The following is a 56,548-nucleotide window of genomic DNA, read 5'->3' on the forward strand; positions in this document are numbered from 1 at the left end:
TGCTGGTACAGCTGATGATCATGCCGGACATTCTGCTGGTGGCGAACTATCAGACCATGTCCAGGCTGGGCGCGGTCGATACCCTGGTGGGCATGGGCCTTCCGTATTTCGCCTCGGCCTTTGCCATCTTCCTGCTGCGCCAGACCTTTATGGGCATACCGCGCGAGCTGGACGAGGCGGCGCGCGTGGAAGGTGCGAGCACGCTACAGATTCTCTGGCGTGTCTACGTGCCGCTGGCCAGGCCGGTCTACACGGCGTTTGCGCTGGTCTCGGTGAGCTTTCACTGGAACAATTTCCTCTGGCCGCTGATCGTCACCAACAGCGTGCAGGCGCGTCCGCTCACCGTGGGACTGCAGGTTTTCTCCAGCGTGGAATCAGGCGTGGAATGGTCGACCATCTGCGCAGCGACGCTGATGACTTCGGGACCGCTGCTGCTTGCCTTTCTCATCTTCCAGCGCCAGTTCGTGCAGAGCTTCATGCGCGCGGGAATCAAGTGAACGGGATACAGTCAGACTCTTTGAGGAGCTGACGATGCCCGGTCCCGCTGCTGCTGGTGTGCTCATCTATGCCAAGGACTTCCAGGCCCTGGCGCGCTTTTATGAACAGGTGCTGGACATGCAGCGGCTGCATGAGGATGAGCACATCATCGTGCTGGAGTCCGCCGCCCTGCAGCTGCTGATTCACGCCCTGCCTGCCGAGATCGCGGCGCGGGTCCAGGTCGGCAAGCCGCCGCAGCGCCGTGCCGATGTGGCGCTCAAGTTTTTCGTCACCGTGCCCGCGATCGCCGAGGCCGCAAGCGTCGCGCAGGCGCTGGGCGGTCAGGTGTTCGACGAGCGCTGGCAAGGCCCCGGCTTTGCGGTCTGCAATGCCATGGACAGCGAAGGCAATGTGTTTCAGCTGCGCGAGACCCTTGCCTGATCGGCTGCTCTGAAAATAGCCGCTGCCAGCGCTGCGGAGGCAGGCGCAGCAGTCTTTTTCGATGTGGAAAGAAGCGACAAGATGAATATCCTGACCTGGAATGTGCAATGGTGCTGCGGCATGGATGGGCTGGTCAGCGTGGCACGCATCGTGCGTCACGCGCTGCAGATGGGCGAGGACGCGGGCGGACTGGATGTGCTGTGCCTGCAGGAGATCGCGGTCAACTACCCTGATCTGCAGGGCCGGCCTGGCGATCAGCTGGCCGAGCTGAAGGTGCTGCTGCCGGGCTGGCAGATCGTCTTCGGTGCCTCGGTCGAGGAGTTCACGGCCCGGGGGCATCAGCGCTTTGGCAATCTGATCGCCACGCGACTGCCGCTGCTGCAGGTGCAGCACCATCCGTTGCCCATGCCCGCCGAGGCCGATGTGCGTTGCATGCCGCGCATGTGCTCGGTGGCCACGGTGGCCGACGCGGCACTGGGGCCGGTACGCATCATGACCACGCATCTCGAGTATTTCTCGAAGCGCCAGCGCATGGCGCAGGCCGTCGCTCTGCGCACCCTTCAGATGCAGGCCTGCGCACTGGCCGATGCTCCGCCGCAGCCGGCCAGCGACGGTTCTCCCTATCAGACCAAGCCGCACACCCGCCATGCCGTGCTGTGCGGGGATTTCAACTTCGAGCCGCACGAGCCCGAATATGTCGCCCTGTCCGCCCCCTGGGCGGCTGGCGAGGAGGGATGTCTGCACGCCGGGCAGTGGCGCAATAGCTGGGATGTGCTGCACCCCGGTCAACCGCAGCCGCCGACCTTCAGGCTGGTCGATCGAACCTGGGGAGCCGAGCCAGGGGCCTGCGACTTGATGTGGGTCAGCGACAGCTTGTGTCAGAGAGTGCACACTTGGAAGGTGGACAGCGCCACACAGGCGTCTGACCACCAGCCTGTGATGTTGACGCTGGGCTGAGCTTGTTGTTAGGGTCGGAGCTGGATTCGAGAGACCTGCTGCCACGCAAGTCGCAGTGATGTGAAACCCTGAAAGAGAGGAGTCTTCATGCCGGTAGAAATTCCGTCCATGTCCATCATGTTGCACCGTACCTGGTGGGTGCTGTTGTTACGCGGTGCTGCCGCCATCATCTTCGGCGTGCTGACCTGGATGCAGCCTGCGGCGTCCGCTGCCGCGCTGGTGCTGGTGTTTGGCGCCTATGTGTTTGTCGACGGCCTGCTGGGCATCTACACCGCCATCAAGAGCCGCCAGCAGTCGCGCTACTGGTGGGTGGTTCTGCTGTGGGGGCTGACGGGCGTGGCGGTGGGAGTGCTCACGGTCATCAATCCGGCGATCACCGCATTGGTGCTGACCATCTATATCGGTGTCTGGGCTCTGATGACCGGGGTGCTGCAGATCGTCGCAGCCCTGCGTCTGCGCAAGGAAATTCAAGGCGAATGGCTGCTGGTGCTCGGGGGCCTGCTGTCGGTGCTGTTCGGCATCTTCGTTCTGATGCAGCCCGGCGCGGGCATGATGGCCATGCTGTGGGTGCTGGCGACCTATGCCGTCATCTTCGGCGTGCTGATGGTGATACTGGCGTTCAAGATCAAGAAGTTCAGGGCCTGAAAGGCTTTGACTGCTCGAAGAAGCGGCTCGCAGAAGCCGCTTTTTTGTGGCGGCTTGCCTGAAACGACCGTCTGCTGCTCCTTCTTTGGGACAATGCCTGCTGACTTTCAACAGCGCGCAACGACATGGAACAAGGCATGCAGCGGTATTCCCGACCCCCGAGAGTGAAGCAGTCCTGGCGAGCCGTCGGCATGACGCTCGCCTTGTGGCTGGGTCTTGCCGCCAGCAGCCATGCCGTGCCGAGCTACGAGGAGGTGCGCAACGAGCATCGCTCCTCGGAGACCTTGCTGCTCTCGCGCGAGGGCGAGGTGCTGCAGCGCCTGCGCACCGACAGCACGGTACGCCGCGGGCCCTGGGTGGCCCTGGCCGATGTCTCGCCGGCGTTGCGCACCGCCCTGGTGCTCAGCGAAGACAAACGTTTCTACGAGCACAGCGGCGTGGACTGGGCCGCCGTCACCGCTGCCGCCTGGGGCAATCTCTGGAACACGCGCACGCGCGGCGCGAGCACCATCACCATGCAGCTTGCGGGACTGCTCGACGGTGACTGGCGTCAGGGTCCTGGCGGGCGCAGCGTGGTGCAGAAAGTGGGACAGGCCGTGGCCGCCCAGGTCCTGGACAGGCGCTGGCGCAAGGACCAGATTCTTGAGGCCTACCTGAACATGGTGCCGTTTCGCGGTGAGATCGTGGGCATCGATGCACTGTCGCAAAGCCTTTACGGCAAGGCGCCCCATGGCCTGGATGCGCGCGAGGCAGCGATTGCCGCGGCCCTGGTGCGAGCGCCCAACGCATCGGTGGAACGTGTGGCCCAGCGTGCCTGCGGCGTGCTGCAGGTGATGGTGCCCGACGATGTGGCGGCCCGGGATTGCTCGGCCATGCAGCTCTATACCTCCAGCGTGCTGCAACGGCGCCAATGGCTGGCCAGCGAGGGTGTGGCTCCGCATTTTTCGCGGCGCTGGCTGGCGCTGCCGCAGAACCGGGGGCAAGAGCAGGTGCGCTCGACCTTGAACGCTGCATTGCAGCGCTTTGCCGTGGCCAGCCTGCAGCAGCATCTGCGCGAGCTGCAGGGCCGCAATGTGGAAGATGGCGCGGCCGTGGTGCTGGACAACCGCAGCGGCGAGATTCTGGCCTGGGTCGGCTCTTCGGGCACGCTGAGCCAGGCGTCCGAGGTCGATGGCGTCACCGCCTTGCGCCAGCCCGGCTCCACGCTCAAGCCTTTTCTCTACGCCCAGGCGATTGCCGAAAAACGCATCACGGCTGCCTCGCTGATCGAAGATTCATCGGCCCATATCCCCACGCAGAACGGCCTCTACATTCCGCAGAACTACGACCGTCGCTTCAAGGGGTGGGTGTCGGCTCGCACGGCGCTGGCGTCATCGCTCAACGTGCCTGCGGTACGCACGCTGGTCATGGTCACGCCCGATGCGTTTTTCGAGCAGCTCAAGAAACTGGGCCTGCCGCTGCGTGAAAGCGGCGGCTACTACGGCTTCAGCCTGGCGCTGGGCAGCAGCGAGGTCGCGCTGCTCAATCTGACCAATGCCTACAGGGCACTGGGCAATGGTGGTCAATACCGCCCCGTGAGCTGGGCCCTGCCCCGGACAGACGGCCGCAGATCCGGCGATGCAGCGCCGGGCAACGAGGCGCCGCTGCAGGCACTGGATGCGCGCGCCGCCTTCATCGTCGGCGACATTCTTTCCGACAATATGGCGCGGGCCCCGACCTTCGGCACCGACAGCGTGCTGGCCACGCGCTTCTGGACGGCCGTGAAAACCGGCACCAGCAAGGATATGCGCGACAACTGGGCTGTGGGCTGGTCCGAGCGCTATACCGTGGGCGTCTGGGTCGGCAATGCCGGTGGCGAAGCCATGCATTCCGTGAGCGGCACCAGCGGCGCAGCGCCCATCTGGGCCGAGATCATGGGCTTCCTGCATCGCAATGTGTCCAGCCATGCACCCCGGCCACCCGCTGGCGTGCTGCAGCAACAAGTGCAGTTTGGCGCGCTGGCCAGTGGCGGCACGCCCATCGAAAGCGCGCGTGGCGAATGGTTTGTGGCAGGCACGCAGCAGTCGCTGTTTGCCATGGATCACGTGGCGGGCAGTGCAGAGCAGAAAAGCCTGGCCAGGCAAAAAGGCAGCAAGTCCGGCAGCGCTGCGGCTGCGGCCGCTGTGCGTATCTCGCGCCCGGCCAATGGCACGATTCTGGCGCTGGACCCCGATATTCCACCCGACAGCCAGCGCGTGCAATTGGTGGCGCGTCAGGCCGGTATGGCGGCCGAGCAGGACTGGCGTGACGGCAGCTTGCGCTGGCGGCTGGTAACCCGGCAGTACGGCCCGCCTGCGGCTGCCGACAAGAATGCGCAACCCGTGATGCGGGAAGTGCAGCGCGAGCTGGGGCGTGGCAGTCAGCTGGGCTGGCTGCCCTGGCCGGGGCGCCACAAGCTGGAGCTGCTCGATGCCTCCGGCAAGGTGCTGGACAGCATCGCGCTGGAAGTGCGCGGCGCCGGTGCCCTGGTGGCCGGGCCGGAGCAGATCCAGAGCCAGCGCCGGCGCTGAATGCCGGCCGGTCAACCGGTCAACCGGTCAGGCGCTCGGTTGCCGGAATCGAACTGCGCTACCAGAAAGTCCAGCAGCGCCCGCAGCTTGGGCGTCATATGCTGGCGCGACGGATAGATGGCATAGAGCGCGGTCTTCACCGTGCTCCAGTCTTCCAGGGCGGCCTGCAACCGGCCCGTGCGCAGGTCTTCCTCGACATAGGGCAGCGGGATCAGGCTGACGCCAAAGCCCGCGCGCAATGCATCGCGCACTGCAAGGCTAGAGGACACCGAGTAGCGCGCATTGACCGCCACGCGCTCCATGCGCCCGCCTTGCTCAAATTCCCAGACATCTGCATGGCCCGAGAGGCTGAAGCGTATGTGCTCGAGGCCGTTGAGGTCGGCAGGCGTGTGTGGGCGACCGCGCTTCTCGAAATAGCCGGGCGCGGCGCACAGCACATGCGACATCGAGGTCAGTGGTCGCGCAATCAGCGAGGAATCCTCAAGCCGGTCACTGCCGCGTATGGCCAGATCGAAGCCTTCGCGTACGATATCGACGCGTCTGTCGTCCAGGTGCAGGTCCAGCTGCAGCCCGGGGTGGCGCTCCAGGAAGGCGGGTAGGGCGCAAGAGATCTGCGTCAGTGTGAATGTCATGGGCGCGCTGACCTTGAGCAGGCCGCTGGGCGCGGCTTTGAAGGGGCATAGCGCCGAGTCTGCATCGGCCAGCGCATCGAGCGCCCGCGTGACGTGCTCGAGATACAGGCGGCCTTCTTCCGTCAGCGCCATGCGTCGCGTGGTGCGCTGAATGAGGCGCGTGCCCACATGGGCCTCCAGCTCGGCGATGTTCTTGCTGACCGCGGCCGGCGACAGGCCCAGGCTGCGGCCCGCCTCGGCAAAGCTGCCGCGCTGCGCGATGCGATGAAAGACTTGCAAGGCGGTCAGTCGGTCCATGTGATTCTTATCTGCTGGTGAATGGTTTATTTTGATAATCGCCAATTATCAATTCAGGGTGAATTATCTACAGTCGTGCCATGACGACACTTCATCCCACGCTCACCCTCATCGAGCAGCGCATCTCGGCCAACCGCTTCGATACCTCCCACCATCTGGCGGATGCCGACATATCAAGGCTGGTGCAACTGGCCACGCGCGCACCCACGGCCTACAACCTTCAGAACTGGCGCTTCATCGCCGTGCGCACGCCTGGGGCCAAGGCCAGGCTGCGCGCCGTGGCGCAGGACCAGGCCAAGGTGCAGGAGGCGGCCGTCTGCTTCATCGTCTGCGGCGTACTGGCCGACCCCGATGCGCTGGCCGAACGGCTGCAGCCCTCTGTGGACGCGGGCTTCATGCCGGCCGCCATGGCGCAGGGGTGGCTCCTGGCCGCGCAGCAGCAGTACGCCAGCGCGCAGGCGGCGCGCGACGAGGCCCTGCGTTCGGCCAGCTTCGGCGCCATGACGCTGATGCACGCGGCGCAGGCGCTGGGTCTGGCGTCCTGTGCGATGACCGGCTTCGACGCCGAAGGCGTGGCAGCCAGCTTCGGTCTGGCGAGCGAGGAGGTGCCGGTCATGCTCGTCACCGTGGGCCGTGCTGCGCCCGGCAACTGGCCGCAGAAGCCACGCCGGCCGCTGGATCAGGTGCTGGAGTTCGCATGAGTGCCGGTCAATCTGAGCCTGGTTCCAGGCGGACCCAGGCACGCGATCTGCTGCTGACGGCGCTGGCACCCGCCATCTGGGGCAGCAGCTACATCGTCACCACGCAACTGCTGCCGCAAGCGCCCGCGATGACTGTGGCCTTGTTGCGCGCGCTGCCCGCAGGCCTGTTGTTGCTGGCATTTGCACGGCGCCTGCCGCAGGGCGTGTGGTGGCTGCGGGTGTTCGTTCTGGGAGCGCTCAATTTCGCGGTGTTCTGGAGCATGCTGTTCGTCTCGGCCTACCGCCTGCCTGGAGGGGCAGCCGCCACCGTCGGGGCCGTGCAGCCATTGGTGGTGGTGTTTCTTTCAGCCGGGGTCCTGGGCAGTCGGTTGCGGCCAGCGTCGGTGCTGGGTGCCCTGGCCGGTCTGGCGGGGGTGGCCTTGCTGGTGCTCACGCCCGGTATGAGGCTGGATGCGACAGGGGTTGCAGCAGGCCTGGCCGGAGCGGTTTCCATGGCCTGCGGCACGGTGCTCACGCGCAAGTGGCGTCCCCCCGTGCCGCTGCTGACTTTCACGGCCTGGCAACTCACGGCCGGCGGCCTGTGGCTGCTGCCGGTGGTGCTCTGGGCCGGCTCGGACTTTCCGGCACCTACGCCAGGCCATTTGATCGGGCTGGCCTGGCTGGGCCTGGTGGGGGCGGCGCTGACCTATGTGCTGTGGTTTCGCGGCATTGCCCGGCTGGAGCCGGACATGGTGTCTCCGCTGGGCTTTCTGAGTCCGCTGACGGCTATTTTGCTGGGCTGGGCATTTCTGGACCAGACTCTGACGGCCGTGCAGATGGCTGGCGTGGCCCTGGTCCTGGGCGGCATCTGGCTGGGGCAGCGGGGCGCGGCGCGCTGATCCCCGCAAGGCCCGGCCCAGGGCCGGAGCCTGTGCGGTATCAGTCCCGTACCAGCAGATTGCCAGTGATCTCCGAGACGTTCTTGACGCTGGTCAGCGTCATGGCCACGCGCATTTCCTTTTCGAGCAGGTTCAGCAGGTTGGTCACGCCGGCTTCGCCTTCTGCGGCCAGCGCGTAGACGAAGGCGCGGCCTATCATGGTGCAGTCTGCGCCCAGGGCCAGCAGGCGCACGATGTCCAGGCCGTTGCGCACGCCCGAGTCGGCCAGGATCTTGATCTGGCCCTTGACGGCATCGGCAATGGCAGGCAGGGCGCGTGCCGACGAGAGCACGCCGTCGAGCTGGCGCCCGCCGTGGTTGGAGACGATGATGCCGTCGGCCCCGAAACGCACGGCATCCCTGGCATCCTCGGGATCGAGAATGCCCTTGATCAGCATGGGACCCTTCCAGAAGTCGCGGATCCACTCCAGGTCCGACCACGAGATGGAGGGATCGAAGTTCGCGCCCAGATAACCCATATAGTCTTCGAGCGAGACGTTCTGACCCTTGTAGGTGGAGATATTGCCCAGCGTGTGCGGGCGGCCCATCAGGCCCACGTCCAGGGCCCAGTGTGGATGGGTCACGGCCTGCAGGTAGCGGCGCATGGCGGCGTTGGGGCCGCTCATGCCCGAGTGCGCATCGCGGTAGCGGGCGCCGGGTACGGGCATGTCCACGGTGAAGACCAGGGTGGAGACGCCCGCAGCCTGGGCACGCTCCAGCGCGTTCTTCATGAAGCCCCGGTCCTTGAGCACATAGAGCTGGAACCACATCGGGCGGCCCAGCCTGGGTGCGACTTCCTCGATGGGGCAGACCGAGACGCTGGACATGGTGAAGGGAATCCCCTTCTTGTCGGCAGCCATGGCGGCCTGCACTTCGCCGCGGCGGGCGAACATGCCGGTCAGCCCCACGGGAGCCAGCGCCACGGGAATCGAGAACTTCTCGCCGAACAGCTCGATGCTGGTATCGAGCTGGCTCATGTCCTTGAGCACGCGCTGGCGCAGGGCCACGTCGGCCAGGTCATCGACATTGCGCGCCAGCGTCTTCTCGGCATAGGCACCGCCGTCGAGGTAGTGGAACAGAAAGGGTGGCAGGCGCTTTTGCGCAGCTGCGCGGTAGTCGGTTGTGGAGGAGATGATCATGAAAAAATGGCGGAGGAAGAGGAGAAACGATCCAGCCGCTTGCGTCGGGCCGCCTCGGCATCCGACTCGGACAGCTTTTCGTGAACATAGGCCAGGTGCTGGCCGATGGCGCTTCTGGCCTGCTCGGGTTCGCCGTCGACAATGGCCTGCATGAGATTGTGGTGCTGTGCAGTCAGATGCTCCAGTGTCGAGGGATCATCATGCACGAACATCAGGCGCCGGTTCTGCGCCACGGTACCCAGCACCAGCTCGAAGAGGCTGCCCATGAGCTGCACCAGCACGGCATTGTGCGAGGCTTCGGCAATCGCCAGATGGAACTGGGCATCGGAGCGGGCTGCGCTGGCGGCATCGCGCGCCTGCTGGTGGCGCAGCATGTCGTCGAAGCAGTGGCGGATGCGGTCCCTGTCCTTGTCGGTGGCGCGCTGGGCCGCATACCAGGCGGTGCTCAGCTCCAGGGCCTGGCGTGCTTCCAGCACGTCGTAGCGGTACTGGGGGTCGTCGCGCAGCAGGGACTCCAGCGGTGCGACGGCCTGCTCGTGCCACAGCGGCACGCGCGCGCCGACAAAGGTGCCGGCCCCCACGCGGCTTTCGAGCACACCGCGGCTGGCAAGCTTCTGTATGGCCTCGCGCAGCGCCGTGCGCGAGACCCCCAGCTGCTCGGCCAGCGCCCGCTCGGTCGGCAGCTTGGCGCCGCTCTGGAGCTGGGTGCTCTGGATCAGCTCCAGCAGCTGCTGGGCAACGCGGTCGGAAAGGCGGATGGCGGGCATGGGATCGGGCAGGAGTTTCAGGTGGTGGGAATCATCCACGGAAACACATAAGCCTGCAGCGTGCAGATGATGCCGATCAGCACCAGGAAGGCCAGACTGTGCTTGACGGTAAAGCGGAACAGGTCCGATTCCTTGCCGGCCAGGCCTACGGCCGCGCATGCAATGGCAATCGACTGGGGCGAGATCATCTTGCCGGTCACGCCGCCCGTGGTGTTGGCCGTCACGGCCAGAACCTCGGGCAGCCCCAGCTGGGCGGCCGTCGTGGCCTGCAGCGCGCCGAACAGCGCATTGGCCGAGGTGTCGGAGCCCGTGAGGAACACGCCGACCCAGCCCAGGAAGGGCGAGAAGAACGCAAAGGCCTTGCCGGTATGGGCCAGCGCCATGGCCAGCGTGGTGGACAGGCCGGAGTAGTTGGCAATGAAGGCGAAGGCCAGGACCATGCCGATGGAGTAGATGGGCAGTGCCAGTTCCCTGAAGGTCTCGCCCAGGGTCTGGATTGCGGTGGCCGGCTTGAGGCGCAGCAAAAGAATGGCGAGCACGGCGGCGATCAGGATCGCGGTCCCCGTGGCCGACAGCCAGTTGAAGGAGTAGACCGCGCCATAAGGCGTGGGTGTGGCAACGACCGGCGCCATTTTCTGCACCAGATTGTGCAGCATGGGCACGGGAATGCTGAAGACCGTGCCGGACAGCGCGCCGCCCGAGGCGAACAGCGCCTTGAAGGGCTTGAGGCTCCAGATGGTCACCATGGCGGTGAGGATGATGAAGGGCGACCAGGCCTTGATCACCATGCCGGTCGTCAGCTTGACGGGGGCCGTCGTCTGAATCTTGGCTGCGCCCGGCTCGGAGTCGAAGCGGAAGATGCGCTTGGGTTGCCAGAACTTGAGAAAGGTGGTCAGTGTCACCAGGGCGAAGATGGCCGAAGTGATGTCCGGCAGTTCAGGGCCGATGTAGTTGGCCGTCAGAAACTGCCCGAGTGCAAAGCTGCCGCCTCCCACCAGCACCGCAGGCCAGGTTTCCTTCACGCCGCGCCAGCCGTCCATGATGGCCATGAGCCAGAACAGCACGATGATGGTCATGAACGGCAGCTGGCGGCCGGCCATCTGGCTGATCGCCATGACATCGACGCCCGAGACCTGACCGGCCACGATGACGGGAATACCCATGGCGCCGAATGCCACGGGGGCGGTATTGCCGATCAGGCACAGGCCCGCTGCATACAGAGGCCTGAAACCCAGGCCCACCAGCAGCGCTGCCGTGATGGCCACGGGGGCGCCGAAACCGGCGGCTCCCTCGAGGAAGGCACCGAAGCAAAAGCCCACCAGGATCAGCTGCAGGCGCTGGTCTTCGGTGACCGACAGGATCGAGGAGCGGATGATGTCGAACTGCCCGGTCTTGACCGAGACCTTGTAGAGAAAGACCGCCGCGACAATGATCCAGGCAATCGGCCACAGGCCGTAGAAGAAGCCATAGACGCCTGCGGCCAGCGCATTGGCCACCGGCATGCGGTAGAAAAGCAGTGCCACGGCCAGGGACAGTGCCACCGTGATGGTGCCCGCCACATAGCCCTTGAGGCGCAGCTTGGTCAGCGCGAGAAAGAAAAAGATGATGGGTATCAGCGCCACCAGCGCCGACACCCACACATTGCCTGCGGGGTCGTAGTTCTGCGACCAGATTTCTTGCATTGCCGTGATCTCCTGGATTGGTGCGGGGAGGGCAATCCTCCTGAGCATCCAGAAGCTTCCCCGTCATTTCTTTGAACAACCGTGTCGCCCCGTGCCGGACGCTGACATGCAATCTGCTTCGGCTCCATCGATCTAATTGGTATTACCAATATGCGACAGTTTCGGGTCGGATGGATTATAGAAATGAGGTTTTATTCATAAATTAGTGGTTTTCCCTTGATTCTTGGAATTAATTGGTAATACCAATATTTGAATTGGTATTCCATCGATCCTTATCAAGGAGCGCAAAAAAGCCGCAGGCCCGAAGGCGCTGCGGCTGCTGGGGTGCCCACGTGATGGGCTGAGAAAGGGGGAGGCGGGAAATCGCCTCAGCCCAGGCCGGAGATACCGAGCGGCCTGGATGGCCTGTCCGGATTCCCCCGGGATGCTCCGTCGAAGCGGCTCGGGGACTCAGTTCACCATCAGCTTGAACGGCCAGACATAGGCCTGCATGGTGACGAACAGGCCCATCAGGCAGGCCAGGGCGATCGAGTGGAAGAACACATAGCGCAGGATGTCGCCCTCGCGGTTGAACCAGCGTGTGGCAGTCGACGCCACGACAATGGATTGCGCATCGATCATCTTGCCCATCACGCCGCCCGAGCTGTTGGCGGCACCCATGAGGTTGGGGGACAGGCCCAGCTGGTCGGCGGCGACCTTCTGCATGCCGCCGAACAGCACGTTGGAGGCCGTGTCCGAGCCCGTGAGCGCCACGCCCAGCCAGCCCATCAGCGTGCCGAAGAAGGGGTAGAGCACGCCGGTGTTGGCAAAGGCCAGGCCCAGAGTGGTGTCTGTGCCCGAGTAGCGCGTCAGCGTGCCCAGGGCCAGCATCAGCACGATGGTCAGCAGCGAGTAGCGCACCAGCCAGGTGGTCTTGAAGAAGGTGCGCACGATGGTGACCGGGTTGTACTTCATGACGAAGGCGCTGACGATGGCCGACAGCAGGATGGCGGTGCCGGTGGCCGACAGCAGGTTCAGCGTGTAGACCGCGCCTTCCTTGGTCGGCTGTGGCACCACGGGAGGCATTTTTTCGATCAGATTGTGCAGACCCGTCATGGGGAACGCCGGGGCAAACAGGCTGTTGAGCCAGGCCTTGACTGGCGGCAGGCCCCAGATGAAGACAAACACCGAAAGAATGATCCAGGGGGTCCAGGCCGCGATCAGCGCGCTCCTGCTGTGTTGGGTCACGGGCTGGGGAGGCTTGACTTCCGAGGCGCTGACATCCTTGCCGCGCAGCGATGCCGAGGTCCAGATCTTCCTGGGCTGCCAGACGCGCAGGAACAGGATCAGGCTGGTCATGGAGACAATGGCCGCGATGATGTCCACCAGCTCCGGGCCGATGAAGTTGGAGACCAGATACTGGGGAATCGCAAACGACAGGCCGGTGACCAGAATCGCGGGCCAGATCTCCATCATGCCCTTGCGACCGGCGAAGGCCCAGATCAGCCAGAACGGCACCAGCACCGAGAAGAAGGGGAGCTGGCGGCCGATCATGGCGGTCACTTCCATCAGATCGTAGCCATGGACCTTGGCCAGCGTGATGACGGGCGTGCCCAGGGCGCCAAAGGCCACGGGAGCGGTGTTGGCGATCAGAGACAGGCCGGATGCCGCCAGCGGCGAAAAGCCCAGCCCGATCAGGATGGCGGCCGTCACGGCCACGGGAGTCCCGAAGCCGGCGGCGCCTTCAAAAAAGGCACCGAAGGAGAAGGCGATCAGCAGCAGCTGGATGCGGCGGTCCTCGGTGATGCCCGAAAGCGAGTCCTGCAGCACCTTGAAGCTGCCGTTCTGCTCGGTCAGCTGGTGCAGGAAGATGATGTTGAGCACGATCCAGCCGATGGGCAGCAGGCCGGTGAAGCCGCCGAACAGGGCGGCACGTCCCGCCATCTCGCCGGGCATGTTGTAGACGAAGACTGCGATCAGCAGCGCCGCAATCAGGCCGGCGCCTGCGGCCAGGTGAGCCTTCATGTGCAGAAAGCCCAGGCCCACCAGCATCACCACGACCGGGACGGCCGCAAGCAATGTGGACAGCCACATATTCGATAGGGGGTCGTAGACCTGTTGCCAAACCATCTCTGTTGTCTCCTGCCAGTTGTGATGACAGGGATGGTCGCCGTGCACGTTGGCTTGCATACCTAGCATTAGCCCTTGATTTTCCGGTGGTGAAGAAAATTTCAACACCGGCATAAATCACTTCAAACCAGAGCGCGGCACCGATGGAGGCGTTGGGGACTACCATCGGGTCCAATTTCAATGACAAGGCTAGAAGTCGTGAGCGATCTCTCCAAAATCACCTGTATCGAAGACCTGCGCGTGGTGGCCAAGCGCCGCGTGCCGCGCATGTTCTATGACTACGCTGATTCGGGCTCCTATACCCAGGGCACCTACCAGGCCAATGAGCACGATTTCCAGAAAATCAAGCTGCGCCAGCGTGTGGCAGTGAACATGGAAGGGCGCAGCACGCGCACCACCATGATCGGCGAGGAGGTCGCCATGCCGGTGGCGATCGCGCCCACGGGCCTGACCGGCATGCAGCATGCCGATGGCGAGATTCTGGGCGCCCGGGCCGCCAAGGCCTTCGGCGTGCCGTTCACGCTGTCCACCATGAGCATCTGCTCGCTGGAGGACATTGCCGAGCACACCGACCGTCATCCGTTCTGGTTCCAGCTCTATGTGATGCGCGACAAGGCCTTCATGGAGCGCCTGATCAACCGCGCCAAGGCGGCCAACTGCTCGGCGCTGGTGGTGACGCTGGATCTGCAGATCCTGGGCCAGCGCCACAAGGACATCAAGAACGGCCTCTCCACCCCGCCCAAGCCCACACTGGCCAATCTGATCAATCTGGCGACCAAACCACACTGGTGCCTGGGCATGCTGGGCACGAAGCGCCGCAGCTTCGGCAATATCGTCGGTCACGTTGATGGCGTGGGTGATGTGTCCTCGCTCTCGTCCTGGACGGCAGATCAGTTCGATCCCACGCTGAACTGGAGCGATGTGGAATGGATTAAGAAGCTCTGGGGCGGCAAGATCATCCTGAAGGGCGTGATGGATGCCGAGGATGCGCGCTTGGCTGCGCAAAGCGGTGCGGATGCACTGGTGGTCAGCAACCATGGCGGCCGGCAGCTCGACGGCGCGCCTTCCTCGATCGAGGCCCTGCCTTCGATTGCAGAGGCCGCAGGCAAGGACATCGAAGTCTGGATGGATGGCGGCATCCGCAGTGGTCAGGACGTGCTCAAGGCCCGGGCCCTGGGCGCTCAGGGCACGATGATCGGTCGCAGCTTTCTCTACGGTCTGGGGGCCTATGGCCAGGCCGGCGTGAGCAAGGCGCTGCAGATCATCCACAAGGAGCTGGATACGACCATGGCCTTCTGCGGTCACACCCATATCGACCAGGTCGGCAAGGAGATCCTGTTGCCTGGCACCTACCCCAAGCCGTTTGCCGTGATCTGATCTGCGTTGTCGGCGGCTTGCTGCACTGCGAGCCGTCGCGACCTCTGCCCGGAGGTCAGGATCTACCGGTCTTGGGCTTCCATTCCTGAACCTGCAGCTGGATCTTGGCCCGTTGCGCCGGCTTCAATTTCTTGGCGATGATTTCCTGCTGCTTGGCCGAATCCTTCTCGCCATCTCTGGCTGCCAACAACGCCCAGAAGTAGGCCTGAGGCCAGCTTTGCCTGACACCGCGTCCCAAGGCATACATGGAGCCCACGTTGAACTGGCTGTTGGCATCCCCTTGTTCCGCCGCAGTCATATACCACCTGAAGGCCTCCTGGCTGTCTTGCGCCACGCCACGGCCATGGTCGTACATGTATCCGAGATTGCTCTGGCTCGACACATGGTTTTGTGCCACGGCAAGGCGATACAGCCTGACGGCCTCTTCCTGATTCTCAGCCACGCCACGGCCGTCGTCATACATCACCGCGAGGTTGAACAGACCGTCGGCATCGCCTTGTTCTGCGGCCAGGCGATACCATTTGACCGCTTCCTCATCGCTTTGCGGAACGCCGCGCCCGCGGCCGTACATCAGGCCGATATTGGACTGGCTCTCGGCGTGGCCCTGCTTTGCTGCCAGCAGGAACCATCTGGCTGCTTCCTCATCGTTTTTGAGGGCTCCACGGCCTGTGAGGTAGGCGGCTGCGAGTTTGAACTGTGACTGGGCGTCGCCGCCCTCGGCTGCTTGCAGCAGGTCGGGCGATTGTGCGATGGACAAAGTGCTGCAGAGCAGCAAGGCGGCCGCGCAAAGGAGACGGCTGAAGGGCTTTTTCATGGCTTGCTTGTCAATGGGGAGTTGCGGTTTCGAGCGTGCAGATTCAGTGCATTTGCGGCTTGGGTTTCCAGCGGCTGATTCTCGAGTCCTGTGCAGCTAGTTCTGCGGGTTTGAGCTTGCGGGCCGCCGCATCGCGCAGCGACACCGTGTCTTCCAGGCCTTGGGCGGCCGCCAGGGCGTACCAGAAATAGGCCTGAGACAGGCTGCGTCTGACGCCACGCCCTTCCTCGAACATCGTGCCGAGGTTGACCTGGGCCGTCGCATTGCCTTGTTCTGCGGCCAGGCCCAGCAGTCTGGCTGCTTCCTTTTCGTCGAGTGGCACGCCGCGGCCGGCGGCATACATCACGGCGAGGTTGGCCTGGCCCGAGTCATGACCTTTTGCGGCCGTTATGCCAAACCATCTGGCGGCCTCCTGATCGCTTTGTTCCACGCCACGGCCGCTGACATACATCAGTCCCAGGTTGTACTGGGCATCGAGATGGTTTTGCGCTGCAGCGAGCCGATACCACTTGACGGCCTCCTGATCGCTTTGCTCGACGCCACGACCATCGTCATACATCACGCCCAGATTGAACTGGCCGTTGGCCTCTCCTTGCGCAGCCGAAAGGCGGTACCACTTGACGGCCTCCTGGTCGCTTTGCTTCACGCCACGGCCCCGGTCATACATCAAGCCGAGATTGCTCTGGCTCAATGCATTGCCTTGTGCTGCCGCAAGACCAAACCAATGAGCGGCTCTCTCGTCGCTTTGCGCCACACCTCGGCCTTCCACGTATATCTGGCCGAGATCCAGCTGTGCCTGTGCATCCCGCGCTTGCGCTTTGTGCAGCAGGTCCGCTGGCTGAGCCATTGCCAAGGTGCTGGCAAGCAACAATGCGGCAGCGGAGTAAAGGTGAGCCATTTTTTTGTGCATTTCTTTTGATGTTCTTGCGATAGATGGGCTGTGCCCCGCCTGCAACTGCAAGGCGGCTCCTGATTTCAGACTGCCCTGATGTCTTGCCCTGAATGCTCGGGCAGACCCACGGTTCAGCAGTCGGCAGAGCGTGAGCGTGCCGCGAAGCAGCATGGCGAGAGCGCCGACCATCGGGTCATCGCTGATTCACGCTGGTTATGGGTCTGGAACGTCTGGAGCATCAGTCGGCGCCCTTCATGGCACAGGCATTCCGATGTCCGGACTGTGGGCCAGGGCGAGGAGGCATTCTAGTCACCTAACGAACTGCAGCCGCCAGTCGCTCATCGCGCCTGGCGGCTGCAGTTCGTTGATCAGGGGCGCTTGTCAGCCCCGATTCCGGTCGGGCATCGTGACCGGGAAGTGCTTATGTGCACTGCAGGCGCTTGCGCATGGCAAAGCCATAGCCCAGTCCCAGCAAGGCGGCGACGGCCGAGCCGGCCAGAATGCCCAGCTTGGCCGCACCCAGGAGGGAGGCATCCGCAAAGGCCAGGCCGCCGACAAAGATCGACATGGTGAAGCCGATGCCGGCCAGCAGACCCACCAGCAGCACGCCGCGCCAGTTCAGCCCCTCGGGCAGGCTGCACAGCCCGCTTCTGACGGCCAGCCAGGTGCAGAGGAAGATTCCCGTGGGCTTGCCCAGCACCAGTGCCACCAGCACGGCCATGGCGGTGGTCTGCGGTGCCGCAGCGCTCAGGTCTATGCCCGAAAACTGCACGCCGGCATTGGCCAGCGCAAAGATGGGCATGATGCAGAACGCCACCCAGGGATGAAGAATCATGGGCAGGCGCAGGGCAGGCGGCAGCAGGTCGCGCTGTGCGAGCTGGGCGGTGCGCAGCTCCTGCATCAGGTGTTGCGGGTCGGGCCGGCCGCTGAGCATCTGCTCGCCGGCCTTGCGCATGGCCGTCTGCGCCGTGATCAGCAATGGCATGGCAGCGGGGCGTGTAAACACGGGTGTCATCAGGCCCAGCACCACGCCTGCCAGGGTGGGGTGCGCACCGGTCTTGAGCAGGCCGAACCAGAGAATGGCTCCGGGCAGCACATACAGAGGGGCAGCGGCAAAGCCCATGCGGTTGAACAGCAGCACCAGCAACACGCCGGCTGCGGCCACCGCAAAGCCCATGGCCTGCAGCCCGCCCGAGTAGAAGAATGCGATGATGAGCACGGCCACGATGTCGTCGATGATGGCCAGGGCCAGCAGGAAGATGCGCAGCGCTCCGGGAATATTGCGACCCAGCAAGGCCAGCACGCCGACGGCAAACGCGATGTCGGTCGCCGTCGGGATCGCCCAGCCGTTGAGCAGCGTCCTGTCATTGCCCGCAAGAGCCATGTACAGGAGCGCGGGCACGGCCACGCCGCCGATGGCTGCGATCAGCGGCAGACTGGCCTGGCGCAGGCTGGCCAGCGCGCCGTTGTGAAGCTCGCGACGGATCTCCATGCCTACGACCAGAAAGAACACCGTCATCAGCACGTCGTTGACGATGAAATGCAGATCGGTGCTGAAGCTCCACGGGCCCAGCGTCAGCGCGACGGGGGCATGCCACAGTGCAAAGTAGCCTGGCGCCGCACCGGAGTTGGCCCAGATCAGGGCGGCGGCGGCGGCCAGCATGAGCACCATGCCGGCAAACGATTCGATATGCAGCAGGTGCGAGATCTGCGCCTGCACGCGCTCGGTGGCGGATTGCAGCGCGGGGATGCGGAGTGAATTTTGGGATGCACAAGGCGCAGGGGCCTGCACAAGTGTTTGTGGGTCCATGTGTCGGTAGGTGTCTGAAGTCGTCTGCCGACAGGCGTATTGCACCCGAGCTCATGCCTCTTGGTGCTGTCAGCACTGCAAACGACTGGTGCGCTGGCGGCCCGACCTGCGCGTGAACATTCACCTGCCATCGCCACCTTGTGTGACGGGCACCCATGTCGAATTGTAGCTAAAGCTGCTTCAACGGGCAGGATATGGGGTTTATTTGCCGGTAGCTAGACCTCGCCATCAGGACGGTTGCCTCTCGCGCTTCACGTCGCCTTGGCTCAAGTGGGTGGACTGCACGAATCGCGTCAGCGCCGTCCCGCCGCCGGCGCTATGCTGGCGCGCCAAGCAGAAAGAAAGCGTGTCATGTCGGGCATAGGAACGGAATATTTGTGGGTGGGCGTGGTGCTGTTCGCGGCGGCGGCGCAGACGGTGCGCAATACGGCCCAGCGCTCGCTGACGGCGCAGGTCGGCACGCTGGCGGCCACGCTGGTGCGTTTTCTCTACGGCCTGCCCTTCGCCGCTGTCTATCTGTTGGCGCTGTACACGCTGGGCGATCCGTCCCAGGTACTGCCGAAGTTCAGCGCCGCCTATCTGGGATGGATTGCGCTCGGTGCCTTCTTTCAGGTCGCGGCCACGGCGGCCTTGCTGGTGGCCATGAAGGAGCGCAACTTTGCCGTGGCAGTCACGCTGTCCAAGACCGAGGTGCTGCAGGTGGCCTTGTTTGCCGCCATGTTTCTGCACGAGCTGCCGACCCGGCTGGCGCTGCTGGCCATGGTGCTGGCCACGGTGGGCGTGCTGATGCTGTCGCTGCCGCCGCGCGGGCAGCTGTTCACGCTCTCGGCCTGGACCAGCAAATCCTCGGTCTACGGCCTGATCTGCGGTGCCTGCTTTGCGCTGGCCACGGTGGGCTTTCGCGGTGGCGCGGTCGAGATCGCGACACTGGGCGTGCACTCGCCCTGGCTGTCCGGAGCCTGGGGCGTGCTGATTGCGCAGACCATGCAGTCCGTCGTCATGAGCGCCTGGATTGCCAGAACCCAGGAGCACGGTCTGCGTCCCATTTTCAAGGCCTGGCGGATCTCGCTGCTGGCCGGCAGCATGGGCGCTGCGGCCTCGCTGGCCTGGTTCACAGCCTATGCCATGCAGGGGGCGGCCGCCGTACGCACCCTGGGCATGGTGGAGGTGATGTTCAGCTATATCGTCTCGCGCAAGGTGTTCAGCGAGACACTGTCGCGGGCGGAAAAGCTGGGCATGGCATTGATGATGCTGGGACTGGTGCTGATCTGTCTGCAGCTCTGATATCAAGCGCTGCCTGCGCTCTGCAGTGTTCATTTTCAAGGGGAGTGGTCCTTGAAATCATCCACGGAAAAGCGCAGTCAGCTCCTGAAACAATAGCTTTTCGCAGCAACGATGCGCGATGCCGGGCCTGGCTGGTTGGTGCAGTTCCTGGACGTAGCTATCCGGCGCTGGCGGTGGTCAGCGTGGCCGGCCGGAACGGCCTGCTGGTGCTGCCCAGGGACTGCAGCACGACATCGGCCACCATGTCGGCGGTGATGGCCGACAAGGTCCAGCCCAGGTGGCCGTGGCCGGTGTTGTAGAACACGCAGGGCTTGTTGCCAGGGCCCACGCGCGGCAGCATGTCCGGCATCATGGGGCGCAGGCCCGCCCAGGGCACGACGCTGCGCGTGCTGACGCCCGGGAAGCATTGCTGCACCCATTCGATGAGGGGGCGGATGCGGTCGGCGCGGATGTCCTTGTTGTAGCCGTTGAACTCCGCCGTGCCGGCCACGCGGAAGCGATCCTCGCCCAGGCGGCTGGTGACCAGCTTGGTCTCGTCATCCAGCAGGCTCACCACGGGAGCCGCGGCGCGGCTGGCTTCGTCGGTCAGGTTGACCGTGATGGAATAGCCCTTGACCGGATAGATGTTGACGCTGTCGCCCAGCTGGGCGGCCAGGGCACGGCTGGCCGTGCCCGCGCAGACCACCATGGCGTCGAAAGTCGAGGTTTCGGTTTCCAGATCCCGGCGCACGGTCACGCTGGCCTGTTTGCCGTTGCTGTTCACCGACACGATTTCCTGGCCGTAGCGGCATTGCACGCCCAGTCGCTCGCAGGCGGCGGCCAGGCCGCTGGTGAACTTGTGGATGTCTCCCGTGGAGTCGCTTTCGGTGAAATAGCCGCCGTAGAACCGGCCCGACAGCGTGGGCTCGATGGCCCGCATCTCGTCGGGCGTGACGGGGCGTCGCTCCAGCCCCCCTCGGGCCAGCAACTGCGAGACCTTGCCCGCATGTTCGAAGCCCGTGCGGTCGCGATAGATATGCAAGATGCCTTTTTGCTTCAGATCGAAGCCAATGCCTTCGGCTGCCGCCCATTCGAACAGATGCTCGCGCGCCGCAATCGCGAGTCTGGCGGTTTCCACGGTGTTTTTCTCGTAGTGGGGGATGGCTGCAAGAAACTGGCAGAACCAGGAAATCTTGTGCCAGCTGGGCTTGGGGTTGAGCAGCAGCGGAGCATCACTCTTGAGCATCCACTTGAGGCCTTTGACGATGGTGGACCCGTGGGTCCAGACCTCGGCATTCGAGGCCGAGAGCTGGCCGCCATTGGCGAACGAGGTCTCCATGGCGGCATAGCGCTGCTTCTCGAACAGGGTGACGGAAAATCCGCGGCGTGCGAGGGCGTAGGCGGTGGTCACGCCCGTGATGCCACCGCCGATGACGGCGATTGTCTTCATGATTCAGATTCCAGACACGTCAAGGGTGGAGCCCGTGCGCGACATGCGCAGCGGACGCCCCCTCTGTTCTGGACCTGAGAGATTCACGAGGCAGCGCCCTGGGCCGCTGCTCGCTTGCTCCTTCGGTATGCCCGGCGGACGATGGCGTCCAGACATTCTTCAGAGTGTGTGACAGCGATGCCGATCCTTTGGCCTGAGAGTTTCCGGGGCGGTTGCTCCTTCGGCGCTGCATGCGCCTAGTTTGCGCTGCAGTCTCTCTCGGCATCGCCGGGCTGAGAGCCTCGGGCCAATGTAGGAAGAATGGCGGCGCCTGGATATACGGGTTTTCGAGACTTCTGCGCCAGGGCTGGCCATGTGTGCGCGAATGCTGCTGGATGGCGTCTGTGTTGCGCTCTGAAAGGAGTTCATCGGGATCTTGTTGAAAAGTGAGGCTGCTCGGGTGCGAGCAGCTTCGCAATTCATGGCAGCAAGCCCTGTCAAGTGCCTCCGAGCAGCCCCAGAGCCAGCCCCTGCATTGGCAGGGCAGCGCATGGTCCCTGACGGATTTGGGCAAAATACCGGCTTTGCCTGTCAATGGACCCGGCGGTATCACCGCATTGCCATTGAAGCGCCCGACCGGGGTGGCTGCCGATTCAGGATGCAACTGGCCTATCCGCCAGGCGCTCTGCTGTCATGGCTTCGTTCCTTTGTCCTTGTTGCCCGCGGCCTTCTCGGTCGCCTTTTTGCGTTGCCTGTCGCAGCGCCTGCGGGATGGTTGGGTGTTGGGTCCGGATGGGCGCAAACCATTACAACAAGACATTTATGTCCCAACCCAACTCAAGCCAGCCGCTCGCGCAGCCTGGCGATGGTGACGATAACCAGCCCCGCCTGCACCGGGTGCTCAAGCAGCGCCACCTGAGCATGATCGCCATTGGCGGCGCCATCGGCACGGGCCTGTTCGTGGCGTCCGGATCGGCCATCGCCCAGATCGGGCCCGGCGGTGCCGTGCTCACCTATCTGCTCATCGGCATCATGGTCTACTACATCATGACCAGCCTGGGAGAGCTGGCCGCCTTCATGCCTGTGGCCGGTTCCTTCTCGACCTATGCCTCGCGCTATGTGGACCGTGGCTTCGGCTTTGCGCTGGGCTGGAACTTCTGGTTCAGCTGGGCCGTGGTGGTGGCGGTGGACCTGGTGGCCTCGCAGCTGGTCATGGCCTACTGGTTCCCCGATGTGCCGGGCATCCTCTGGAGCGGCCTGTTCCTGTTGCTGATGGTGGGGCTGAATGCGTTTTCCGCGCGCGGCTTTGCCGAGGCCGAGTACTGGTTCGCGCTGATCAAGGTGCTGGCCGTCGTGGCCTTCCTGGTCACCGGCGTGCTGATTCTGTCCGGCATCATCCGCAACGGTCATGTGCCTGGTTTCGAGAACTGGACCACGGGCGATGCGCCGTTCGTCGGCAATTTCGCGACCTTTGTGGGTGTGGCCATGATCGTGGCCTATTCCTTCCAGGGCACGGAGCTGGTGGGCGTGGCGGCGGGCGAGTCCGAGAATCCGCGCGAGAACGTGCCGCGTGCCATCCGTCAGGTGTTCTGGCGCATCCTGCTGTTCTATGTGCTGGCCATTATCGTCATCGGTTTTCTGATTCCTTACACCGATCCGCAACTGCTGCGCACCGATGTGGCCGATATCGCCGTGAGCCCGTTCACCCTGGTGTTCCAGCACGCGGGTCTGCTGTCGGCGGCCACGGTCATGAATGCGGTGATTCTGACCTCGGTGCTGTCGGCCGGCAACTCGGGCATGTATGCGGCCACGCGCATGCTCTACAACATGGCGACCGAGGGCAATGCGCCGCGCATCTTCTCCCGGCTGACCCAGAACGGCGTGCCGCTGGTGGCATTGATCGGCAGCACGCTGGTCGCCAGCCTGTGCCTGTTTTCCTCGCTCTACAGCCCGCAGGCCGTCTATATCTGGCTGCTGAATCTGGCTGGCATGACGGAGTTCATCGTCTGGCTGGGCATTGCCGTCAGCCACTACCGCTTCCGTCGCGGCTATGTCATGCATGGCCATGATGTGGGCCTGCTGCCCTACAAGGCCGGCGCCTTCCCCTTCGGTCCCATCTTCGCCTTTGTGCTGTGTCTGGTGGTGACGCTGGGCCAGAACTACCAGGCCTTCCTGGAAGATCGCATCGATTGGGGCGGCGTGGTGTCGACCTATCTGGGCATTCCGCTGTTCCTGCTGTTCTGGCTGGGCTATTGGCTGGTCAAGCGCAAGACCTGGGTCCGCTATGCCGATATGCGTTTTGACGAGCTGGAAGACATCAAGCGGGGCAAGGTTCCGTCCTGAGACCGTTTGCGACGTCTCCCTCTCTGTGCGTCAAGGGCTGGGGCAAGTCTGCGGGGGTGGCGCTGCTTGCGGCTTTCCCGTGCGTGTGCGTGGCGTATGCTGTAGACGGGGAGGCCGATTCCTGCAAGCCCAGGCAAAATCGGCACTGTGAGCGATCTTTCCACCATGACCGAGGCCAGGCCCAGGCGCATAGCGCATCTGGACATGGATGCGTTCTACGCTTCCGTGGAGCTGCTGCGCTACCCGCAGCTCAAGGGCCTGCCAGTGGTGATCGGTGGCGGCCGGCGCAGCTTTGACGAAGCGCTGCTGGCGCGCCATGCGGGGCGGCCGTTATCCGAGATTCCGGTAGCGGATTTCCCGCTGCTGCGTGATTACACGGGGCGCGGCGTGATCACCACGGCCACCTACGCGGCCCGCCAGTTCGGAGTGGGCTCGGCCATGGGCATGATGAAGGCTGCAAGGCTGTGCCCTCAGGCGATTCTTCTGCCCGTGGACTTTGCCGAGTACCGGCGCTTTTCGCGGGCCTTCAAAGAGATCATCGTGTCGATTGCGCCGATCATGGAGAACCGCGGCGTGGACGAGGTCTACGTCGACTTCACCGACGTGCCCGGGGGGCAGCGTGAAGGCGGGCGCGTACTGGCCCGGCTGATCCAGAAATCCATCTTCGATGCCACGGGTCTGACCTGCTCGGTCGGAGTGGCGCCCAACAAGCTGCTGGCCAAGATGGCCAGCGAGTTCAACAAGCCCAACGGCATCTCCATCGTCCAGCCTGAAGACTTGCAAAGCCGGATCTGGCCGCTGCCCTGTCGCAAGGTCAACGGGATCGGCCCCAAGGCCGATGCCAAGCTCAAAAGCCTGGGCATCGAAACCATTGGCGACCTGGCCGCGCAAAGCCTGCCGCAACTGCTGCACTGGTTTGGCAAGAGCTATGGCCACTGGTTGCACGAGTCGGCCTGGGGGCGGGACGAGCGGGCAGTGGTGACCGAGAGCGAACCGGTGTCCATGAGCCGCGAGACCACTTTCGAGCGCGATCTGCATGCCGTACGTGACAAGGCAGAGCTGGGTGTCATCTTCACGGATCTGTGCGAGCGGCTGGCCGAGGATCTGCGGCGCAAGGGCTATGTGGGGCGAACCGTCGGCATCAAGCTTCGCTATGACGATTTCAGGATCGCCACGCGGGACCAGACCCTGAATCTGCCGATACAGGATGCTGCCGCCATCCGTCTGGCTGCAGGCCAGTGCCTCAAGCGCGTGCCGCTGGGCAAGCGCATCAGGTTGCTAGGGGTCAAGGTCTCGGGCCTGATTGCCGAGCCGCTCTGGCAGGCCAGCGCCAGAGACCCGGTGGCCAGGGAGTTGCTGCTCAGGCCTCATGGTTTGACCTCCGTCAAGAATTCGGATCCCTATACCGCATCTCTGTTCTGAGCAGGGGGCCACGGGAGTCCTCGCTGTGCGATGATCCCTGTGTGAATTTGTGTATCTGGGTAACCAGCTGTCGACGGATGCCTGATCGCTCACTCTCGAACAAAAACTAAATAGGCCTATTGGAGGAGTGCAAAGCATGCGCCTGAACCTGCCGGTATCTCAACAGAACTACGACTTTCCGGGCGACGAGCTGCTGGTCTCCAGCACCAACACCAAGGGCGAGATCTTGCATTGCAATCCCGCATTCGTGCGCGTCAGCGGCTATGCCTATGAGGAGCTGATCGGTCAGCCGCACAACCTGATCCGCCATCCCGACATGCCGGCAGCGGCCTTCAAGGACATGTGGCGCACCATCGCCCATGGCTATCCCTGGACGGCGCTGGTCAAGAACCGCCGCAAGAACGGCGACCATTACTGGGTACGCGCCAATGTGACGCCCATCATGGAGGGCGGTAAACCCAGCGGCTACCTGTCGGTGCGTACCAAGCCTTCGGCAGCTGAAGTGGCAGAGGCCGAAGCACTGTACGCGCGCATGCGCAACGAGGAAAAGCAGGCCCGCGCCAGCTTCCGCCTGCGTGCGGGCGCGGTGCGTCGTCTGGGATTGATGGGTTGGTGGGACGGGCGCAAGGATGTGGGCCTGGTGGCGCGCATGGCCTGGTTGCTGGCCATCGTGGCCTTGATCGCCATGCTGCCGGATATGCTGGGGTGGCAGGGCATGGCCGCATGGGGCTGGCGTGCTGCCAGCCTCGTGGCAGGTGGCGCATTCGTGCTGTGGCGCTTCCAGCAGCGTTGCGTGGCCGGGCTGGAGGACGCCAGCCGCTTTGCGGCCGATGTGGCGGCGTGCAACCTGAGCACCGAATGCAACCAGAGCTACAGCGGTGCCGTGGGGGCGTTGATGCTGAGGCTGCAGCAGATTCAGATCAATCTGCGCGCCGTGGTGGGTGATGTGCGCACCGAGGTGCAGGGCTTTGCCCGAACCGCCCATGAAATCGCCCAGAGCAGTCTGGACCTGGCAGGGCGTACCGAGTCGCAGGCCACCAGCCTGCAGCAGACGGCAGCCTCGATGGAGGAAATTTCGGGCACGGTGTCGCAGACGGCCGATACGGCCCAGTTCATGGCGGGTGCCAGCGACGAAAGCAGCAAGGTGGCCAGCCGCAGCGGCGCGGCCATCAGCGAAGTGGGTCTTGCCATGGAACATATCCGGGGCTCCTCTACCCGCATGAGCGAAATCATTGGTGTGATCGAGAGCATTGCCTTCCAGACCAATCTGCTCGCGCTGAACGCGGCCGTGGAAGCGGCGCGGGCCGGAGAGCAGGGGCGCGGCTTTGCCGTGGTGGCGGGCGAGGTGCGGGCGCTGGCCCAGCGCAGCGCAGAGGCGGCCAAGGAGATTGGCGTGCTCATCAACCGCACGGTCGACGGCATCAACGATGGCAATGCGCGCATGCGTGCCGCAGGCCAGACCATCGACGGCATGGTGCAGGCCGTGGACAAGGTCGGCTCCCTGGTGCACCAGATCAGCATTGCCACGCGCGAACAATCGATAGGCATCTCCCAGGTCAACGAGGCCGTGGCCCAGCTCGACTCCGTGACCCAGCAGAATGCCGCCCTGGTGGAGCAGTCGACCAGCGCCGCGCAGTCGCTGCGCCACAGCGCCAGGACGCTGGAGCGTTCGGTGGACGTGTTCCTTCTCTAGGCTTTTGCGGTCTTGCTCCGAAAAGGCAGCCGGGGAGCTGCCTTTTTCACACCGGCTTTCGGTAGGATTGCGGCATGAGTGTTGTGCTGACCCTGATCGCCATTGCGGCGCTGGCCCTGTGTTTGCTGATCTGGCTGATCTCGCGTTTGCGCGCGGACTCCAGACCCGTACCGTCTGCAACTGCCGGGCAGGCGGCCGAGCCGTCCGTGGCCCGGACCGGAACCGCGTCGGAGGCTGCGGCGCAGGCACCCTCCGATCAAGCGCAGGCGGACATGGCGGATATGGCGTCGGAGTCCAGCCGCGATGTGAATTTCCGTCCCCAGGGCGAGCGCGGCATGGGCGGTCCCATCTATGGCGATGTGCTGTGTGCGGACGGCGTCTATCTGCCCCATGTCTGGGAGATGGACATGCACACCTCCTACGACGGGCGCTGGCTGCGCACGGGCTTTTATGACAACGAGAGCGCCCATCTGGTCGACCGCAAATCACGCCGCAGCTGGGTGATCGGCAGGCCGGAAGGCGAGCTGCTCGACGCCATCCACTGGCGCATGCCGCGCTGGAGCGGCGAGAGCATCAACGAAAGCGGCATTGCCGACGATGCGCATGTGATCATGTCCGATGCCAGCTTCGAGGCCTGGCTGGGCGAACACATGGAGGCGCAGCCGCAGCCCCTGCTGCAGGTGGTGGATCTCTGGGTGCCGGCAGACTGCCTGCCGGCCGAAGTCGCCCGGGCCATGCCGACGCTGCCGCAACCGGCTCAGCCCACCCCGGTGCCGCCGGTGCTGCTGCAGCGTCACTGGCCGGCTTCGCTGCGCAAGCTGCGCTACCCGATGGCTCCGCTGCAGAATCCGCACTGGCAGCTGATGCTGGGTGAGGCTGCCCAGCCCTGGGTGCTCGACGAGAGCCACAGCATGGTCTGGCGTGCCGATGCCCAGGCCTTTGCGCTCTATGCCTACCCTGCCCAGGGCGATGCCAGCCAGGCCAGCCTGCGGCTGGCTGTCTGGACCCTGGAGCGAGGCTGGCAGCAATGGCCGCAGCTGTTGCCCGAGGATCGCAAGCCCTGGGCCCTGGGCCTGCCGGATCTTGAGCCGCCGAGCGAGCCGCAAGTGCCAGCGGTTTTGCCGCTGAGCTGGCTCAATGAGCTGCTGCTGCAGAAGGTGCAGCTCGATATGCCCGAGACCGAGCGCCTGCACGATGGCACCAGCATCAGCTGCGCCATGAGCGAGGTGGATGTCTGCGCTGCCCATCGGCGCGATGGCCTGCCCATCCTCAAACCCTCGCTTCCCCTGTGTTTCGACTGGCTGCGTGATCCGTCGCAGCCCGCGCTGTGGCGTGCGCAGAGCGAGCTGCTCAAGGGGCAGCGCCTGATCTGGACCCTGTCCAAGCCGGCCCGGGAGGAGCTGGGCGAAACGGCGGCCTACAACCTGCAATGGGGCGAACGCCATTTGCCCGGCACCTGGGCACTGGAACATGTGATCGTGCAGGGACGCTGGGCGATTCTCATGCCGCACGGCCGTGCACCGATTCGCGGTGGCAGCGGCAGCCTGCAGGTCTGGGACGGGGAGCGCCTGCAAGGCGTGGACCTGCCCTGGCCTGTGGTGCGGCTGGCCGCTGTGCCGTCGGTCAAGGGCGGTATGGCTGCTCGCCTGCGCGTGCTGGCGCTGACGGCCAGTCTGGCCGACAAGGACTGGGACCCCTCGACCGCATCCTGGCGCTGGCCTCTGCAGTCCGTATCGGCCAGCCATCTGGCAAGACCCGACTGGCGACCGCTTTACTCCGAGCGTGAACTGGCACCCGATGCGCAAGGGCGCTGGCAGCTGCTGCCGCGCTGGCGGGAGGTGAGACAGATCCAGCATCCCTGCGCCGACGGCGACTATGTCTGGCGCGACGATGTGCGCGGCGACACCGTCTGGTGGTGGGGCGGCGTGAACGAGCGCGTCAACCACGATTGGCAGCATGATGAACCTCGCAAGGACGGCGTGATCATGACGCGCAGCGGACTGGCGTTCTGCGGTGTCGGGCCCTGTGCCTGCCCCCATCCTTCAGGTGAAGGCTGGGCCTTGCTGGAGCCGGTGGAGACCCGCCATGGCGAGCTGGGTCAATGGCAGCTGCACTGGCTCAACCCCGTGGAAAAGGAAGTGCGCACGCTGACCCTCAAGGCGCGCATGCCGGTGCTGCAGGGCTGGGATGCCCAGGGACTGCATTGGCAGGATCTGCCCCTGCCGGATGCTGATGTGCAGCAGGGTGAAGCGAACACGGCTCCCGAGATCCGGGCCGAACCGGTGGCTGCGCACCAGCTGGTGGTGGCACAGACCTGGCAGCGTGCTGCCGTCGAGCCCCTGCGTCAGGGCATGAACGGGCTGTGGCTGCGCGTCCAGGATCTGCGTTATGCCGAAGCTTTGCTGGGGCAGGATGACTGCCCCTGGAAGAGCTGATTCCCCTGCTTGCGCCCGCAGGGACGGCAGTCTTGCGAAGGGCAGCCCCTGCTGGCTGCCCTTGACCGGGGCGTTCCGGTGCTATTGGCGTGCGGTACGCACATTGGCGGGCAGGGCACCCGGGTGGCTGGTACGGAAAGGGTTGATGTCCAGGCCGCCGCGGCGCGTGTAGCGGGCGTAGACGGCCAGCTTGATGGGTTTGCAGCGCGTCCAGATATCCATGAAGATGCGCTCCACGCATTGCTCATGGAACTCGTTGTGGTTGCGAAAGCTCACCAGGTACTGCAGCAGGCCTTCCTGCTCGATCTGCGCACCGCTGTATTGAATCTGAACGCTGCCCCAGTCAGGCTGGCCGGTGACCAGGCAGTTGCTCTTGAGCAGGTTGCTGACCAGGGTTTCGCTGACGGGGGCTTCGTCGTGGTTGGCACGCAGCAGCTCGGGAGCGGGCGTGTACCGGGTGCACTCCACATCGAGTCGGTCCAGCAGCAGGCCGTCGAGCTCATGCACTTGCTGGGCATCGAACTGCTCCGCTTCCAGCAATCGGACGCCCACGCTGCCCTGGGCCTCGCTGCCGCGCCAGGTGGCTTCGGACAGATCCGTGCGCAGGCGCGCCAGCACCTCGCTGGCGTCGGCAAAGCGGGTGTTGTTGAAGCTGTTCAGATACAGCTTGAAGGATTTGCTTTCGATCAGGTTGGGCGTTTCGCAGGGAATGGTGAAATGCGCCAGCGCCACCTGGGGCTTGCCGCGCAGATTGAGCCAGGAAACTTCGAATGACGTCCACAGATCGGCACCAAAGAACGGCGGGTTGACGGCTGCGCCGATTTCCTCGCGCTTGGTCAGGCGTGGCAGGGGAAAGAGCAGTGATGCGTCGTACTGGTCCACATAGGCCGAGCTTTTGCCCAGCTGCGATTGTTCAGGGGTGTGCATGATTCAAAAAGAAAATGGCCAGCAGTAAAAAAGATAGCTGCTAGCGCTTTATGGGTAAGGGCTATAGCCTGTTTTTACTTGAACTCTCGTTCGCGTAGCCACTTGGTGGCTATCCATTTTTCGCCCTCGAGAACGGGAGCGCCGCCGTGCAGGCTCTTGGTCGCCGGGTCGGGCCGGTCATAGCTGAAGAATACGGCATTGCCGCGGCGCGGCACGACCTGCAGCCCTACGTCGGGAAAGGTGGTTGCACCGCCGCGCGCGGGCTCGTTGAGATACATGACCAGGGTTCCCACACGCTGGCCGCCTCGTTTGAGTATGGTCGGCGTGCCGGGTTCGTTGGGTGCGAAGTAATCGTAGTGCGGCTTGTATTCGGCGCCTGGCCGGTAGTGCAGCACCTGCATGCCTTCGCCGTTCTCCTGTGGCCAGTTCAGCAGGCGCGCAATGCGCTGCTCCACACGACCGATGAGCTCGTTTTCTCCGCGCTGGAAGAACATGCCATGGCTGGTGCGGTCATCATTGACGGCCTCGCCACCGCTCTGGTTGTCCACGGTCAGAGAGCGCTGCATGCGCGGTCGGGCGGCCGCGATGATGGCATCGCATTCCTCGTCGGAGAGCAGGTTGCCGAACACCACGACCCGGGGATGACGCATGTTCATCAGCACATGGACATCGCGATCGCCGGTGTTGATGCAGCAGGGATCGCTCTGCAGATCGGGCTCGGGCACGCCGGAATCACGAATCCCCACACCCACCCCGGCCTCGGCCCTGGCCGGCGCGAAAGCCAGCGGCAGCTCGCCCTCTTCGGGCAGGGCCAGCGCCCGGCGTGCCAGGTGCTCGGCCCAGCCCGCCTTGCGCATCGATTGCAGCAGCGATGGCAGCGGCACGCCGGAGGCACTCTGCGTGCGCACCCATTGCATCAGCTCGGGTGTCAGGCCGGGAGGGGTGACGAACTCGTCGTGGGTGGAGGTGCTCATGTCGACAATGCTAGTGTGCACTGATGCCGATTTCAATGCGCGGCGTCAGTCTTGCAGCTTGCGGCGGAACACCAGCTTGCCGGGCGTGCTGGCCTGCTCGGCCAGCGCATAGCCCTCCAGATCGAACTTGCGCAGGTCGGCCACCTTTTGGGCCTTGTGCTGGACCGCCCAGCGCACCATCAGTCCGCGCGCACGCTTGGCATGGAAGCTGATGATCTTGTACTTGCCGCCCTTGAAGTCCTCGAAGACGCATTCGACGACAGGGGCCCCGAGCGCCTTGAGATCTACGGCCTTGAAGTATTCCTGCGATGCCAGGTTGACGACAATGCGCTCGGCCTGGGTGTCTCCGCGCTCGGCCTGTGCAGCAATGCGCTCGTTCAGATAGTCTGCAATCTGGGTTCCCCAGAACTGGTAGAGGTTGCTTCCCTTGGCGTTTTCCAGCCGGGTACCCATCTCCAGGCGGTAGGGCTGCAGCAGGTCCAGCGGGCGCAGGACGCCATAGAGACCGCTCAGGATCACGACATGCTCCTGGGCCCAGTCCAGCTCCCCGGGCTTGAGGCTGGCCGCGTTCAGCCCCTCGTAGACATCGCCATTGAAGGCCAGAACGGCCTGGCGCGAGTTCCTGGCGGTGAAACGGGCGCTGAACGCTTCATAGCGTCCCACATTGAGCACGGCCAGCTTGTCGCTGATGCCCATGAGTTCCGAAATCTGCTGGGGCGACTTCGTGCGCAGCACTTCGATCAGCTCCAGGGGCTGTTTTTTGAATACCGGCAGCGTGTGTGGCAGCTCGGCGGAAACAGGACTTTCATAGTCCAGCGATTTGGCCGGGGAGATCAGAAACAACATGGCTTGACGTTCACTCCATCAAAGAAAAGGGCGCATGAAAAAGGGCCAAGGCCCCGTTCACCGAAGTGGACGGTCCCCTTGGCCCTGTGATGCCGGAAGGCGGTCTTCTGCTTAGGCGCTGGCGCCTGCAGCCTGCTCTTCCTTCTCGAACGGCAGCTGCATCAGGCTCAGATCCTTGCGGGTCTCGACCAGGATCAGCGGGCCTTCGTCGAGCACCACCACGGGCGGACGCTCGCGTGGAATCCGCACGGGCTTGGGCTCGGCGGCAATCGCAGCCTGGACGGCAGCGATCTTTTCGGCATCGGAGTTGATCCATTCCAGACCCGACGCGGCTGCCAGGGCTTGCAGCTCGGCAATCGGCAGCACATAGCTCTGTGCCTTGGGCGATGCGACGGTCGGGGCAGGAGCCACGGCTTCGGTCACAGGCTCCACGGCACCAGTCTGAGGCTCCGGGGCAGCCGCAGGCTCGGCCGGCACGGGCTGGGCAGGCTCTTGCGCAGTTGCGACAGCCGTCAGGGCCTCTTCTGCAACCACGGGTGCCTGCACTTGCGCAGCCACAGGTGCCTGTTCTGCCTCCACCTGAGGAGCAACCGCATCGAAGTAGCTGCGGCGTGCCGGCGGCTCGCTCGCATCCGCGGATGGCACTTCGACCGGAGCCTGGACTTCGGCCGTCTGCTCGGCAGCCAGGCCTTCGGCCTGGGCCTCGCGCGGTGCGCGGTCGCGGCGGTCACGGCCGTAGCGGTCACGCGAACGGCGCTGACGGGGCTCGCGTGCGGTATCGCCTTGTGCACCATCCTGTGCCAGGACATCCGCTGCGTCGGCCGGTGCGGTGTTCAGCACCGCTTCATCGCTCACGGCCTGCAGGACGGGCTGGGCATCGGCGTTGCGATTCTGCCGCTCGCGGCGGCCTTCACCGCGCTCATTGCGTTCACTGCGCTCATTGCGTTCCGCACGCTCGCCGCGTTCCTGGCGGTTGCGCTCGGGCTTGGGAGCTGCGTTGAACTCTTCGGCATTCAGCGCGGTTTCCGCCACCTGGGGCTGGCGGTCGTCGCGGCGCTCGCTGCGTTCGCCACCGCGACGGTTGCCGCGTTCGGGGCGGTCCTGGCGCTGTTGCTCGGGGCGCTCGTTGCGTTGCTGCTCATCACGGCCCTGGGCATTGCGGCGGTTGTTGCGGTCCGTGCGTTCGCCGCCAGTGCGCTCCGCGCTGTTGCGGTCGCTGCGCTCGTTGCGGTCACCACCACGGCGGTTGCGGTCGCCGCCACGGCCCTCGCCCCGGCGGCCGTCGCGGCTGCCTTCACGGGCGGCAGGGGCGGGAGCCTCGGCCACGGGAGCGGGTGCAGTCACGGGGGCAGGGGTGCCGAAGCCGAACAGGTTCTTGAGCCAGGCAAAGAAGCCTTGCTCGCGCACCACCGGGCGCGCTGCCGCAGGAGCCGGCGTCGCAGCGGCAGCACGAGGCTGGCGGGGCGCACGAGGCTCGGCAATCGGCGCGGGAGCATCGGGCAGCACCCCCTTGATGACGGGAGTCTGCTTGTTGGTGGGTTCCTGCGAGCGTCGGGTGACAGTGGTCACCTCTTCGGGCTCGTCGGCCAGCTTGTAGCTGGCTTCCATGGATTCCAGGCGAGAGTCGTCGTGCTTGAGGCGCTCGAGCTTGTAGTGCGGCGTGTCCATGGACTTGTTGGGCACCATGATCACGTTGACGCGCTGCTTGAGCTCGATCTTGGTGATTTCGCTGCGCTTTTCGTTGAGCAGGAAGGAGGCCACTTCCACGGGCACCTGGCAGTGCACGGCGGCCGTGTTGTCCTTCATGGACTCTTCCTGGATGATGCGCAGAATCTGCAGTGCAGAGCTTTCCGTGTCGCGGATGTGGCCGGAGCCGCCGCAGCGCGGGCAGTTGATGTGGGCGCCCTCGGACAAGGCGGGCTTGAGGCGCTGGCGGCTCATTTCCATCAGGCCGAACTTGCTGATGGTGCCGAACTGCACGCGGGCGCGGTCCTGGCGCAGCGCATCGCGCAGGCGGTTTTCCACTTCGCGGCGGTTCTTGGCCTCTTCCATGTCGATGAAGTCGATCACGATCAGGCCGCCCAGGTCGCGCAGGCGCATCTGGCGCGCCACTTCGTCGGCTGCCTCAAGGTTGGTGCGGGTCGCGGTTTCCTCGATGTCGCCGCCCTTGATGGCGCGGGCCGAGTTCACGTCCACGGAGACCAGGGCTTCGGTGTGGTCGATCACGATGGCGCCGCCCGAGGGCAGGGTCACGGTGCGCGAATAGGCGGACTCGATCTGGTGCTCGATCTGGAAGCGCGAGAACAGGGGAGCGTCGTCGCGGTAGCGCTTGACGCGGGCTGCATGCTCGGGCATCACATGTGCCATGAACTGCTGGGCCTGTTCGTAGATGTCATCGGTGTCGATCAGGATGTCGCCGATGTCATTGTTGAAATAGTCGCGGATGGCACGGATGACCAGGCTGGACTCCTGATAGATCAGGAAGGCGCCCTTGGAGGCCTTGGCGGCGCCGTCGATGGCGCTCCACAGCTTGAGCAGGTAGTTCAGGTCCCACTGCAGCTCGGGGGCCGAGCGGCCGATGCCGGCAGTGCGCGCAATGATGGACATGCCCTTGGGGTACTCGAGCTGGTCCATGGCCTCCTTGAGTTCGGCACGGTCCTCGCCCTCGATGCGGCGCGAAACGCCGCCGCCTCGGGGGTTGTTGGGCATCAGCACCACATAGCGGCCGGCCAGCGAGATGAAGGTCGTCAGGGCCGCGCCCTTGTTGCCGCGCTCTTCCTTTTCGACCTGGACGATCAGTTCCTGGCCTTCGCGGATCACGTCGTTGATGCGGGCCTGGCTGGGCGAAACGCCTTCGGCAAAGTATTGCTTGGAGATTTCCTTGAAGGGCAGAAAGCCGTGGCGATCCTCGCCATAGTCCACGAAGCAGGCTTCGAGAGAAGGCTCGACACGGGTCACGACGGCCTTGTAGATATTGCCCTTGCGTTGTTCGCGACCTTCGATCTCGATCTCGTAGTCCAGCAGCTTCTGGCCGTCCACAATGGCCAGGCGGCGTTCTTCGGACTGCGTCGCGTTAATCAGCATCCGTTTCATGATGCGTTTCCTTTATTCGTTTTATGGGGCACGCTGGTCACAGACCAACGTGCCTTTGACTGGTAATCAAAGACAGGCTCAACAGGAGCCGTGATGCCAGACGAACGTGTTGAAACGGATGAGGAATCTGGGGCGGTACAGGACGGCGCTACTGGCCTGATCTCAAGTCAGTAGCGGAGGTACAGGCCGGGGGACGAGCGGGAGAGGACGCGCATGCAGACGGGGTACGAAAGAAGCCGGCGCGCGTGCTAGGGAGGTGGGTGGTTTCTTCGAGACACGGCTCGTCCCGGGGGCCGGCCGTGCCTTGCCCCAGAGGTTGATCAGCAATGTCCAAAAGATCCACATGCTCGTTGAGAGAACCGACAGTTGCAGGCTGCTTTTGCCTGGGCAACTGCGCGGTATGAGATTCCGTATCAGTGTTTCAATTCGTCAGCCTTTGCCAGGCTTTCACAGGCTGCTGCAGCTCATCTTGGCTGCAATTTGCGTGTGCAAAACTGGCGGGCATCGACCTGCCTGTGCGGTGGGAAATGATTGTTTGGACTAAACTCCATGAGAATCAATCACTTACAACTAAGCTCGGCACAGGTGAAACACATTATAGAGGGCAAACCGGCACAGGACCGGTCCCAGATGACGGCCACGGCCTCGGTACGGCTGATCGAGGTCGATGAAGACTCCTCCGGACAGCGGCTCGACAACTTTCTCATGCGCCACCTCAAGGGGGTGCCCAAGACCCATGTCTACCGCATCATCCGCAGTGGTGAAGTGCGGATCAACAAGGGGCGCGTGAGCGCCGAGACCCGGGTTCAGACCGGCGATGTGGTGCGACTTCCGCCGGTCCGGATTTCCGAAAAAGTGACCGAAAAAGCGGAACGCCCGGCACCGGCTAAGGACTTTCCCGCCCTGTTGGATGACGAACACATGATCGCGCTGTCCAAGCCTGCCGGCGTGGCCGTGCATGGAGGCTCGGGTGTGAGCTTTGGCGTCATCGAGCAACTGCGTCAGGCGCGTCCCGAGGCCAAGTTCCTCGAGCTGGTGCACCGGCTGGATCGTGAAACCTCCGGCATCTTGCTGGTGGCCAAGAAGCGCTCCGCGCTCATCAATCTGCAGGACCAGTTTCGCGAGCGCGAGACCGGCAAGACCTATCTGGCACTGGTGCAGGGGGCATGGCCGGCCAGCAAGAAGGTGATCGATCTGCCGCTGCACAAGTATCTGCAGGCCGATGGCGAACGCCGCGTGCGCGTGACCACGGCCGATGACCCGGACGGAATGCGTTCCATCACCCTGGTCAAGGTCAGAAAGCTGATCGAGCCGCGTCCCCTGCAGGGGCTGCCAGCCATGAGTCTGCTGGAGGTGACCATCAAGACGGGGCGTACCCACCAGATTCGCGTGCATCTGTCGTCGCAGGGGCATCCCATCGTGGGCGATGACAAATATGGTGATTTTGATCTCAACCGTCGTGTGCAAAAGCAGGGGCTCAAACGCATGTTTCTGCACGCCTGGCGGCTACAGTTCAACCATCCCGCCAGCGGCGAGCGTGTCGAGCTGCGCGCCGAACTGCCGCCGGAGCTGGCGGATTTTGTGAACTGACTAGGCTTCATGACTACTGAAAACCATAGCGCCCGGCGACCGCGCCGCTTCGACCTGATTGCATTTGACTGGGATGGAACCGTGGCAGACTCCACGGCCATCATCAGTCGCAGCATCCAGGAGGCGGTGCGGGATGTGGGAGGCACCGTGCCCAGTGACGAGCAGGCGGCCTATGTGATTGGCATGGCATTGATGCCGGCCCTGGCGCGCGCGGCACCCGATGTGCCGCCCGAAAAATATCCGGAGCTGGCCAATCGCTACCGCTTTCACTTCTTCAAGCATCAGGACGATATCTGCGTGTTTGACGGCATCCTGCCGCTGCTTGCCGAGCTGCGCGAGCGCGGCCACTGGCTGACCGTGGCCACCGGCAAGAGCCGCATGGGGCTCAACCATGCGCTGCAGGACCCGCAGCTCAAGGGATTGTTCGACGGTTCGCGCACGGCCGACGAGACCGCCGGCAAGCCCAGTCCGCTGATGCTGCACGAGCTGATGGCCGAGTTCGGTGTGGAGCCCGAGCGCACGCTGATGATTGGCGATACCACGCACGACCTGCAGATGGCGCAGAATGCCGGCTGTGCCTGTGTGGGGGTGTCCTATGGTGCCCATGCACCCGACGGCTTTGCCCAGTTCGATCCGCTGTTCGTGGCCGATTCCACGACGCAGCTGCGGGCCTGGCTGTTGGCCAACGCGTGAAGCCAGATATGACAGATGCCGTGGAGCTGTGCGCCAGTGCGGATCTTGCCGACGGTGGCCGGGCGGTGGGCTTTGATGTGCTTTATGCGGGGCAGAGCAGCCGCGCTTTTGCGATTCGATACCAGGGCAAGGTTCATGCCTATCTGAATCGCTGCAGCCATATTCCCATGGAGATGGACTACCAGGAAGGTCAGCTTTTTGACGATTCCGGCCGCTGGCTGTTGTGTTCTACCCACGGGGCGGCCTACGAACCTGACAGCGGCGTCTGCGCAGGCGGTCCTTGCCGTGGCGGGCTGGTAAAAATTGCCTTGAGCGAAAGCGGCGGCATGGTGCGCTGGCATACTGGACCACAACTGAAACCATTGAAGTTTTGAGATGAGTTCCCCAAACACACCTGATAACCATGATTCCCAGCCGCATGTGACGCCGGGTGCCGACCTGTGGTCCAAGGCGCCTGCAGCGTCCGCTGAGGCCCCTGCGGCGGCGGCCAAGGCCTTCGGGAGCGGGGGGTGGGAGCGCGATGTGCTGGAAAAGCTGGTGTTCGCCTCCATCAAGGAGCAGCGAGCCGCGCGGCGCTGGCGCTTTTTCAGCCGTCTGCTGTGGTCGGTGGTGGTGCTGCTGGTGCTGTGGGTGGTCTTCTTCAAGGACACGGCCACCAAGGCCAGCACGTCGCCGCATACCGCGGTGGTCGAGATCAAGGGCGAGATTGCATCGGGAGCGGACGCCAGTGCGGAGTTCGTGGTGGCGGCCATGCGCAGCGCCTTTGAGGACTCGGGCTCGCGCGCCGTGGTGCTGCTGATCAACTCCCCCGGCGGAAGCCCCGTGCAGGCCGGCATCATCAATGACGAGATGACGCGTCTCAAGGCCAAGTACAACAAGCCTCTGTATGCGGTGGTTGAAGAGTCTTGCGCCTCGGCGGCCTATTACATCGCTGCGGCAGCCGACGAAATCTTCGTCGACAAGGCCAGCATCGTGGGCAGCATCGGGGTGCTCATGGATGGCTTTGGCTTTACCGGGGTGATGGACAAGGTGGGCGTGGAGCGCCGCCTGCTGACGGCCGGCGAGAACAAGGGCTTCCTCGACCCCTTCAGCCCCATGTCGGCGCAGCAAAAGGAATTTGCGCTGCAGATGCTGGAGCAGATTCACCAGCAGTTCATCGGTGTGGTCAAGGCCGGTCGTGGTGACCGTCTGCACGAAACTCCCGAGATGTTCAGCGGACTGTTCTGGACCGGTCAGCAGGCCGTGGAGCTGGGGCTGGCCGACAAGCTGGGCAGCCTCGACTATGTGGCGCGCGAGGTGGTCAAGGCCGAGGAAGTCATCGACTACACCCGGCGCGACAATGTGGCCGAACGTCTGGCCAAGCGCTTTGGTGCCGCCATTGGCGAAGGATCGGTGAAGGCCATGCGCGGCCTGGTGCCCAGCATTCGCTGATCAAGCGCCTGGAGGGCAGATATCCCTTCCGGATAAGCGCTTGTAGCCATCCATCAAAAAAAGCCTGCGGTGTCTGCCGCAGGCTTTTTTGATTCCGGGCGCTCATCGGCCTATGGCAAACACCACCGGCGTACGGTTGTCGGGCGGTGCATTGCGCTGGCGCCATTCGCGCACCAGATGGCTTTCAATGCGTGCCGTCTCCAGCGTCAACCCGCTCGCCAGGGCCAGCCGGGTATTCGGCTGCAGGGTTTGCAGCAGCGCCTGCCAGAGTGCGGCATTGCGGTACGGCGTCTCGATGAACTGCTGGGTCTGGCCTTGGCGCAGGGCCAGGTTCTCCAGCTCCTTGATGCGGGCCGTGCGCTCGGCGCCATCCTGGGGCACATAGCCGACAAAGGCAAAGTTCTGGCCGTTGAGGCCGCTGGCCGCCAGGCCCAGTAGCAGCGAGACCGGTCCTGTCAGCGGCACGACGCGAATGCCCAGATCATGGGCCGCGCGCACGATGGAGCTGCCCGGGTCGGCCACGGCCGGCATGCCTGCCTCGCTGATCAAGCCCATGTCCTGTCCGGCCAGTGCTGGCGCCAGCAGGGGCTTGGGGTCGAAGACGGCGCCGCCCTTGTTGCCATGGTCGCCTTTTTTGTGGGCTTCGCGTGGCAGCTCGGCAATGTTCTGGGCCTGCAGCGGCGCAGCCAGCGGGAACAAGGCGTCGATGCGCTTGAGATAGGCGCGTGCCGTCTTGGCGTTTTCGCTGATCCAGTGGGTCAGGGAGGCGGCGCGGCGCAGCGTGCCCTCGGGCAGCACCTCGGTCAATGCAGTCTGGCTTTCGCAGCCGAAATCGAGCGGTGCCGGCACCAGGTAAAGGGTGCCGGCCTTGCTTTTAGATGTCTCGCTCATGGCAGAACCACTCCTGCAGCGCGCAGCAACTGGCAGGTGCGGATCAGCGGCAGGCCAATCAGTGCGGTGGGGTCGTCGCTGACGATGGCGTCCAGCAGTGCGATGCCCAGGCCTTCGCTCTTGGCCGAGCCTGCGCAGTCGTAGGGCTGCTCGGCACGCAGATAGCGCTCGATCTCCAGGTCGTTCAGTGTGCGAAAGCGCACCTGCACCGTGACCACGCTGGATTCCATGAAGCCGGTTTCGGCACAGCTCACGCAGACACCGGTGTGGAAATTCATCTGGCGGCCGCTCATCTGCCGCAGCTGCTCGGTGGCGCGCTCGTGGGTGCCGGGCTTGGACAGGGGGAGGCCATCAAGTTCGGGAACCTGGTCGGAGCCAATCACGATGGCGCCGGGGTGCAAGCGAGCCACGGCCTGCGCCTTGGCCACGGCCAGACGCAGACTCAACCCGTGGGGCGTTTCGCCGTCGAGCGGGGTTTCATCCACTTCGGGAGACACCGTTTCGAACGGCAGTTGCAGGCGGGCGAGCAGCTCGCGGCGGTAGCGCGAGGTGGAGCCAAGAATCAATGGACGCTCAAGTCGTCCGGCAATCAATAAGTCGGGCATTGCGCGATTCTCTTACACTGGCTGCATGAGCAAGGATTTTTCTGCGACCCGGCTGGACGTGCGCGCTTTCGCGCAGGCTGCGGGTCATCTGCATGGGCAGGCGCCATTGTCGGACTTCAAGCGTCTGGCAGCCGATGCGCTGCCCATTACGGGCGAGCAGCCCCTGGTGCGCTGGGAAGCCGAAGGCGAGCTGGTGGCGCAAAAAGGCGGCAGCGGCCACGTGTGGCTGCACCTGAGTGCCGAGGTGGATCTGCCGTTGACCTGTCAGCGATGCCTGACCGAGGCCGATATTCCCCTTTATGTGGATCGGTCATTCCGCTTCGTTACGGACGAGGCGACGGCGGAGCTGGAAGATGACGACAGCGATGAGGATGTGCTGGCACTGAGCAGCGAGTTCAATCTGCTGGAGCTGATCGAAGACGAGCTGCTGATGGAGGTGCCCGTGGTGCCCCGCCACGAAGTCTGCCCGGTACCCGTCAAGCTGGAGGTCAGCGACGACGCCTTCGAGCAGGCCAATGAGCAAAAGGAAAACCCTTTTGCCGTGCTGCAGTCTCTCAATGTAGGCAAGTCTGCCGACTGAACCATCCCGGAGCACGATGGGGATTTGATTTTGCATGGGCTGCGAAAAGCGTTTGCGCTATAATCGTGAGCTTCGCGCGAAACCCCCTCGTGTCTTTAATGGGCTGATCGCGTTTTTTTAGGACTTGCACAGACAAGGGTGCACCTGCTCTCGGTGGGTGTGTCGAAAGGCAGAATTCTTTGCCCGGTCTTGTCGTGCGGGTCGTGTTACCAACCCTTTCAAGATACACAGGAGCCATCATGGCTGTTCAGCAAAACAAGAAGTCTCCCTCCAAGCGCGGCATGCACCGTTCGCACAATGCACTGAATGTGCCTGGCATCGCTGTTGAAGCCACCACCGGCGAGACACATCTGCGCCACCACATCAGCCCCAACGGCGTGTACCGTGGCCGTCAAGTGCTGAAGAACAAGTCCGAAGCCTAAGCGACGACTGCATTCGCAAAGCCTGTTGCTACATTTTTTGTAGCAACAGGCTTTTGTTTTTATGGGAGATATTTGCAAAATCAGCCTTGGCTGGCCTTGCTGCACAATTCCAGGGCTGGTTTTGCAGATAACTCCTGTGGTGGTCCCTGGACCATTCAGTTCATTACCCCAAACCCGATTGGACCTGTCAGTCGCCCATGATTACTTTGGCTGTTGACTGCATGGGGGGCGATCATGGCCCCCGCGTCACGCTGGCCGCGTGTCGTCAGTTTCTGAATTTACACCCCGATGCGCATTTGCTGCTGGTCGGCAAGGCCGAGGAGTTGGCTGGTTTCAAGCACGAGCGTGTGACCATCGTCCCCGCCACGGAAGTGGTGAGCATGGATGACCCCGTGGAAGTGGCCTTGCGCAAGAAAAAGGACTCTTCCATGCGCGTGGCCGTGCAGCAGGTCAAGAACGGAGCGGCCCAGGCTGCAGTGTCTGCCGGCAATACCGGTGCGCTGATGGCGATCTCGCGCTATCTGCTCAAGACCCTGGACGGCATCGACCGTCCGGCGATTGCCTTCGGTTTGCCCAACGCCAAGGGCAGCGACACCACCATGCTGGACTTGGGAGCCAATGTGGACTGCACGGCGGAGCATCTGCTGCAGTTCGCGGTCATGGGCTCGGCCCTGGTGTCGGCGCTCAAGAACACGGAGGCTCCCAGTGTCGGTCTGCTCAATATCGGTGAAGAGCTGATCAAGGGCAGCGAAGTCATCAAGCGTGCCGGCGAGTTGCTGCGCGCCGCAGGCGATGCGGGCAACCTCAACTTCTACGGCAATGTGGAAGGCAACGACACCTTCAAGGGAGTGGTGGATATTGTGGTGTGCGATGGCTTCGTCGGGAACGTCGCACTCAAGACCACCGAAGGGGTTGCCTCGATGATCTCGGGAATTCTCAAGGAAGAGTTCAAGCGCAATATCTTCACCAAGATTGCTGCCATCATTGCTTATCCGGTGCTATCTGCGCTGATGAAGCGTGTTGATCACCGGCGCTACAACGGCGCTGCCTTGCTGGGTCTGCGCGGACTGGTCTTCAAAAGCCATGGCTCGGCCGATGCAATGGCATTCGAGCACGCGTTGAACCGCGCGTATGATGCGGCACGCAACAACCTGCTTGACCGTGTCCGCAGCCGTATTGCTGCTGCCGCACCTTTGCTGCTGGCAGCGCAGACGGAATCTGGAACTTCGGCGCCCTGATAGAAGACATGAGACGCTACGCACGCATCATCGGCACCGGCAGTTACCTGCCGCCCCGCCGCCTGACCAATCACGACCTCGCAGCCGAGCTGGCTCAGCGTGGCCTGGAAACCTCGGACGAATGGATCGTCGAGCGCACCGGCATTCGTGCCCGCCACTTTGCCGAGCCGGATGTGACCAGCAGCGATCTGGCCCTGGAAGCCAGCCGCAAGGCCATCGAGGCTGCAGGCATAGAAGCTTCGGGGATCGATCTGATCATCGTCGCCACGTCCACGCCGGACATGGTGTTCCCCTCCACGGCCGCCATCCTTCAGCACAAGCTGGGTATCAGCAACGGCTGCCCTGCATTTGATGTGCAGGCTGTGTGCAGCGGTTTCGTCTATGCCCTCACGGTGGCGGACTCCATGATCCAGTCCGGCGCTGCCAAGCGCGTGCTGGTGGTGGGCTCGGAGGTCTTCAGCCGCATCCTGGATTTCAACGACCGCACGACCTGCGTGCTGTTCGGTGATGGCGCAGGTGCCGTGGTGCTGGAGGCTTCCGATGAGCCCGGCATCCTGTCCACCGAGCTGCACGCCGATGGCAGCCATGTCGGCATCCTCTGCGTGCCGGGCAATGTCTCCGGCGGCAATGTCCTGGGCGATCCCCTGCTCAAGATGGACGGTCAGGCCGTGTTCAAGCTGGCGGTGAGCGTGCTGGACAAGGCTGCTCGCTCGGCGCTGGATAAGGCCGGCCTCACGGATGCCGACATCGACTGGCTGATTCCGCACCAGGCCAATATCCGCATCATGCAAAGCACGGCACGCAAGCTCAAGCTGTCGATGGACAAGGTGGTGGTGACCGTCGATCAGCATGGCAACACCTCGGCGGCCTCGATTCCTCTGGCGCTCGACCATGGCGTGCGCAGCGGCCAGGTCAAAAAGGGTCAGACCGTCTTGCTCGAAGGTGTCGGCGGTGGCTTCACCTGGGGTGCTGTGCTCGTCAAAATGTAGCGTTGGACGAAAGCTATATAAGCGTTCAAGGTAGTTTTATACAAAGAAATATGAAGAAATTTGCATTTGTATTTCCGGGTCAGGGCTCTCAGTCTGTCGGCATGCTGGACGGCTGGGGGGATCATCCCGTCGTGGCCCAGACCGTGGCCGAGGCCTCCGAAGCTCTGGGTGAGAATGTGGGTCTGCTGATCAAGGAAGGCCCCAAGGAGGCGCTGGCGTTGACCACCAATACCCAGCCCGTGATGCTGGTGGCCGGTGTGGCGGCCTGGCGTGTCTGGCAGGCCGAAGGCGGTGCGATGCCCGATGCCGTGGCTGGCCATTCCCTGGGTGAGTACTCGGCCCTGGTGGCCTCCGGCGTGCTGACGCTGGCTCAGGCCGCTCCCCTGGTGCGCCTGCGCGCTGGCGCCATGCAGGATGCCGTGCCTGTGGGAACGGGCGGCATGGCCGCCGTTCTGGCGCTCGATGCGGAAAAGGTCAAGGCGGTCTGTGCCGAAGTGACGGCCCAGCTGGGCGGCGCAGAAGTGGTGGAAGCCGTGAACTTCAACGACCCCGGTCAGACCGTGATCGCCGGCAGCAAGCTGGCCGTGGAAAAGGCCTGCGAAGCGGTCAAGGCGGCAGGTGCCAAGCGCGCCCTGCCTCTGCCTGTGTCGGCGCCTTTCCACTCCAGCCTGATGAAGCCTGCCGCGGAAAAGCTCAAGGCTGCTCTGGCCGAGCTGACGCTGGCCGCCCCCTTGATTCCCGTCATCAACAATATCGACGTCACCGTCCAGACGGACGCTGACTCGATTCGTGATGCCCTGTACCGTCAGGCCTTTGGTCCGGTGCGCTGGGTGGAGTGCGTGCAGGCCATCAAGGCTCGCGGCGTGACCCATGTCGTGGAATGTGGACCCGGCAAGGTGCTGGCCGGCATGGTCAAGCGTATTGACGCCGACCTGACGGGTGCTCCCCTGTTTGATACAGCCACCCTGGCTGACGTGAAAGAATTGCTCGCATGACTGAGAACCAGACCAAGCCCCAGGTTGCCCTGGTCACCGGTGCCACCCGTGGCATTGGTGCCGCCATCGCGCAGGAGCTGGCCTCCAAGGGCTATCAAGTGATTGGCACGGCCACATCGGATGCCGGTGCCGAAAAGATCACCCAGGCACTGTCCGCCTTCGGTGGCCGTGGTGTCACGCTGAACGTGACGGACGGCGCTGCCGTGGATGCCCTGATCGACTCGATTGTCAAGAATGACGGCGGCCTGCATGTGCTGGTCAACAATGCCGGCATTACCCGCGACACCCTGGCGATGCGCATGAAGGACGACGACTGGGATGCCGTCACCGACACCAATCTGAAGGCTGTTTTCCGAGTCAGCCGTGCGGCTATTCGCCCCATGATGAAGCAGCGTTTTGGCCGCATCATCAGCATCACCAGCGTGGTCGGTGCCTCGGGCAATGCCGGTCAGGCCAACTATGCCGCAGCCAAGGCTGGCGTGGCAGGCATGACCCGTGCTCTGGCCAAGGAGCTGGGCAGCCGCGGGATCACCGTGAACTGCGTGGCTCCCGGCTTCATCGCCACCGACATGACGGCAGACCTGCCAGAGGCGCAGAAGGCTGCGCTCAAGGCGCAGATCGCCATGGGCGACCTGGGGCAGCCCAGCGACATCGCACACGCCGTGGCCTACCTGGCCTCTGCCGGTGCCGGCTATGTGACGGGGCAGGAATTGCACGTCAACGGCGGCATGTACATGTGAGAAATTTCGGCAGCGCGGGCGGTGTTCGCCACCCCTGCTGCCAGAGGCTGAACATTTTTGCAAGTTCAGTGGCCGTTTCCTCGCGACGGCCAGCCGCCAAGGGGCTTCTCCCGAAACGGCTAGAATCGCGGGTTCATTCACAACCCCCTGAGGGAAACCATGAGCGATATCGAAGCACGTGTCAAAAAAATCATTGCTGAACAACTCGGCGTTGAAGAGTCCCAAGTGACCAACGAAAAGGCCTTCGTGGCTGACCTGGGCGCTGACTCCCTGGACACAGTGGAACTGGTGATGGCCCTGGAAGATGAATTCGGCATCGAGATCCCTGACGAAGACGCAGAGAAGATCACGACGGTGCAAAACGCCATCGACTACGCCAATACCCACCAAAAGGCCTAAGGTCTTTTTTCAGCGATCAGTTAAAGGTTTGAACGCATGAGCCGTCGTCGCGTTGTCGTGACCGGTCTGGGCTGCATCTCCCCCGTGGGTAACACGGTGGGCGAAGCCTGGGCCAATCTTTTGGCCGGCCAGTCCGGTATTGACCTCATCACCAAGTTCGATGCGTCGAACTTCTCCTGCAAGATTGCGGGTGAGGTCAAGGGATTTGATGTGGAGAAGTACATGAGCGCCAAAGATGCGCGCTCCATGGATACCTTCATTCATTACGGCATCGCGGCTGCGGAGCAAGCCGTTCTGGACGCAGGCCTGCCCACAGGCGAAGCCCTGTCCGAAGACCTGGCCACACGCATTGCCTGCGTGATCGGCTCGGGCATTGGCGGCCTGCCGCTGATCGAGAACACTCACGCAGAACTGGCAGCTCGCGGTCCTCGCCGCATCACGCCGTTCTTCGTGCCTGCTTCCATCATCAACATGGTGGCAGGGCATGTATCCATGCGATTTGGCTTCAAGGGGCCGAATCTGTCGATCGTCACGGCCTGCACCACGGGCCTGCACTGCATCGGCGAGGCCGGACGCATGATCGAATACGGCGATGCAGACATCGTCGTGGCCGGTGGCACGGAAGCCACTGTGTCGCCTCTGGGTGTCGGCGGCTTTGCTGCCATGCGTGCGCTATCCACGCGCAACGACGACCCCAAGGCCGCCTCGCGCCCCTGGGACAAGGACCGTGACGGTTTTGTGCTCGGTGAAGGTGCCGGTGTGCTGGTGCTCGAAGAGTACGAACACGCCAAGGCCCGTGGCGCCAAGATTTACGCGGAGCTGGCAGGCTTTGGCATGAGTGCCGATGCCGGTCACATGACCGCACCCAACATGGACGGCCCCCGCCGCGCCATGCTCAACGCTTTGCGCAATGCCGGTGTGAACCAGGACCAGGTCAACTACCTGAATGCGCACGGCACGTCCACGCCGCTGGGCGATGCGAACGAGTCCAATGCCATCAAGGCGGCCATGGGTGAGTTTGCCAAGAAGAATCTGGTGGTCAGCTCGACCAAGTCGATGACGGGTCACCTGCTGGGTGGCGCTGGCGGCATCGAGAGCGTGTTCACCGTGATGGCGCTGCACGACCAGAAGATTCCTCCGACCATCAATCTGATCAACCAGGATCCCGAGTGCGATCTGGACTATTGCGCCAACACGGCGCGTGACGCCAAGCTGGAAGTGGCAGTGAAGAACAACTTCGGCTTCGGCGGCACCAACGGCACGCTGGTCTTCAAGCGCGTCTGATCCGCTTCGCGCTGTTGCTGCACAAGCCCGCACAGGTCCAGGCCTTGCGGGCTTTTGTCCATGTACGGCGTGACGGTGCTTTCCCTAGCTTTGCTGCAGAGGAATTTTCACTCATGGTCGCTCCATGAGTGCTCGCTACCATGCCCCTGCCGTCGCCTACGGCTTCGATCGGCCCGTTTGGGCTGGCGGGGCGCTGCTGCTGATCGGGGCGGGTCTGCTGACGGTCCTGCTGGTCTGGAGCCTGCTCGCAGGTCAGAGCGCTCTGCAAAGGCTGCTGACCTTGCCGTTCCTGATGCTGGCGGCGGTCCTGCTTTGCGGGCAGTGGCGGAACTGGCCGCAAGGGCGTCTGCTCTGGGATGGAGGGCATTGGTTGCTGGAGGCTGAAAACCTGCCGACCGCACAGTCATTGCCGGTAAGGCTGGGAATGGGGCTGGATGGCGGGCACTGGATCTGGCTCAGCGTTTCGGACGTTCTGGTGTTCAGGGCCGGGGGCGGCAAGCGCAAGCAGCTGTGGATTTTCCTGTCTCAACGACACAGCCCCGAGCAATGGGGAGACTTGCGGCGTGCGGTATATTCCTCCATCGTGCAGCTGGCAGAGCAGGGCTAGGCCTTCGCCGGTTATGGCAGCACGCCGCTTGGCCTTTCATGACACCTCCCGATTTCCCCACTCCCTCTGCCGACAGCGATCTGGCTCTGGTCGAACGAGCCAATGCTGGCGACACAAGGGCTTTTGAGCTGCTGGTCATCAAGTACCAGCGTCGCATCGAACGTCTGGTGGGCCGCATGGTGCGCGATGTCGATCTGGTGCCTGACATCACCCAGGAGACCTTCATCCGCGCCTACAAGGCCTTGCACCAGTTTCGCGGCGAGGCCCAGTTCTACACCTGGCTGTACCGCATCGCCGTCAATACGGCCAAGAAGGCATTGATGGAAATGCATCGCTCGCCGGTGATGACCGAGAGCGCGTTACATACTGGTGACGACGAGGATGAAACTTCTGTTCACAGACAGGAACTAACGACTCAGGAAACCCCGGAAACAGTGTTGGCGGCGCGTGAAATCGCCGAAGCCGTCAATGCCGCCATGGAGGCTTTGCCCGAGGATTTGCGTCAGGCGGTCACGCTGCGCGAAATCGAGGGCCTCAGCTATGAGGAAATCGCGCAGGCGATGGACTGTCCCATAGGCACGGTGCGCTCGCGCATCTTCCGGGCGCGCGAGGTGATCTCGGCCAGGGTCAGGCCCCTGCTGGAGCGCCAGGGTGGAAAGCGTTGGTAGTACAGGCAAGACGAGCAGGTGAACTTCATGAATGACGATCTGATCAAGCAGGAACAGTTGTCGGCCCTGGTGGATGGCGAGGCTTCCTCGGCCCAGATGCAGGCCGTTCTCTCCTATGCGGAAAGCGACGAAGGCCAGCAGTCCTGGGCCATGTATCACCTGATTGGCGATGTGCTGCGTTCTCCCGAGCTGGCCCACCACAGTCAGCATGATATTTTGAGCGGCGTGCGCGCCCATATGGAGCGTGAGCCGATTCGCGGCATTCATCTGCCCGGTGTGAGCGCAGATGCGGCCAGTTCCCTGGGTCTGGGCAGCCTGGAGCAGATCACGGCGGCCGATGAGCGCGGGCAGGCGCTGGGCAATGGCGCCACCGTGGTCAGCCTGCCGGCCCGCCAGGCCGCCAATGCATCGGTCTTTCGCTGGAAGATGGCAGCCGGCTTTGCCTCGGTAGCCGCCGTGGCCGCTGTCGGATGGGGGGTGATGCTCGCGGGCTCGGGCGGTCTGTACGGTCGCCAGGGGGGCGCTCAGCTTGCGGCTCTGAGCCCGAATGTCGTCGTGGCTGCAACGCCCGCCGCATCGCTGGGTTTGAGTCAGCCGGTCTCCGGAGCTGAGGAAGCGGTCATGCCACTGAGCTCTGAAGCCCAGTCGTCCACCGTGGTGGCCGTTGCCAGCCCCAACGGCCAGACCGTGATGCTGCGCGATCCGCGTCTGGACGAGCTGCTGGCTTCGCATCCCCAGCAAAGCAGTGCGCCGAATCTGCAGATGCCCGCCAGCTTCCTGCGCAATGCAAGCTTTGCCACGGCTACCCGCCATTGATGCGACGGAGCATGGCCGGCCTGAGCCGGCATAGATTGTTTTCCGGCCTGGAGCCTCGTGCTGACTGCGTCAGCGATTATTGATTTCAATGCAGTTGGCCGCAGATGCTGTCTCATCCGCGCCCAACCGGACGCAGCAGGGCACTTTCAGTCGATGCCGGCTTTTGCCAGAATGAGCTTTCGACGCCTCTACCCGCTTTCTCCCATGGGTCTGATTTCACGACCGCTTGTGTCAGACGATTCAAACAAGGAACAAAAACGATGCGCACACCCGCCTGGATGACGCTCAAATCCCGTGTTTCGGCGACAGCCCTGGCCAGCACCATGGCAATTGCGGCGCTCGCCGCAGGAGCCGTGTTGCCGGTGACCGCCCATGCCCAGAGTGCCGCAGCGGCGCGCGGCCTGCCGGACTTCACGGACCTGGTTGATCAGGTCGGCCCCTCCGTGGTCAACATCCGTACGTTGGAGAAAGTCTCCAACAACAGTGCGGAGGCTCTGGGCATGGATGAAGACATGCTGGAGTTCTTCCGCCGCTTCGGCCTGCCCGTGCCCAATGTTCCGCGTCAGCGCTCGCCCAAGGGCGGCCAGTCCGAAGAGGAGCAGCCGCGCGGCGTGGGGTCGGGCTTCATCCTCACTGCCGACGGCTACGTGATGACCAACGCCCATGTGGTCGATGGTGCCGATGAAGTCATCGTCACGCTGACCGACAAGCGCGAGTTCAAGGCAAAGATCGTCGGTGCCGACAAGCGCACCGATGTGGCCGTGGTCAAGATCGATGCCAAAGGCCTTCCCGCAGTCAGGATCGGCGATGTGAGCAAGTTGCGCGTGGGCGAGTGGGTGATGGCCATCGGCTCTCCGTTCGGGCTCGAGAATTCGGTGACGGCCGGTATTGTCTCGGCCAAGCAGCGCGACACTGGCGACTATCTGCCCTTCATCCAGACCGATGTGGCCATCAATCCCGGCAACTCGGGCGGCCCGCTGATCAACATGCGCGGCGAGGTGGTGGGAATCAACAGCCAGATCTACTCGCGATCGGGCGGCTTCATGGGCATCAGCTTCGCGATTCCCGTGGATGAGGCGATCCGTGTCAGCGATCAGCTGCGAGCCAGCGGCAAGGTCACGCGCGGCCGTATCGGCGTGCAGATCGGTCCCGTGACCAAGGATGTGGCCGAGTCCATCGGCCTTGGCAAGCCCGAAGGCGCCCTGGTGTCGGCCGTCGAGCCGGATTCCCCTGCGGCCAAGGCCGGTGTGGAGGCGGGCGACGTGATCACCAAGTTCGATGGCAAGGCGATCGAGAAGGTCTCCGATCTGCCGCGTCTCGTGGGCAATACCAAGCCTGGCACCAAGAGCACGATCACCGTGCTGCGCCGCGGCAAGCTCCGGGAGCTGAGCATGGTGATTGCCGAAGTGCCTTCCGACGATGTTGCCAAGGCCAAGGCCGGCAACAATGGGGCAGGCAAGAATCCTGCGACCGGAACACTGGAGAACAAGGCTCTGGGCCTGACGCTGAGCGAGCTGACGGCCGCGCAGAAGAAGGAGCTGGCCATCAAGGGGGGGGTGCGCGTGTCGGCTGCCGTGGATGCCGCAGCCCGTGCGGGCCTGCGTGAGGGCGATGTGATTCTGCAGCTGGCCAACCTGGAGGTCACCGACCTCAAGAGCTTCGAGGCGGCATGGGCCAAGGCCGACAAGTCCAGGCCTGTGAATGTGCTGGTGCGCCGCGGCGACTGGGCACAATATGTGCTCATCCGTCCAGCCAAATAAGGGTGACGAAAAGCCGGCAAGAGCTTGTTGTCATTTCGTGATCTGAAATGACAACAAGCCCTCAGCCTGCCAGTGCCCCTATGCCATTGGGTAGAATCCCACGCAAATGCATGGTGGTTGGACGCAAAAAATCACGCTGACAAGCGGTTTTCAAGCGGTGCAAAAGCCTTTGCAATCTCCTGCTGCTGATGGCTAAACGGCGTTTTCCGGTCTGTGGATAATTTGTTGACAAATGAATTTGAGAATCACAAACCGGAACTTGTCAAGCCTTGCTGGGTCTTGGTTTGCGGCCAGTTTTGCCTACAATAAAGTCCCAACTATCGCAGTTGCCAGAGATTGTTGGTTAAGGGCGCGCCGCTTGAGGGACGCGCCCTTTTTTCTTGCTGCTGCAGGCCACTTTTTTCAATTCCAAGCTGTCTTTCTCGTTGATGAATCACATCCGTAATTTCTCCATCATTGCGCATATCGACCATGGCAAGTCCACGCTGGCGGACCGCCTGATCCAGCGCTGCGGAGGCCTCGCCGACCGCGATATGGAAGCCCAGGTGCTGGACTCGATGGACATCGAGAAGGAGCGCGGCATCACCATCAAGGCCCAGACTGCGGCCCTGCAGTACAAGGCCAAGGACGGCAATGTCTACAACCTGAACCTGATCGACACCCCCGGCCACGTGGACTTCTCCTACGAGGTCTCGCGCTCGCTGTCGGCCTGCGAAGGCGGTCTGCTGGTGGTCGATGCCTCCCAGGGCGTGGAAGCCCAGACCGTGGCCAATTGCTACACGGCGCTCGATCTGGGCGTGGAGGTGTTTGCCGTCCTCAACAAGATGGACCTGCCCCAGGCCGACCCCGACAATGCCAAGGCCGAGATCGAGGACGTGATCGGTATCGATGCCAGCGACGCCATTCCCTGCTCGGCCAAGACCGGCATGGGGATCGACGAGATCCTGGAGGCCATCGTGGCCAAGGTGCCGGCTCCCAAGGGCAATCCCGACGGCCCTTTGCGCGCCATGATCGTGGACAGCTGGTTCGACCCCTACGTGGGCGTCGTGATGCTGGTGCGCGTGGTCGATGGCGAGCTCAAGAAGAATGAGCGCTTCAAGATGATGGCCAGCGGCGCCGCCTATGAAGCCAACAGCATCGGCGTGTTCACCCCGGCCAATCAGCCGCGTGACGTGCTCAGGGCCGGCGAGGTGGGTTACATCATCGCGGGCATCAAGGAGCTCAAGGCCGCCAAGGTGGGTGACACCATCACGCTGGAAAAAAAGCTGCCCAACAACATGGGCCCCGCCGACAAGCCGCTGCCCGGCTTCAAGGAAGTCAAGCCCCAGGTTTTCGCAGGCCTGTATCCCACCGAAGCCTCCGAGTACGACCAGCTGCGTGATGCGCTGGAAAAGCTGCAGCTCAACGATGCGGCGCTGCAGTTCGAGCCCGAAGTCTCGCAGGCGCTGGGGTTTGGCTTCCGTTGCGGCTTCCTGGGCCTGCTGCACATGGAAATCGTCCAGGAGCGTCTGGAGCGTGAATTCGACCAGGACCTGATCACGACCGCTCCCAGCGTGGTCTACCAGGTGATCAAGGGCGATGGCGAGCTGATCGACGTGGAAAATCCCTCCAAGATGCCCGACATCGGCCGCATCCAGGAGATCCGCGAGCCCATCGTGACCGTGCACCTCTACATGCCGCAGGACTATGTGGGGCCGGTGATGACGCTGGCCAACCAGAAGCGTGGCGTGCAGATGAACATGCAGTACCACGGTCGTCAGGTCATGCTGACCTATGAGATGCCGCTGGGCGAAATCGTGCTGGACTTCTTCGACAAGCTCAAGAGCGTCTCGCGCGGCTATGCCTCCATGGACTACGAGTTCAAGGAGTATCGTGCCTCCGACGTGGTGAAGGTCGATATCCTGCTCAACGGCGACAAGGTCGACGCACTGTCCATCATCGTGCACCGCTCGCAGTCCGTGTATCGCGGTCGTGCCGTGGTGGCGAAGATGCGCGAGATCATCAGCCGCCAGATGTTCGATGTGGCCATTCAGGCTGCCATCGGCGCCAACATCATTGCGCGTGAAACCGTCAAGGCCATGCGCAAGAACGTGCTGGCCAAGTGCTATGGCGGCGACATCACGCGCAAGCGCAAACTGCTCGAAAAGCAGAAGGCCGGCAAGAAGCGTATGAAGCAGATTGGTTCTGTGGAAGTGCCGCAGGAGGCCTTCCTGGCCATTTTGCAAGTGGAGGATTGATGCAAGTCATGCAGTTGATCACGGCCGCCATCCTGGCGGCCTTTGTAGGCTATATCGCGGCCTGGTATACCGGCTCCATCGAAGGCAACTTTGCCTTGTTGCTGTTTCTGGCAACCATGGTCACCGGTCTGTACTGGCTGGCCGAGCGCCTTTATTTCCTGCCGCGGCGCCGTGCGGCTGCAGCCGCTCTGGAGCAGGCCGCCGTCGAGCGCCGCGCCGAGCTGGATCGCATGGGGATTGCCAAGACCGACATCGAAGTCTCCGCCGACGCCAGGGATCGCATTCTCATGCAGCCGTGGTGGCTGGACTGGACCGCCGGTCTGTTTCCGGTGATCGCCATCGTGTTCGTGCTGCGCTCGTTCCTCTTCGAGCCGTTCAAGATTCCCTCCGGCTCCATGATCCCGACGCTGTTGGTCGGCGACCTGATCCTGGTCAACAAGTTCACCTACGGCATCCGTCTGCCCGTGATCAACAAGAAGATCACCGAAGGCAACAAGCCCCAGCGCGGCGACGTGATGGTGTTCCGCTATCCGCCCCAGCCCACGCTGGACTACATCAAGCGTGTGGTGGGTGTGCCTGGCGACGAGATCGCCTACCTGAACAAGCGTCTGACGATCAACGGCAAGGAGCTGCCGGTGTCCGAAATGCCGGACTTCCTGGACCGCGACGTGATGCGTTACTTCAAGCAGTTCGAAGAAACCCTGGGCGATCAGCCGCACCGCGCCATCGTCAACAACGATGTGCCGGCCTTCATCCAGGGGGCGAGCAACTTCGAGTACAAGGAAAACTGCCGCTATAGCGTGGAGGGCGTGACCTGCAAGGTGCCCGAAGGGCATTACTTCATGATGGGCGACAACCGCGACAACTCGCTGGACTCGCGTTACTGGGGCTTTGTGCCGGACCGGAACATCGTGGGCAAGGCCTTTTTCGTCTGGATGAACTTCGGTGATCTGAGCCGTATCGGCCGCTTCCACTGAGCAGCGGCAATCGTTTCGTCATTTTTCTGGGATACACGGGCAGGAACATGCCCGCCTTGAGAGGGAAAAAGCATGAAAAATCTGTCATTGCGCTCCAGGCAGCGTGGTCTGTCCTTCATCGGCCTGGTGTTTCTCGTGGCCATCATCGTGGCGGCTGCTGCAATTGGCGCACAATCGGTGCCCGTCTTCCTGGAGTACCAGGCCATCACCAAGGCGGCCAACAAGGCCGCCGCTGAAGGCAGTACCGTTGCCGAAGTCAAGGCCAGCTTCGATCGCTCGGCCTCCATTGATGATTTCAAGTCCATCTCCGGCAATGATCTGAACGTGACCAAGGTCAACGACAAGATCGTCGTGGGCTTCGAGTATTCCCGTGAGATTCATCTGGCAGGCCCTGCCTACCTTGTTTACCGTTTCAAGAAATAGACCTTTCAGGTGGAACCTGCTCTAGTCGCTCTGCAGCAAAGGCTGCAACATCAATTTGCCAACCCGGCGCTGCTGCAGCGTGCCATCACGCACCGCAGCTTTTCGGCCGACAACAACGAGCGACTGGAGTTTCTGGGCGACTCGGTACTGAGTCTGGCCATCTCCAGCTTGCTCTATGCCAAGTTGGCCTCCATGCCCGAAGGCGATCTCTCGCGCGTTCGGGCCAATCTCGTCAAGGAAGGCACGCTGCACAAGATTGCGCTGAAGCTGCAGCTGCCCGATCTGCTGCGTCTGGGTGAGGGTGAGGCCAAGTCCGGTGGCAAGCAGCGCCCGTCGATCTTGGCCGATGCCGTGGAGGCGCTGATCGGTGCCGTCTACCTCGATGCCGGTTTTGCCGCCGGCGAGAAAGTCGTCCACCACCTCTTCGAGGGCGTGGACATCAATCCCCACATGCGTGCGGCCGACAAAGACCCCAAGACCGCACTGCAGGAATTGCTACAGGGCAAGCGCATGAAGCTGCCGCAATACCATGTGGTGGAAATCAGTGGCGCCGCGCACAAGCAGACCTTCAAGGTCGAGTGCACGATTGCCGAATGGAATATCAGCGCCCAGGGCTCGGGAGCATCCCGCCGCATGGGCGAGCAGGCGGCGGCTGCCGCCTTGCTGGACAAAGTGAAAGCCAAGAATCCATGACCGATGCTGCCAAGAAAAAAATAGCGGGCACCGCAGGTGCAGAAAAGGCGAAAGGCCCCAAAGGCTCCAAAGGCCCCAAGTCTGTGACCACCGACATCAGTGATCCCAGCCTGGACTACATCAGCGCCATGCTGGCCGCTGCCAAGCCCGGTAGCACGCCGACGGCCATCCGCGACCAGGAAGAGGAGGCTCCGGCCCGTGTCTACGCGCCCGAAGAGCAGCGCTGCGGCCTGATCGCCATTGTCGGCAAGCCCAATGTGGGCAAGTCCACGCTGATGAACGCGCTGGTGGGCCAGAAGATCTCCATCACGTCGCGCAAGGCCCAGACCACGCGTCACCGTATCACCGGCATCCGTACCAAGGACGAGACCCAGTTCGTCTTTGTGGATACCCCCGGTTTCCAGACCAAGCATTCCACGGCCCTGAACAAGTCGCTCAACAAGACCGTGATGGGTGCCATTGGCGATGTGGACCTGATCCTGTTCGTGGTGGAGGCGGGCAGCTTCACACTGGCCGATGCCAAGGTGCTGAGTCTGTTCAAGCCCGGCATTCCCACGCTGCTGATCGCCAACAAGCTGGACACCGTGGGACGCCGCGCCGAGATCGCCCCCTGGCTGCGGGATATGCAGGAGCGCCATCCTTTTGCCGAGTTCGTGCCCATGTCGGCCAAGAACAAAAAGGATATCGAGCGCATGTATGGCATCTGTGCCAAATACCTGCCGCAGCAGCCCTGGTTCTACGGTGAAGACGAGCTGACCGACCGCAGCGAGAAGTTCCTGGCTTCCGAGACCCTGCGCGAGAAGCTGTTCCGCTTCACGGGCGACGAGCTGCCCTATACCTCCACGGTGGTCATCGACAAGTTCGAGGAGGAGCCCAGCCCCAAGTTCGGCCGTTTCATGCGCATTGCCGCCACCATCGTGGTCGAGCGCGATGGTCACAAGGCCATGGTGATCGGTCAGGGAGGCGAGCGCCTCAAGCGCATCTCCACCGAAACCCGGCAGGAGCTGGAAAAGCTGCTCAATGCCAAGGTGTTCCTGGAAGTCTGGGTCAAGGTGAAGTCCGGCTGGGCCGATGACGAGGCCCGGGTCAAATCCTTCGGCTACGAGTAAGTGACCCCCACGCACCCTCACTGCGTGTGGTCGCTGCCCCCCGAGGGGGTCCTGACCTGGCTGGTGCCAGGTTTGGCCTTGGGGCGGCCCGGCGGCAAAATCGCCTTCCTCTCGGTTTCGTTGGGTTTTTGGGCGCAGCCATGCGCCACTGACCAGGCTGGAGTGATTCATGGCTAGCGCCAAACGCGTCGGCGACGAACCTGCTTATATCCTGCACCAGTACGACTGGAGCGAATCCAGCCTGATCCTGGAGGTGTTCACGCGCCATCGCGGGCGCGTGGCGCTCGCGGCCAAGGGGGTCAAGCGCCATACCTCCAACTTTCGCCCGGTGCTGCTGCCGCTGCAGCCGCTCAAGCTCAGCTACACCCTGGGAGCAGAGGGCAATGCCGAAATTCACACCCTGAAGGGGGCGGAATGGGTCGGTGGTCATGTCATGCCCCAGGGCGATGCGCTGTGGTCCGGCATGTACCTCAACGAGCTGCTGATGCGCTTGCTGGCACGCGATGACCCGTATGCGGCGCTGTTCGACATCTATGCCGGGGTGGTGCGCGTGCTCGCCGGCCAGCATGGGGGCACCACCGAGGCCATCGAGCCCGTGCTGCGCGCCTTCGAGCTGGTGCTGCTGCGCGAACTCGGCCATCTGCCCGATCTGCGCCAGGAGAGCGCCACGCTCGGGCAGGTCAACAGTGTTTTGCGCTATACCCTGGTCGCCGACGGAGGCCTGCGCCAGGCCTCCGGGCACGAGCGCGCTGCGCTGACCGGCCTTCAGTG

50 protein-coding genes and 1 riboswitch (1 of these 51 cut by a window edge) are annotated in these 56,548 nt (G+C 63.4%); of the genes, 35 read left to right on the forward strand and 15 right to left on the reverse strand.

What is annotated here, in order from left to right; all coding sequences use genetic code 11:
- The 5 genes from E2583_RS07240 to pbpC all read left to right on the forward strand — a co-directional run.
- Nucleotides 1-497: carbohydrate ABC transporter permease (locus E2583_RS07240; protein ID WP_291594443.1), on the forward strand; the 497-nt coding region annotated here is incomplete at its 5' end.
- A 34-nt stretch (nucleotides 498-531) separates the two neighbouring features.
- The gene (locus E2583_RS07245) at nucleotides 532-918 is read left to right on the forward strand and encodes a VOC family protein (protein ID WP_003058136.1); all 387 of its coding nucleotides are present in this window, start codon (nucleotides 532-534) and stop codon (nucleotides 916-918) included.
- An 81-nt stretch (nucleotides 919-999) separates the two neighbouring features.
- Nucleotides 1,000-1,875, forward strand: coding sequence for an endonuclease/exonuclease/phosphatase family protein (locus E2583_RS07250; RefSeq protein WP_291594445.1), 876 nt, complete (start codon nucleotides 1,000-1,002; stop codon nucleotides 1,873-1,875).
- 87 nt (nucleotides 1,876-1,962) lie between these two features.
- Nucleotides 1,963-2,520 carry an HdeD family acid-resistance protein gene (locus tag E2583_RS07255; protein ID WP_291594447.1) on the forward strand — a complete coding sequence of 186 codons (558 nt, stop codon included), beginning with the start codon at nucleotides 1,963-1,965 and terminating at the stop codon, nucleotides 2,518-2,520.
- Nucleotides 2,521-2,711: 191 nt separating this feature from the next.
- Nucleotides 2,712-5,069: a penicillin-binding protein 1C gene (gene pbpC / locus E2583_RS07260; RefSeq protein WP_291594449.1), complete on the forward strand. Its 2,358-nt coding sequence runs from the start codon at nucleotides 2,712-2,714 to the stop codon at nucleotides 5,067-5,069.
- Nucleotides 5,070-5,080: 11 nt separating this feature from the next.
- Here pbpC and E2583_RS07265 read toward each other — a convergent pair whose 3' ends face one another.
- Nucleotides 5,081-5,998, reverse strand: coding sequence for a LysR family transcriptional regulator (locus E2583_RS07265; protein ID WP_291594450.1), 918 nt, complete (start codon nucleotides 5,996-5,998; stop codon nucleotides 5,081-5,083).
- An 80-nt stretch (nucleotides 5,999-6,078) separates the two neighbouring features.
- Here E2583_RS07265 and E2583_RS07270 point away from each other — a divergent pair, with 80 nt between their 5' ends.
- Both E2583_RS07270 and E2583_RS07275 read left to right on the forward strand, forming a co-directional pair.
- Entirely contained in the window at nucleotides 6,079-6,699 is a 621-nt protein-coding gene (locus tag E2583_RS07270; RefSeq protein ID WP_291594452.1) for a nitroreductase family protein, read from the forward strand.
- A complete protein-coding gene (locus E2583_RS07275) occupies nucleotides 6,696-7,577 on the forward strand; it encodes an EamA family transporter (RefSeq protein ID WP_291594454.1) in 882 nt (293 codons plus the stop codon). Before E2583_RS07270 ends, E2583_RS07275 begins: the two co-directional genes overlap by 4 nt.
- 40 nt (nucleotides 7,578-7,617) lie before the next feature.
- Here E2583_RS07275 and lldD read toward each other — a convergent pair whose 3' ends face one another.
- From lldD to E2583_RS07295, 4 genes are all read right to left on the reverse strand, one after another.
- The gene (gene lldD, locus E2583_RS07280) at nucleotides 7,618-8,754 is read right to left on the reverse strand and encodes an FMN-dependent L-lactate dehydrogenase LldD (RefSeq protein ID WP_003076708.1); all 1,137 of its coding nucleotides are present in this window, start codon (nucleotides 8,752-8,754) and stop codon (nucleotides 7,618-7,620) included.
- The gene (gene lldR, locus E2583_RS07285) at nucleotides 8,751-9,521 is read right to left on the reverse strand and encodes a transcriptional regulator LldR (RefSeq protein WP_291594574.1); all 771 of its coding nucleotides are present in this window, start codon (nucleotides 9,519-9,521) and stop codon (nucleotides 8,751-8,753) included. Before lldR ends, lldD begins: the two co-directional genes overlap by 4 nt.
- Nucleotides 9,522-9,538: 17 nt before the next feature.
- The gene (lldP, locus tag E2583_RS07290) at nucleotides 9,539-11,203 is read right to left on the reverse strand and encodes an L-lactate permease (RefSeq protein ID WP_291594457.1); all 1,665 of its coding nucleotides are present in this window, start codon (nucleotides 11,201-11,203) and stop codon (nucleotides 9,539-9,541) included.
- 450 nt (nucleotides 11,204-11,653) lie between these two features.
- A complete protein-coding gene (locus E2583_RS07295) occupies nucleotides 11,654-13,312 on the reverse strand; it encodes an L-lactate permease (RefSeq protein ID WP_291594459.1) in 1,659 nt (552 codons plus the stop codon).
- Nucleotides 13,313-13,510: 198 nt separating this feature from the next.
- Here E2583_RS07295 and E2583_RS07300 point away from each other — a divergent pair, with 198 nt between their 5' ends.
- Nucleotides 13,511-14,689, forward strand: coding sequence for an alpha-hydroxy acid oxidase (locus E2583_RS07300; protein WP_291594461.1), 1,179 nt, complete (start codon nucleotides 13,511-13,513; stop codon nucleotides 14,687-14,689).
- Between the two features lie 55 nt (nucleotides 14,690-14,744).
- On the opposite strand, the gene E2583_RS07305 is transcribed toward E2583_RS07300, so the two are convergent.
- The 3 genes from E2583_RS07305 to nhaA all read right to left on the reverse strand — a co-directional run bounded on the left by E2583_RS07305 (nucleotide 14,745) and on the right by nhaA (nucleotide 18,205).
- A complete protein-coding gene (locus E2583_RS07305) occupies nucleotides 14,745-15,503 on the reverse strand; it encodes a tetratricopeptide repeat protein (RefSeq protein ID WP_291594462.1) in 759 nt (252 codons plus the stop codon).
- Nucleotides 15,504-15,546: 43 nt separating this feature from the next.
- Nucleotides 15,547-16,350: a tetratricopeptide repeat protein gene (locus tag E2583_RS07310; protein ID WP_291594464.1), complete on the reverse strand. Its 804-nt coding sequence runs from the start codon at nucleotides 16,348-16,350 to the stop codon at nucleotides 15,547-15,549.
- Between the two features lie 466 nt (nucleotides 16,351-16,816).
- Entirely contained in the window at nucleotides 16,817-18,205 is a 1,389-nt protein-coding gene (gene nhaA, locus E2583_RS07315; RefSeq protein WP_291594466.1) for a Na+/H+ antiporter NhaA, read from the reverse strand.
- A gap of 351 nt (nucleotides 18,206-18,556) precedes the next feature.
- On the opposite strand from nhaA, the gene E2583_RS07320 reads away from it, so the two are divergent.
- Nucleotides 18,557-19,489 (forward strand): DMT family transporter, encoded by a 933-nt coding sequence (locus E2583_RS07320; RefSeq protein ID WP_291594468.1) that lies wholly within the window; start codon nucleotides 18,557-18,559, stop codon nucleotides 19,487-19,489.
- 157 nt (nucleotides 19,490-19,646) lie between these two features.
- Here E2583_RS07320 and E2583_RS07325 read toward each other — a convergent pair whose 3' ends face one another.
- On the reverse strand, nucleotides 19,647-20,918 hold the full coding sequence (locus tag E2583_RS07325; RefSeq protein WP_291594469.1) for a D-amino acid dehydrogenase: 1,272 nt from the start codon (nucleotides 20,916-20,918) through the stop codon (nucleotides 19,647-19,649).
- 171 nt (nucleotides 20,919-21,089) lie between these two features.
- Nucleotides 21,090-21,189: riboswitch (glycine riboswitch) on the reverse strand.
- 530 nt (nucleotides 21,190-21,719) lie between these two features.
- On the opposite strand from E2583_RS07325, the gene E2583_RS07330 reads away from it, so the two are divergent.
- The 4 genes from E2583_RS07330 (at nucleotide 21,720) to E2583_RS07345 (ending at nucleotide 28,790) form a co-directional block, all read left to right on the forward strand.
- Complete coding sequence (locus tag E2583_RS07330; RefSeq protein ID WP_291594470.1) at nucleotides 21,720-23,240, forward strand: amino acid permease; 1,521 nt, start codon at nucleotides 21,720-21,722, stop codon at nucleotides 23,238-23,240.
- A gap of 165 nt (nucleotides 23,241-23,405) precedes the next feature.
- Nucleotides 23,406-24,662, forward strand: a complete 1,257-nt coding sequence (gene dinB, locus E2583_RS07335) for a DNA polymerase IV (protein WP_291594576.1) — start codon at nucleotides 23,406-23,408, stop codon at nucleotides 24,660-24,662.
- 136 nt (nucleotides 24,663-24,798) lie between these two features.
- A complete protein-coding gene (locus tag E2583_RS07340; protein ID WP_291594472.1) occupies nucleotides 24,799-26,355 on the forward strand; it encodes a PAS domain-containing methyl-accepting chemotaxis protein in 1,557 nt (518 codons plus the stop codon).
- 74 nt (nucleotides 26,356-26,429) lie between these two features.
- Nucleotides 26,430-28,790 (forward strand): hypothetical protein, encoded by a 2,361-nt coding sequence (locus E2583_RS07345; RefSeq protein ID WP_291594473.1) that lies wholly within the window; start codon nucleotides 26,430-26,432, stop codon nucleotides 28,788-28,790.
- An 81-nt stretch (nucleotides 28,791-28,871) separates the two neighbouring features.
- Here E2583_RS07345 and queF read toward each other — a convergent pair whose 3' ends face one another.
- The 4 genes from queF to E2583_RS07365 all read right to left on the reverse strand — a co-directional run bounded on the left by queF (nucleotide 28,872) and on the right by E2583_RS07365 (nucleotide 34,630).
- Nucleotides 28,872-29,717, reverse strand: a complete 846-nt coding sequence (queF, locus tag E2583_RS07350) for an NADPH-dependent 7-cyano-7-deazaguanine reductase QueF (protein ID WP_291594475.1) — start codon at nucleotides 29,715-29,717, stop codon at nucleotides 28,872-28,874.
- Between the two features lie 74 nt (nucleotides 29,718-29,791).
- On the reverse strand, nucleotides 29,792-30,691 hold the full coding sequence (locus E2583_RS07355) for a 2OG-Fe(II) oxygenase (protein ID WP_291594477.1): 900 nt from the start codon (nucleotides 30,689-30,691) through the stop codon (nucleotides 29,792-29,794).
- Between the two features lie 45 nt (nucleotides 30,692-30,736).
- On the reverse strand, nucleotides 30,737-31,537 hold the full coding sequence (gene yaaA, locus E2583_RS07360; protein ID WP_291594479.1) for a peroxide stress protein YaaA: 801 nt from the start codon (nucleotides 31,535-31,537) through the stop codon (nucleotides 30,737-30,739).
- 111 nt (nucleotides 31,538-31,648) lie between these two features.
- Entirely contained in the window at nucleotides 31,649-34,630 is a 2,982-nt protein-coding gene (locus E2583_RS07365) for an Rne/Rng family ribonuclease (protein WP_291594480.1), read from the reverse strand.
- 585 nt (nucleotides 34,631-35,215) lie between these two features.
- Here E2583_RS07365 and E2583_RS07370 point away from each other — a divergent pair.
- From E2583_RS07370 to E2583_RS07385, 4 genes are read left to right on the forward strand one after another with little or no spacing between them, the layout of a single operon-like run.
- Nucleotides 35,216-36,220 carry an RluA family pseudouridine synthase gene (locus tag E2583_RS07370; RefSeq protein ID WP_325801105.1) on the forward strand — a complete coding sequence of 335 codons (1,005 nt, stop codon included), beginning with the start codon at nucleotides 35,216-35,218 and terminating at the stop codon, nucleotides 36,218-36,220.
- 9 nt (nucleotides 36,221-36,229) lie between these two features.
- Nucleotides 36,230-36,913 (forward strand): HAD family hydrolase, encoded by a 684-nt coding sequence (locus E2583_RS07375; protein ID WP_291594484.1) that lies wholly within the window; start codon nucleotides 36,230-36,232, stop codon nucleotides 36,911-36,913.
- 8 nt (nucleotides 36,914-36,921) lie between these two features.
- Nucleotides 36,922-37,287 (forward strand): Rieske 2Fe-2S domain-containing protein, encoded by a 366-nt coding sequence (locus E2583_RS07380; RefSeq protein ID WP_291594486.1) that lies wholly within the window; start codon nucleotides 36,922-36,924, stop codon nucleotides 37,285-37,287.
- A 1-nt stretch (nucleotide 37,288) separates the two neighbouring features.
- On the forward strand, nucleotides 37,289-38,344 hold the full coding sequence (locus tag E2583_RS07385) for a S49 family peptidase (protein ID WP_291594487.1): 1,056 nt from the start codon (nucleotides 37,289-37,291) through the stop codon (nucleotides 38,342-38,344).
- 102 nt (nucleotides 38,345-38,446) lie between these two features.
- On the opposite strand, the gene E2583_RS07390 is transcribed toward E2583_RS07385, so the two are convergent.
- Nucleotides 38,447-39,235, reverse strand: coding sequence for an SAM-dependent methyltransferase (locus E2583_RS07390; protein WP_291594489.1), 789 nt, complete (start codon nucleotides 39,233-39,235; stop codon nucleotides 38,447-38,449).
- A complete protein-coding gene (locus tag E2583_RS07395) occupies nucleotides 39,232-39,840 on the reverse strand; it encodes a Maf family nucleotide pyrophosphatase (RefSeq protein WP_291594490.1) in 609 nt (202 codons plus the stop codon). Before E2583_RS07395 ends, E2583_RS07390 begins: the two co-directional genes overlap by 4 nt.
- A gap of 25 nt (nucleotides 39,841-39,865) precedes the next feature.
- On the opposite strand from E2583_RS07395, the gene E2583_RS07400 reads away from it, so the two are divergent.
- From E2583_RS07400 to recO, 18 genes are all read left to right on the forward strand, one after another.
- A complete protein-coding gene (locus E2583_RS07400; protein ID WP_291594492.1) occupies nucleotides 39,866-40,420 on the forward strand; it encodes a YceD family protein in 555 nt (184 codons plus the stop codon).
- 239 nt (nucleotides 40,421-40,659) lie between these two features.
- Nucleotides 40,660-40,842, forward strand: coding sequence for a 50S ribosomal protein L32 (gene rpmF / locus E2583_RS07405; RefSeq protein ID WP_003058062.1), 183 nt, complete (start codon nucleotides 40,660-40,662; stop codon nucleotides 40,840-40,842).
- A 197-nt stretch (nucleotides 40,843-41,039) separates the two neighbouring features.
- A complete protein-coding gene (gene plsX / locus E2583_RS07410; protein WP_291594493.1) occupies nucleotides 41,040-42,080 on the forward strand; it encodes a phosphate acyltransferase PlsX in 1,041 nt (346 codons plus the stop codon).
- Between the two features lie 8 nt (nucleotides 42,081-42,088).
- Nucleotides 42,089-43,069, forward strand: a complete 981-nt coding sequence (locus tag E2583_RS07415; protein WP_291594494.1) for a beta-ketoacyl-ACP synthase III — start codon at nucleotides 42,089-42,091, stop codon at nucleotides 43,067-43,069.
- A 50-nt stretch (nucleotides 43,070-43,119) separates the two neighbouring features.
- Nucleotides 43,120-44,064 carry an ACP S-malonyltransferase gene (gene fabD, locus E2583_RS07420; protein WP_291594496.1) on the forward strand — a complete coding sequence of 315 codons (945 nt, stop codon included), beginning with the start codon at nucleotides 43,120-43,122 and terminating at the stop codon, nucleotides 44,062-44,064.
- Nucleotides 44,061-44,804 (forward strand): 3-oxoacyl-ACP reductase FabG, encoded by a 744-nt coding sequence (gene fabG, locus E2583_RS07425; RefSeq protein WP_291594498.1) that lies wholly within the window; start codon nucleotides 44,061-44,063, stop codon nucleotides 44,802-44,804. Before fabD ends, fabG begins: the two co-directional genes overlap by 4 nt.
- Nucleotides 44,805-44,963: 159 nt before the next feature.
- A complete protein-coding gene (acpP, locus tag E2583_RS07430; RefSeq protein WP_003058049.1) occupies nucleotides 44,964-45,203 on the forward strand; it encodes an acyl carrier protein in 240 nt (79 codons plus the stop codon).
- A gap of 36 nt (nucleotides 45,204-45,239) precedes the next feature.
- The gene (gene fabF, locus E2583_RS07435) at nucleotides 45,240-46,487 is read left to right on the forward strand and encodes a beta-ketoacyl-ACP synthase II (RefSeq protein ID WP_003057981.1); all 1,248 of its coding nucleotides are present in this window, start codon (nucleotides 45,240-45,242) and stop codon (nucleotides 46,485-46,487) included.
- A 124-nt stretch (nucleotides 46,488-46,611) separates the two neighbouring features.
- A complete protein-coding gene (locus tag E2583_RS07440; protein WP_291594500.1) occupies nucleotides 46,612-47,094 on the forward strand; it encodes a hypothetical protein in 483 nt (160 codons plus the stop codon).
- Between the two features lie 38 nt (nucleotides 47,095-47,132).
- On the forward strand, nucleotides 47,133-47,762 hold the full coding sequence (rpoE, locus tag E2583_RS07445; RefSeq protein ID WP_291594502.1) for an RNA polymerase sigma factor RpoE: 630 nt from the start codon (nucleotides 47,133-47,135) through the stop codon (nucleotides 47,760-47,762).
- A gap of 27 nt (nucleotides 47,763-47,789) precedes the next feature.
- Nucleotides 47,790-48,578 (forward strand): sigma-E factor negative regulatory protein, encoded by a 789-nt coding sequence (locus tag E2583_RS07450; RefSeq protein WP_291594504.1) that lies wholly within the window; start codon nucleotides 47,790-47,792, stop codon nucleotides 48,576-48,578.
- A gap of 260 nt (nucleotides 48,579-48,838) precedes the next feature.
- Entirely contained in the window at nucleotides 48,839-50,338 is a 1,500-nt protein-coding gene (locus E2583_RS07455; RefSeq protein WP_291594506.1) for a DegQ family serine endoprotease, read from the forward strand.
- Nucleotides 50,339-50,766: 428 nt separating this feature from the next.
- Nucleotides 50,767-52,575 (forward strand): translation elongation factor 4, encoded by a 1,809-nt coding sequence (gene lepA / locus E2583_RS07460; protein WP_291594507.1) that lies wholly within the window; start codon nucleotides 50,767-50,769, stop codon nucleotides 52,573-52,575.
- Nucleotides 52,575-53,552: a signal peptidase I gene (lepB, locus tag E2583_RS07465; protein WP_291594509.1), complete on the forward strand. Its 978-nt coding sequence runs from the start codon at nucleotides 52,575-52,577 to the stop codon at nucleotides 53,550-53,552. Before lepA ends, lepB begins: the two co-directional genes overlap by 1 nt.
- Nucleotides 53,553-53,624: 72 nt before the next feature.
- Nucleotides 53,625-53,975 carry a DUF4845 domain-containing protein gene (locus E2583_RS07470; protein WP_291594510.1) on the forward strand — a complete coding sequence of 117 codons (351 nt, stop codon included), beginning with the start codon at nucleotides 53,625-53,627 and terminating at the stop codon, nucleotides 53,973-53,975.
- 9 nt (nucleotides 53,976-53,984) lie between these two features.
- Nucleotides 53,985-54,668, forward strand: coding sequence for a ribonuclease III (gene rnc / locus E2583_RS07475; RefSeq protein WP_291594512.1), 684 nt, complete (start codon nucleotides 53,985-53,987; stop codon nucleotides 54,666-54,668).
- On the forward strand, nucleotides 54,665-55,777 hold the full coding sequence (era, locus tag E2583_RS07480; protein ID WP_291594513.1) for a GTPase Era: 1,113 nt from the start codon (nucleotides 54,665-54,667) through the stop codon (nucleotides 55,775-55,777). Before rnc ends, era begins: the two co-directional genes overlap by 4 nt.
- A gap of 169 nt (nucleotides 55,778-55,946) precedes the next feature.
- Nucleotides 55,947-56,548, forward strand: partial view of a DNA repair protein RecO gene (gene recO, locus E2583_RS07485; protein WP_291594515.1) — the 5' portion only. Its footprint extends 178 nt past the window's final position; only the first 602 of its 780 coding nucleotides appear in the window; the start codon lies at nucleotides 55,947-55,949; its stop codon lies off the right edge, out of view.

The sequence above is a fragment of the Comamonas sp. genome (assembly GCF_009360615.1).
Classification (GTDB): domain Bacteria; phylum Pseudomonadota; class Gammaproteobacteria; order Burkholderiales; family Burkholderiaceae_C; genus Comamonas.

What these genes read in the sequence shown, in the direction of transcription:
- E2583_RS07325 (WP_291594469.1), bottom strand. Translation starts at nt 20,918, where the DNA reads ATGAAGACAATCGCCGTCATCGGCGGTGGCATCACGGGCGTGACCACC.
- lldP (WP_291594457.1), bottom strand. Translation starts at nt 11,203, where the DNA reads ATGCAAGAAATCTGGTCGCAGAACTACGACCCCGCAGGCAATGTGTGG.
- fabD (WP_291594496.1), top strand. Translation starts at nt 43,120, where the DNA reads ATGAAGAAATTTGCATTTGTATTTCCGGGTCAGGGCTCTCAGTCTGTC.
- rpmF (WP_003058062.1), top strand. Translation starts at nt 40,660, where the DNA reads ATGGCTGTTCAGCAAAACAAGAAGTCTCCCTCCAAGCGCGGCATGCAC.
- E2583_RS07380 (WP_291594486.1), top strand. Translation starts at nt 36,922, where the DNA reads ATGACAGATGCCGTGGAGCTGTGCGCCAGTGCGGATCTTGCCGACGGT.
- yaaA (WP_291594479.1), bottom strand. Translation starts at nt 31,537, where the DNA reads ATGTTGTTTCTGATCTCCCCGGCCAAATCGCTGGACTATGAAAGTCCT.
- E2583_RS07470 (WP_291594510.1), top strand. Translation starts at nt 53,625, where the DNA reads ATGAAAAATCTGTCATTGCGCTCCAGGCAGCGTGGTCTGTCCTTCATC.
- E2583_RS07385 (WP_291594487.1), top strand. Translation starts at nt 37,289, where the DNA reads ATGAGTTCCCCAAACACACCTGATAACCATGATTCCCAGCCGCATGTG.
- E2583_RS07245 (WP_003058136.1), top strand. Translation starts at nt 532, where the DNA reads ATGCCCGGTCCCGCTGCTGCTGGTGTGCTCATCTATGCCAAGGACTTC.
- nhaA (WP_291594466.1), bottom strand. Translation starts at nt 18,205, where the DNA reads ATGGACCCACAAACACTTGTGCAGGCCCCTGCGCCTTGTGCATCCCAA.
- E2583_RS07440 (WP_291594500.1), top strand. Translation starts at nt 46,612, where the DNA reads ATGAGTGCTCGCTACCATGCCCCTGCCGTCGCCTACGGCTTCGATCGG.
- E2583_RS07415 (WP_291594494.1), top strand. Translation starts at nt 42,089, where the DNA reads ATGAGACGCTACGCACGCATCATCGGCACCGGCAGTTACCTGCCGCCC.
- lldR (WP_291594574.1), bottom strand. Translation starts at nt 9,521, where the DNA reads ATGCCCGCCATCCGCCTTTCCGACCGCGTTGCCCAGCAGCTGCTGGAG.
- E2583_RS07450 (WP_291594504.1), top strand. Translation starts at nt 47,790, where the DNA reads ATGAATGACGATCTGATCAAGCAGGAACAGTTGTCGGCCCTGGTGGAT.
- E2583_RS07390 (WP_291594489.1), bottom strand. Translation starts at nt 39,235, where the DNA reads ATGAGCGAGACATCTAAAAGCAAGGCCGGCACCCTTTACCTGGTGCCG.
- E2583_RS07255 (WP_291594447.1), top strand. Translation starts at nt 1,963, where the DNA reads ATGCCGGTAGAAATTCCGTCCATGTCCATCATGTTGCACCGTACCTGG.
- E2583_RS07320 (WP_291594468.1), top strand. Translation starts at nt 18,557, where the DNA reads ATGTCGGGCATAGGAACGGAATATTTGTGGGTGGGCGTGGTGCTGTTC.
- plsX (WP_291594493.1), top strand. Translation starts at nt 41,040, where the DNA reads ATGATTACTTTGGCTGTTGACTGCATGGGGGGCGATCATGGCCCCCGC.
- rpoE (WP_291594502.1), top strand. Translation starts at nt 47,133, where the DNA reads ATGACACCTCCCGATTTCCCCACTCCCTCTGCCGACAGCGATCTGGCT.
- pbpC (WP_291594449.1), top strand. Translation starts at nt 2,712, where the DNA reads ATGACGCTCGCCTTGTGGCTGGGTCTTGCCGCCAGCAGCCATGCCGTG.
- E2583_RS07395 (WP_291594490.1), bottom strand. Translation starts at nt 39,840, where the DNA reads ATGCCCGACTTATTGATTGCCGGACGACTTGAGCGTCCATTGATTCTT.
- E2583_RS07340 (WP_291594472.1), top strand. Translation starts at nt 24,799, where the DNA reads ATGCGCCTGAACCTGCCGGTATCTCAACAGAACTACGACTTTCCGGGC.
- E2583_RS07345 (WP_291594473.1), top strand. Translation starts at nt 26,430, where the DNA reads ATGAGTGTTGTGCTGACCCTGATCGCCATTGCGGCGCTGGCCCTGTGT.
- E2583_RS07365 (WP_291594480.1), bottom strand. Translation starts at nt 34,630, where the DNA reads ATGAAACGGATGCTGATTAACGCGACGCAGTCCGAAGAACGCCGCCTG.
- acpP (WP_003058049.1), top strand. Translation starts at nt 44,964, where the DNA reads ATGAGCGATATCGAAGCACGTGTCAAAAAAATCATTGCTGAACAACTC.
- lldD (WP_003076708.1), bottom strand. Translation starts at nt 8,754, where the DNA reads ATGATCATCTCCTCCACAACCGACTACCGCGCAGCTGCGCAAAAGCGC.
- E2583_RS07305 (WP_291594462.1), bottom strand. Translation starts at nt 15,503, where the DNA reads ATGAAAAAGCCCTTCAGCCGTCTCCTTTGCGCGGCCGCCTTGCTGCTC.
- E2583_RS07355 (WP_291594477.1), bottom strand. Translation starts at nt 30,691, where the DNA reads ATGAGCACCTCCACCCACGACGAGTTCGTCACCCCTCCCGGCCTGACA.
- E2583_RS07330 (WP_291594470.1), top strand. Translation starts at nt 21,720, where the DNA reads ATGTCCCAACCCAACTCAAGCCAGCCGCTCGCGCAGCCTGGCGATGGT.
- E2583_RS07250 (WP_291594445.1), top strand. Translation starts at nt 1,000, where the DNA reads ATGAATATCCTGACCTGGAATGTGCAATGGTGCTGCGGCATGGATGGG.
- queF (WP_291594475.1), bottom strand. Translation starts at nt 29,717, where the DNA reads ATGCACACCCCTGAACAATCGCAGCTGGGCAAAAGCTCGGCCTATGTG.
- E2583_RS07310 (WP_291594464.1), bottom strand. Translation starts at nt 16,350, where the DNA reads ATGGCTCAGCCAGCGGACCTGCTGCACAAAGCGCAAGCGCGGGATGCA.
- E2583_RS07400 (WP_291594492.1), top strand. Translation starts at nt 39,866, where the DNA reads ATGAGCAAGGATTTTTCTGCGACCCGGCTGGACGTGCGCGCTTTCGCG.
- E2583_RS07455 (WP_291594506.1), top strand. Translation starts at nt 48,839, where the DNA reads ATGCGCACACCCGCCTGGATGACGCTCAAATCCCGTGTTTCGGCGACA.
- E2583_RS07295 (WP_291594459.1), bottom strand. Translation starts at nt 13,312, where the DNA reads ATGGTTTGGCAACAGGTCTACGACCCCCTATCGAATATGTGGCTGTCC.
- dinB (WP_291594576.1), top strand. Translation starts at nt 23,406, where the DNA reads ATGACCGAGGCCAGGCCCAGGCGCATAGCGCATCTGGACATGGATGCG.
- fabF (WP_003057981.1), top strand. Translation starts at nt 45,240, where the DNA reads ATGAGCCGTCGTCGCGTTGTCGTGACCGGTCTGGGCTGCATCTCCCCC.
- E2583_RS07275 (WP_291594454.1), top strand. Translation starts at nt 6,696, where the DNA reads ATGAGTGCCGGTCAATCTGAGCCTGGTTCCAGGCGGACCCAGGCACGC.
- E2583_RS07265 (WP_291594450.1), bottom strand. Translation starts at nt 5,998, where the DNA reads ATGGACCGACTGACCGCCTTGCAAGTCTTTCATCGCATCGCGCAGCGC.
- E2583_RS07375 (WP_291594484.1), top strand. Translation starts at nt 36,230, where the DNA reads ATGACTACTGAAAACCATAGCGCCCGGCGACCGCGCCGCTTCGACCTG.
- era (WP_291594513.1), top strand. Translation starts at nt 54,665, where the DNA reads ATGACCGATGCTGCCAAGAAAAAAATAGCGGGCACCGCAGGTGCAGAA.
- lepB (WP_291594509.1), top strand. Translation starts at nt 52,575, where the DNA reads ATGCAAGTCATGCAGTTGATCACGGCCGCCATCCTGGCGGCCTTTGTA.
- lepA (WP_291594507.1), top strand. Translation starts at nt 50,767, where the DNA reads ATGAATCACATCCGTAATTTCTCCATCATTGCGCATATCGACCATGGC.
- fabG (WP_291594498.1), top strand. Translation starts at nt 44,061, where the DNA reads ATGACTGAGAACCAGACCAAGCCCCAGGTTGCCCTGGTCACCGGTGCC.
- E2583_RS07270 (WP_291594452.1), top strand. Translation starts at nt 6,079, where the DNA reads ATGACGACACTTCATCCCACGCTCACCCTCATCGAGCAGCGCATCTCG.